49 protein-coding genes, 3 tRNA genes and 1 riboswitch (2 of these 53 running past the window's edge) are annotated in these 56,529 nt (G+C 66.5%); of the genes, 21 read left to right on the top strand and 31 right to left on the bottom strand.

Going from position 1 to position 56,529, the window contains the following annotated elements; all coding sequences use genetic code 11:
• Both EDC64_RS18435 and thiC read left to right on the top strand, forming a co-directional pair.
• Positions 1 to 1,167, top strand: the 3' portion of a protein-coding gene (locus EDC64_RS18435; protein WP_132034093.1) for a class I SAM-dependent methyltransferase. The gene continues 396 nt to the left of window position 1, outside the view; 1,167 of the gene's 1,563 nt are visible here — the last part of the coding sequence; its start codon lies off the left edge, out of view; it ends in the stop codon at positions 1,165 to 1,167.
• Positions 1,168 to 1,261: 94 nt separating this feature from the next.
• Positions 1,262 to 1,397: riboswitch (TPP riboswitch) on the top strand.
• Positions 1,398 to 1,478: 81 nt separating this feature from the next.
• Complete coding sequence (gene thiC / locus EDC64_RS18430; RefSeq protein WP_132034091.1) at positions 1,479 to 3,326, top strand: phosphomethylpyrimidine synthase ThiC; 1,848 nt, start codon at positions 1,479 to 1,481, stop codon at positions 3,324 to 3,326.
• Between the two features lie 174 nt (positions 3,327 to 3,500).
• On the opposite strand, the gene EDC64_RS18425 is transcribed toward thiC, so the two are convergent.
• Positions 3,501 to 4,325: a tetratricopeptide repeat protein gene (locus EDC64_RS18425; protein WP_132034182.1), complete on the bottom strand. Its 825-nt coding sequence runs from the start codon at positions 4,323 to 4,325 to the stop codon at positions 3,501 to 3,503.
• 482 nt (positions 4,326 to 4,807) lie between these two features.
• Between EDC64_RS18425 and chrA the strand changes: the two genes are divergently transcribed.
• Positions 4,808 to 5,977, top strand: a complete 1,170-nt coding sequence (gene chrA / locus EDC64_RS18420) for a chromate efflux transporter (RefSeq protein WP_132034089.1) — start codon at positions 4,808 to 4,810, stop codon at positions 5,975 to 5,977.
• Here the strand turns inward: chrA and EDC64_RS18415 are convergent, their stop codons facing one another.
• The 5 genes from EDC64_RS18415 to EDC64_RS18395 form a co-directional block, all read right to left on the bottom strand.
• Positions 5,978 to 8,761, bottom strand: coding sequence for a valine--tRNA ligase (locus EDC64_RS18415; RefSeq protein ID WP_132034087.1), 2,784 nt, complete (start codon positions 8,759 to 8,761; stop codon positions 5,978 to 5,980).
• Between the two features lie 266 nt (positions 8,762 to 9,027).
• Positions 9,028 to 9,501, bottom strand: coding sequence for a DUF2497 domain-containing protein (locus EDC64_RS23605; protein ID WP_165933813.1), 474 nt, complete (start codon positions 9,499 to 9,501; stop codon positions 9,028 to 9,030).
• Between the two features lie 421 nt (positions 9,502 to 9,922).
• The gene (locus tag EDC64_RS18405; RefSeq protein WP_245504773.1) at positions 9,923 to 11,317 is read right to left on the bottom strand and encodes a TolC family outer membrane protein; all 1,395 of its coding nucleotides are present in this window, start codon (positions 11,315 to 11,317) and stop codon (positions 9,923 to 9,925) included.
• 251 nt (positions 11,318 to 11,568) lie between these two features.
• Positions 11,569 to 12,240: a protein-L-isoaspartate O-methyltransferase family protein gene (locus EDC64_RS18400; RefSeq protein WP_132034083.1), complete on the bottom strand. Its 672-nt coding sequence runs from the start codon at positions 12,238 to 12,240 to the stop codon at positions 11,569 to 11,571.
• Between the two features lie 101 nt (positions 12,241 to 12,341).
• On the bottom strand, positions 12,342 to 12,902 hold the full coding sequence (locus tag EDC64_RS18395; RefSeq protein ID WP_132034081.1) for a hypothetical protein: 561 nt from the start codon (positions 12,900 to 12,902) through the stop codon (positions 12,342 to 12,344).
• Between the two features lie 215 nt (positions 12,903 to 13,117).
• On the opposite strand from EDC64_RS18395, the gene EDC64_RS18390 reads away from it, so the two are divergent.
• The 4 genes from EDC64_RS18390 (at position 13,118) to EDC64_RS18375 (ending at position 16,254) form a co-directional block, all read left to right on the top strand.
• Positions 13,118 to 13,191, top strand: a tRNA-Cys gene (locus EDC64_RS18390).
• Positions 13,192 to 13,308: 117 nt separating this feature from the next.
• Positions 13,309 to 15,135 carry an ABC transporter ATP-binding protein gene (locus EDC64_RS18385; protein ID WP_132034079.1) on the top strand — a complete coding sequence of 609 codons (1,827 nt, stop codon included), beginning with the start codon at positions 13,309 to 13,311 and terminating at the stop codon, positions 15,133 to 15,135.
• Positions 15,136 to 15,265: 130 nt separating this feature from the next.
• Positions 15,266 to 15,340 (top strand) — tRNA-Asn (locus EDC64_RS18380).
• A 224-nt stretch (positions 15,341 to 15,564) separates the two neighbouring features.
• The gene (locus EDC64_RS18375; RefSeq protein WP_132034077.1) at positions 15,565 to 16,254 is read left to right on the top strand and encodes an adenosylcobinamide amidohydrolase; all 690 of its coding nucleotides are present in this window, start codon (positions 15,565 to 15,567) and stop codon (positions 16,252 to 16,254) included.
• A 10-nt stretch (positions 16,255 to 16,264) separates the two neighbouring features.
• Here the strand turns inward: EDC64_RS18375 and EDC64_RS18370 are convergent, their stop codons facing one another.
• On the bottom strand, positions 16,265 to 17,191 hold the full coding sequence (locus EDC64_RS18370) for a glutaminase (RefSeq protein WP_132034075.1): 927 nt from the start codon (positions 17,189 to 17,191) through the stop codon (positions 16,265 to 16,267).
• A gap of 110 nt (positions 17,192 to 17,301) precedes the next feature.
• Here EDC64_RS18370 and EDC64_RS18365 point away from each other — a divergent pair, with 110 nt between their 5' ends.
• The 4 genes from EDC64_RS18365 (at position 17,302) to EDC64_RS18350 (ending at position 22,642) form a co-directional block, all read left to right on the top strand.
• Positions 17,302 to 18,774, top strand: coding sequence for a cryptochrome/photolyase family protein (locus EDC64_RS18365; protein ID WP_132034073.1), 1,473 nt, complete (start codon positions 17,302 to 17,304; stop codon positions 18,772 to 18,774).
• Between the two features lie 131 nt (positions 18,775 to 18,905).
• The gene (locus EDC64_RS18360) at positions 18,906 to 19,937 is read left to right on the top strand and encodes a cysteine synthase A (protein ID WP_132034071.1); all 1,032 of its coding nucleotides are present in this window, start codon (positions 18,906 to 18,908) and stop codon (positions 19,935 to 19,937) included.
• An 18-nt stretch (positions 19,938 to 19,955) separates the two neighbouring features.
• Positions 19,956 to 20,795: a 3-mercaptopyruvate sulfurtransferase gene (gene sseA, locus EDC64_RS18355; protein WP_132034069.1), complete on the top strand. Its 840-nt coding sequence runs from the start codon at positions 19,956 to 19,958 to the stop codon at positions 20,793 to 20,795.
• A 146-nt stretch (positions 20,796 to 20,941) separates the two neighbouring features.
• The gene (locus EDC64_RS18350; protein ID WP_132034067.1) at positions 20,942 to 22,642 is read left to right on the top strand and encodes a methyl-accepting chemotaxis protein; all 1,701 of its coding nucleotides are present in this window, start codon (positions 20,942 to 20,944) and stop codon (positions 22,640 to 22,642) included.
• 58 nt (positions 22,643 to 22,700) lie between these two features.
• Here EDC64_RS18350 and EDC64_RS18345 read toward each other — a convergent pair whose 3' ends face one another.
• Positions 22,701 to 23,195 (bottom strand): DUF1489 family protein, encoded by a 495-nt coding sequence (locus EDC64_RS18345; protein WP_132034065.1) that lies wholly within the window; start codon positions 23,193 to 23,195, stop codon positions 22,701 to 22,703.
• A complete protein-coding gene (locus EDC64_RS18340) occupies positions 23,192 to 23,875 on the bottom strand; it encodes a glutathione S-transferase family protein (protein WP_132034063.1) in 684 nt (227 codons plus the stop codon). Before EDC64_RS18340 ends, EDC64_RS18345 begins: the two co-directional genes overlap by 4 nt.
• 507 nt (positions 23,876 to 24,382) lie before the next feature.
• Here EDC64_RS18340 and EDC64_RS18335 point away from each other — a divergent pair.
• The gene (locus EDC64_RS18335) at positions 24,383 to 24,676 is read left to right on the top strand and encodes a DUF3253 domain-containing protein (RefSeq protein ID WP_132034061.1); all 294 of its coding nucleotides are present in this window, start codon (positions 24,383 to 24,385) and stop codon (positions 24,674 to 24,676) included.
• On the opposite strand, the gene EDC64_RS18330 is transcribed toward EDC64_RS18335, so the two are convergent.
• The 5 genes from EDC64_RS18330 to mgtE all read right to left on the bottom strand — a co-directional run bounded on the left by EDC64_RS18330 (position 24,673) and on the right by mgtE (position 31,419).
• A complete protein-coding gene (locus EDC64_RS18330) occupies positions 24,673 to 25,485 on the bottom strand; it encodes a YdcF family protein (RefSeq protein WP_132034059.1) in 813 nt (270 codons plus the stop codon). The two genes, EDC64_RS18335 and EDC64_RS18330, sit on opposite strands and share 4 nt — an antisense overlap.
• 101 nt (positions 25,486 to 25,586) lie before the next feature.
• Entirely contained in the window at positions 25,587 to 26,399 is an 813-nt protein-coding gene (locus EDC64_RS18325; RefSeq protein ID WP_132034057.1) for an aldo/keto reductase, read from the bottom strand.
• Positions 26,400 to 26,433: 34 nt separating this feature from the next.
• Complete coding sequence (locus tag EDC64_RS18320) at positions 26,434 to 27,606, bottom strand: isovaleryl-CoA dehydrogenase (RefSeq protein ID WP_132034055.1); 1,173 nt, start codon at positions 27,604 to 27,606, stop codon at positions 26,434 to 26,436.
• An 88-nt stretch (positions 27,607 to 27,694) separates the two neighbouring features.
• The gene (locus EDC64_RS18315) at positions 27,695 to 29,797 is read right to left on the bottom strand and encodes a putative bifunctional diguanylate cyclase/phosphodiesterase (protein WP_132034053.1); all 2,103 of its coding nucleotides are present in this window, start codon (positions 29,795 to 29,797) and stop codon (positions 27,695 to 27,697) included.
• Positions 29,798 to 30,012: 215 nt separating this feature from the next.
• Positions 30,013 to 31,419, bottom strand: coding sequence for a magnesium transporter (mgtE, locus tag EDC64_RS18310; protein WP_132034051.1), 1,407 nt, complete (start codon positions 31,417 to 31,419; stop codon positions 30,013 to 30,015).
• Between the two features lie 360 nt (positions 31,420 to 31,779).
• On the opposite strand from mgtE, the gene EDC64_RS18305 reads away from it, so the two are divergent.
• Both EDC64_RS18305 and EDC64_RS18300 read left to right on the top strand, forming a co-directional pair.
• Positions 31,780 to 32,451, top strand: coding sequence for a polysaccharide deacetylase family protein (locus EDC64_RS18305; RefSeq protein ID WP_420808968.1), 672 nt, complete (start codon positions 31,780 to 31,782; stop codon positions 32,449 to 32,451).
• 90 nt (positions 32,452 to 32,541) lie between these two features.
• Positions 32,542 to 33,585, top strand: coding sequence for a polysaccharide deacetylase family protein (locus tag EDC64_RS18300; protein WP_132034047.1), 1,044 nt, complete (start codon positions 32,542 to 32,544; stop codon positions 33,583 to 33,585).
• A gap of 155 nt (positions 33,586 to 33,740) precedes the next feature.
• On the opposite strand, the gene EDC64_RS18295 is transcribed toward EDC64_RS18300, so the two are convergent.
• Positions 33,741 to 33,825 (bottom strand) — tRNA-Leu (locus tag EDC64_RS18295).
• 173 nt (positions 33,826 to 33,998) lie between these two features.
• Here EDC64_RS18295 and lipB point away from each other — a divergent pair.
• Complete coding sequence (lipB, locus tag EDC64_RS18290; protein ID WP_132034045.1) at positions 33,999 to 34,718, top strand: lipoyl(octanoyl) transferase LipB; 720 nt, start codon at positions 33,999 to 34,001, stop codon at positions 34,716 to 34,718.
• Positions 34,719 to 35,010: 292 nt separating this feature from the next.
• A complete protein-coding gene (locus EDC64_RS24050; protein ID WP_132034043.1) occupies positions 35,011 to 38,127 on the top strand; it encodes a 5'-nucleotidase C-terminal domain-containing protein in 3,117 nt (1,038 codons plus the stop codon).
• Between the two features lie 99 nt (positions 38,128 to 38,226).
• On the opposite strand, the gene gatB is transcribed toward EDC64_RS24050, so the two are convergent.
• The gene (gatB, locus tag EDC64_RS18280) at positions 38,227 to 39,723 is read right to left on the bottom strand and encodes an Asp-tRNA(Asn)/Glu-tRNA(Gln) amidotransferase subunit GatB (protein WP_132034041.1); all 1,497 of its coding nucleotides are present in this window, start codon (positions 39,721 to 39,723) and stop codon (positions 38,227 to 38,229) included.
• A 184-nt stretch (positions 39,724 to 39,907) separates the two neighbouring features.
• On the opposite strand from gatB, the gene EDC64_RS18275 reads away from it, so the two are divergent.
• Both EDC64_RS18275 and EDC64_RS18270 read left to right on the top strand, forming a co-directional pair.
• Positions 39,908 to 40,936 (top strand): glycosyltransferase family 2 protein, encoded by a 1,029-nt coding sequence (locus EDC64_RS18275; protein WP_132034039.1) that lies wholly within the window; start codon positions 39,908 to 39,910, stop codon positions 40,934 to 40,936.
• Positions 40,937 to 41,294: 358 nt separating this feature from the next.
• Entirely contained in the window at positions 41,295 to 41,753 is a 459-nt protein-coding gene (locus tag EDC64_RS18270; protein WP_132034037.1) for a hypothetical protein, read from the top strand.
• 24 nt (positions 41,754 to 41,777) lie between these two features.
• Here EDC64_RS18270 and EDC64_RS18265 read toward each other — a convergent pair whose 3' ends face one another.
• The 11 genes from EDC64_RS18265 to EDC64_RS18215 all read right to left on the bottom strand — a co-directional run bounded on the left by EDC64_RS18265 (position 41,778) and on the right by EDC64_RS18215 (position 52,121).
• Positions 41,778 to 42,071 (bottom strand): chorismate mutase, encoded by a 294-nt coding sequence (locus EDC64_RS18265; protein WP_132034178.1) that lies wholly within the window; start codon positions 42,069 to 42,071, stop codon positions 41,778 to 41,780.
• Positions 42,068 to 43,552 (bottom strand): Asp-tRNA(Asn)/Glu-tRNA(Gln) amidotransferase subunit GatA, encoded by a 1,485-nt coding sequence (gatA, locus tag EDC64_RS18260; RefSeq protein ID WP_132034035.1) that lies wholly within the window; start codon positions 43,550 to 43,552, stop codon positions 42,068 to 42,070. Before gatA ends, EDC64_RS18265 begins: the two co-directional genes overlap by 4 nt.
• Positions 43,549 to 43,836 (bottom strand): Asp-tRNA(Asn)/Glu-tRNA(Gln) amidotransferase subunit GatC, encoded by a 288-nt coding sequence (gene gatC / locus EDC64_RS18255; protein ID WP_132034033.1) that lies wholly within the window; start codon positions 43,834 to 43,836, stop codon positions 43,549 to 43,551. The genes gatA and gatC overlap by 4 nt, the downstream gene beginning before the upstream one ends.
• Before the next feature lie 88 nt (positions 43,837 to 43,924).
• On the bottom strand, positions 43,925 to 45,790 hold the full coding sequence (gene recQ, locus EDC64_RS18250; RefSeq protein WP_132034031.1) for a DNA helicase RecQ: 1,866 nt from the start codon (positions 45,788 to 45,790) through the stop codon (positions 43,925 to 43,927).
• A 124-nt stretch (positions 45,791 to 45,914) separates the two neighbouring features.
• On the bottom strand, positions 45,915 to 47,006 hold the full coding sequence (locus tag EDC64_RS18245; RefSeq protein ID WP_132034029.1) for a TRAP transporter substrate-binding protein: 1,092 nt from the start codon (positions 47,004 to 47,006) through the stop codon (positions 45,915 to 45,917).
• A gap of 132 nt (positions 47,007 to 47,138) precedes the next feature.
• Positions 47,139 to 48,251: an Mrp/NBP35 family ATP-binding protein gene (locus EDC64_RS18240; protein WP_132034027.1), complete on the bottom strand. Its 1,113-nt coding sequence runs from the start codon at positions 48,249 to 48,251 to the stop codon at positions 47,139 to 47,141.
• The gene (locus EDC64_RS18235) at positions 48,239 to 48,955 is read right to left on the bottom strand and encodes a uracil-DNA glycosylase family protein (protein ID WP_132034025.1); all 717 of its coding nucleotides are present in this window, start codon (positions 48,953 to 48,955) and stop codon (positions 48,239 to 48,241) included. The genes EDC64_RS18240 and EDC64_RS18235 overlap by 13 nt, the downstream gene beginning before the upstream one ends.
• On the bottom strand, positions 48,948 to 49,691 hold the full coding sequence (locus EDC64_RS18230; protein WP_165933812.1) for an MBL fold metallo-hydrolase: 744 nt from the start codon (positions 49,689 to 49,691) through the stop codon (positions 48,948 to 48,950). Before EDC64_RS18230 ends, EDC64_RS18235 begins: the two co-directional genes overlap by 8 nt.
• A 1-nt stretch (position 49,692) precedes the next feature.
• Entirely contained in the window at positions 49,693 to 50,310 is a 618-nt protein-coding gene (locus EDC64_RS18225; RefSeq protein WP_132034021.1) for a glutathione S-transferase family protein, read from the bottom strand.
• 136 nt (positions 50,311 to 50,446) lie between these two features.
• On the bottom strand, positions 50,447 to 51,601 hold the full coding sequence (locus EDC64_RS18220) for an AGE family epimerase/isomerase (RefSeq protein WP_132034019.1): 1,155 nt from the start codon (positions 51,599 to 51,601) through the stop codon (positions 50,447 to 50,449).
• Positions 51,570 to 52,121 (bottom strand): D-glycero-alpha-D-manno-heptose-1,7-bisphosphate 7-phosphatase, encoded by a 552-nt coding sequence (locus EDC64_RS18215; RefSeq protein ID WP_132034017.1) that lies wholly within the window; start codon positions 52,119 to 52,121, stop codon positions 51,570 to 51,572. The genes EDC64_RS18220 and EDC64_RS18215 overlap by 32 nt, the downstream gene beginning before the upstream one ends.
• A gap of 127 nt (positions 52,122 to 52,248) precedes the next feature.
• Here EDC64_RS18215 and EDC64_RS18210 point away from each other — a divergent pair, with 127 nt between their 5' ends.
• The 3 genes from EDC64_RS18210 (at position 52,249) to EDC64_RS18200 (ending at position 54,275) form a co-directional block, all read left to right on the top strand.
• Positions 52,249 to 52,524 carry a transcriptional regulator gene (locus tag EDC64_RS18210; RefSeq protein WP_132034015.1) on the top strand — a complete coding sequence of 92 codons (276 nt, stop codon included), beginning with the start codon at positions 52,249 to 52,251 and terminating at the stop codon, positions 52,522 to 52,524.
• A gap of 114 nt (positions 52,525 to 52,638) precedes the next feature.
• Positions 52,639 to 52,854, top strand: coding sequence for a hypothetical protein (locus EDC64_RS18205; protein ID WP_132034013.1), 216 nt, complete (start codon positions 52,639 to 52,641; stop codon positions 52,852 to 52,854).
• A 386-nt stretch (positions 52,855 to 53,240) separates the two neighbouring features.
• Complete coding sequence (locus EDC64_RS18200; protein ID WP_132034011.1) at positions 53,241 to 54,275, top strand: c-type cytochrome; 1,035 nt, start codon at positions 53,241 to 53,243, stop codon at positions 54,273 to 54,275.
• Positions 54,276 to 54,471: 196 nt separating this feature from the next.
• Here EDC64_RS18200 and EDC64_RS18195 read toward each other — a convergent pair whose 3' ends face one another.
• The 4 genes from EDC64_RS18195 to EDC64_RS18180 all read right to left on the bottom strand — a co-directional run.
• A complete protein-coding gene (locus EDC64_RS18195; RefSeq protein ID WP_132034009.1) occupies positions 54,472 to 55,026 on the bottom strand; it encodes a DUF4142 domain-containing protein in 555 nt (184 codons plus the stop codon).
• Between the two features lie 80 nt (positions 55,027 to 55,106).
• Positions 55,107 to 55,763 (bottom strand): O-methyltransferase, encoded by a 657-nt coding sequence (locus EDC64_RS18190; protein WP_132034007.1) that lies wholly within the window; start codon positions 55,761 to 55,763, stop codon positions 55,107 to 55,109.
• A 16-nt stretch (positions 55,764 to 55,779) separates the two neighbouring features.
• Positions 55,780 to 56,211 (bottom strand): DUF6163 family protein, encoded by a 432-nt coding sequence (locus tag EDC64_RS18185; RefSeq protein ID WP_132034005.1) that lies wholly within the window; start codon positions 56,209 to 56,211, stop codon positions 55,780 to 55,782.
• Positions 56,208 to 56,529, bottom strand: partial view of an enoyl-CoA hydratase/isomerase family protein gene (locus tag EDC64_RS18180; protein WP_132034003.1) — the end only. It continues 755 nt past the right edge of the window; only the last 322 of its 1,077 coding nucleotides appear in the window; the start codon falls outside the window, past its right edge — the gene reads right to left on this strand; the stop codon is at positions 56,208 to 56,210. Before EDC64_RS18180 ends, EDC64_RS18185 begins: the two co-directional genes overlap by 4 nt.

Below are 56,529 nucleotides of genomic sequence, written 5' to 3'. Positions count from 1 at the left end.
CAGATCGTGCGTTTCCTCGCGCGTCATCTCAAACCCGGTGGAACTGTCTCCGTCACCTATAATGCCATGCCGGGCTGGACGGCACTTCTGCCGATCCAGCGGCTGCTCATGGAGCATGCGCAGCTCGGCCAAGGCCGGAGCGACGAGCGTGTCCTCCAGAGCCTCGAATTTGTGGAGTTTCTGCAGAAGACCGGTTCCGGTGTTCTGGGGGACGAGGCGCTTCTCAACCGAATCCGCGACGGCAACGGCAAGTCCGCCGACCAGGATCGGGCCGTATATCTCGCCCACGAATATCTCAACACCGACTGGCGGCCGCTCTATCATATCGACACCGCCCGCCTGCTGGCGGACGCCAAAATGAGCTTTGTCGGATCCAGCGCGCTGCTCGAGAATTTCCCCGACCTCGCTTTGCGCCCGCAGCAGCGGGAGGCTTTGACCCGGGTGCCTCCCGGATCGCTGCGCGAGACGCTGAAGGACTATTTCGTGCCACGCGCCTTCCGGCGCGACGTTTTCGTCCGCGGCTTCCGCAGGATGCCCGACGCGATTCGCGATCAGCGGCTCGCCGAATTCGCTCTCGCCATGATCGCGCCGCGCGACGAGGCCAAGACCACCGTCGAGGTTCCGGCGGGAACCGCAGAGCTGCCGAAGCACTTTTACGCGCCGATGCTGGACGCCCTTGCAGCCGGTCCCCAGACCCTGGCTGATCTGCATGCGATCGCCCGCGCGAGCAAGTTCGAGGGCGCGCCGTCGATGGTCGAAATCGCCGGCCTCCTGATCGGTTCGGGCCAATGCGTGCCGGTGCCGCCGGGACGGATCGCGGCGGTGTCGCCGGAGGCGCTGGCCTTCAACATCGCGGCCACGCGCGAGGTCGCCGAACAGCGCGCCGGCAGCGCCGCGATTGCTCTGCCCCTCACCTCTTCGGGCATGGCGCTGCGCACCATGGAAGCCTCGACCTTCCACGCACTTGCCTGCGGCGTGCCGCACACCGTCGGAGCGGTGACCGAATGGATGTTGGAGCGCATCCGCAAAGCCGGTGTTCCGCTGCGCCAGGACGGGCATATCATTTCCGATCTGGACGGCCAGCGGGCCTTGGTGCGCGACAGCGTCGAATGGTGCTTCGCCCACCGTGTCGGTTTATGGACCGCCCTCGGCGCACTCCCCGCCTGAACCGCCACGCATTTGCGCGCGCCGCCGATTATGCCCGGCCGCCGCGCATGGTGCAGCGCAGCGTTGACAGATCCCGCCGGCGTCCACACAGTGAAGGAATTCCAAGGGGAGCCCTGCGAGGGGGCTGAGAGATCGCCTTCCGGTTTGGTCGTCATGACCTCCGGCGCCGCGATGACCCTTTGAACCTGATCCGGGTCATGCCGGCGAAGGGATCGGAACAGCCTCAGCCCTTTTGCGGGTGCTATGGCGCCAACCGTCTCCTGTCGCTCATCCCGGATCTCATTTGGAGCGAAAGCTTAAAGGAGATCCGCATGCTCGACGAAACGTCGACTTCGTCCCTGAAGGTCACGACCGGCCCCCTGCCCCACTCGCGCAAGGTCCTCGTCCCGTCAGCCCAACCCGGCATCCAGGTGGCGATGCGGGAAATCGTCCTTACGGATAAGACCGAGCGCCCGGTGCGCGTTTACGACACGTCCGGTCCCTATACCGATGAGAACGCACTGATCGATCTCACCAGGGGGCTGCCGGAACTGCGGCGGCAATGGGTGGTGGAACGCGGCGACGTTGAAGAGGTCGAAGGCCGCGCCCAGAAGCCCGAGGATGATGGCCTGAAGGCCGGCCAGGTGAGCCACCTGCCGGCGTTCGACCGCACCGGCCGGAAGCCGCTGAAGGCCAAGGCCGGACGGCGTCCGACGCAGATGGCCTATGCCCGCGCCGGCATCGTGACGCCCGAGATGGAATATGTCGCGGCGCGCGAAAACCTCGCCCGCGCCAATGGCGGGGCTCATCCGAACCATCAGGCGATGAGCCTCGGCGCGTCGATCCCAGTCGATGTCACAGGCGAGTTCGTGCGCCAGGAAGTGGCGCGCGGCCGCGCCATCATCCCGAACAATATCAACCATCTCGAAACCGAGCCGATGGCGATCGGCCGGAACTTCCTGGTCAAGATCAATGCCAATATCGGCAATTCGGCCGTGACTTCGGGCGTCGCAGAAGAGGTCGACAAGCTGGTATGGGCCACCCGCTGGGGCGGCGACACGGTGATGGACCTGTCGACGGGCAAGAACATCCACACCATCCGCGAATGGATCATCCGCAACTCGCCCGTCCCCATCGGCACCGTGCCGATCTATCAGGCGCTGGAAAAGGTCAATGGCGTCGCCGAAGACCTCACCTGGGAGGTGTTCCGCGACACGGTCATTGAGCAGGCCGAGCAGGGCGTGGACTATATGACGGTCCATGCCGGGGTGCGCCTGCCCTACATTCCGCTCACCGCGAACCGGGTTACCGGCATCGTCTCGCGCGGCGGCTCAATCATGGCGAAATGGTGCCTCGCCCACCACAAGGAGAGCTTCCTCTACGAGCATTTCGAGGAGCTGTGCGAGATCTTCGCCCAGTATGACGTCGCCTTCTCGCTCGGCGACGGCCTGCGTCCCGGGTCGATCGCCGACGCCAACGACGCCGCGCAGTTCGCCGAGCTCGAAACGCTTGGCGAACTGACCGAAATCGCCTGGAAGTATGATTGCCAGGTCATGATCGAGGGTCCGGGCCATGTGCCTTTGCACCTGATCCGCGAGAACGTCGAAAAGCAGCTGAAGATCTGCCACGAGGCGCCGTTCTACACCCTCGGCCCGCTGGTGACCGACATCTCCCCCGGCTACGATCATATCTCCTCCGCCATCGGCGCGGCGATGATCGGCTGGTTCGGCACCGCCATGCTCTGTTACGTGACGCCGAAGGAGCATCTCGGGCTGCCCAATCGAGACGATGTGAAAGCGGGGGTGATTTCCTACAAGATCGCCGCGCATGCGGCGGATCTCGCCAAGGGGCATCCGGCCGCTCGAATTCGGGACGACGCGCTCTCCCGGGCCCGCTTCAGCTTCCGCTGGCGCGACCAGTTCGCCCTCTCGCTGGACCCGGAGACCGCGGAACAGTTCCACGACGAGACCCTGCCGGCGGAGGGCGCCAAAGTGGCGCATTTCTGCTCCATGTGCGGGCCGAAATTCTGCTCCATGAAGATCAGCCAGGAGCTGAAGATCGAAGCCGGCGACATTGCCAAGGCGGCGGCGGGGATGGACGAGATGTCACGTAAGTTCCGCGACGGCGGAAGCGAGATCTACCGTCCCGCCGACGACGTCGCCCCGCCGCCTTCGGCCTGACGAAACCGGGCCGGCTTTCGGTTCACCGCATCCCCATGTCCGGCCTGGCGCAGGACATGGGGAGAGCCGGCCCGCCTGCAGGCGGAAAACGTGCGGCCGGGGCTCCATTCCGGAACCCGATCGGGGCCGGGCCGAGTGCATGCGCTCCGCCAATGGCGCCACCGGACAGGTCGGTCAGCGCTGCGCGGCCTTAAGCCATTGCTCAAGATATTGCAGGGCAGCGGCACGTTCGTCCGGAGTGGCGTCGGAGAAGGCGTCCTCGTAGAGGTCCACCACCCATTTGTCCCCCGGTCCGGCGGCGGAATCGCGTGCCAAGGTCAGCCACATCAAGCCCCGTGCCGGCTGACGGCTGATGCCGTCGTCGCCGCGGAACAGCATGTGCCCGAGCTGCGCCTGGGCCTCGTACTGCCCCTTCTGGGAAGAGAGGAACAGCCACCGCGCCGCCTGACGGGGATCACGCTTCACGCCCGCGCCATCGAGATAGAGCTTGGCCAAGCGGTACTGCGCATCCGGATCCCCGAAATAGGACGCGGCGTAGAAATACATGTCGCGCGCGCGCACTGGGTCGCGCCGTACCGCGGAGTTCGGAATGCCGGCGAGGTAATAACCACCCAGCGCCACGAAGGCGCTCGCCGCGAAGCGCGCTTGGGCCGTGCCGGGATAGTCCTCGGCATGCATGTTGGCGATCTTGCTGAAATATTCGAAGGCCTTGATGTCGTCGCGCTTAACGCCGTCGCCATCGGCATACATCCGCCCGAGCTTCCATTGCGCAGCCGGATGCCCTTGGTCGGCGGCATAGCGCAGTGCGTCGACACCCTTCGCGGTCTGACCGGAGCGCAGCGCCTGCGCACCGGAGCGGAACGCCTCGTCCACCGGCCGCATCGGCGGCGCGAGCGGCACGTTTGCGGGCGGGGTCAAGGGCGGACCGTAATTGTCGTCGCTCGATTGCGCATTGCCGTCGAAGGCGGCGGCAGGGCCGCACAAGCCGGCGCCCAGCATCAAAGCCAGCACCGCCCCGACGAACACGGTTCGGCAGCCGATCCTCGGCGCACGCGTCTGCGCGCCGGGACGGTGCAGGGTCGATTGAGAGCGTCCTGTCACAAGCATGATCGACCGACGATGCCATCCCCTGCGGGCGAGATCGCGGCCACCGCAAGGCCGAGCCAAGGTTTCTCCTTGGCGCCCGTCCGGCTTCCGCACCGTGTCCGCAGTTCTGCGCCCACCCATTGAACCACCCCGGCGTGGCACGCTCCGGAATATGTCCGGGACAGCGGAAACGCCACGCTCCGCCTTCTCGTCTCGGCGGGTTTTGTGGCGGGATCGCGGCGTTTGTGACGGCGAGGTCGCCGTGGAACCGTGTTGGTGCAAAGGTGTTGCGCGCCCGACACAGAACACGCCGCGTCATCGCGAGGATCGGGCTTGACCGACGCCTAAGGCCGGTCAACATGCGTGCCGGGACCCAGGCCTGAAGCGGAGGGGACATGCGGACCGGACGCGTCGGCGAAGTGTTCACCGCCTTCCTCTGGCTTGGTTTGGTCTCGTTTGGCGGGCCGATCGCACATCTCGGCTATTTCCGCGAAACATTCGTGGTGCGCCGCCGCTGGCTCAGCGAGGCGGACTATGCCGACCTCGTGGCACTGTGCCAGTTCCTTCCCGGGCCGGCCTCCAGCCAAGTCGGATTCGCACTGGGTATCCTGCGCGCCGGCGGGGTCGGCGGCGGCATTGCAGCATTTTTCGGCTTCACCCTGCCGTCCGCGCTTCTGTTGGCGGGATTCGGACTCGCTGCCGCGCAGATCGCCGGACCGGCAGCCGAGGCGCTCCTGCACGGGCTCAAGCTGGTCGCGGTCGCCGTGGTCGCACAGGCGGTCTGGGGCATGGCGCGCAGCCTTGCTCCGGATCGATTTCGCGCCGGGATCGCGTTCCTTGCCTTTGCCATTTCACTGCTGGCGGGCGGTCCATTTGCGCAGGTGCTCGCGATCGCATTCGGTGCCGTAGCAAACCTCGCCTTCGACAGGACGGCCCCCACCCCGCCCACCGGCCGGCTTGAGGTGCCTATTGCGCGCCGCGCCGGCATCATCGCGCTCGTCCTTGCATTGGGCCTGCTCCTCGCCATCGGCGGGCTTGCAACGGCGGGCGTCTCTCCGGCGCGCTTTCTCGACGCCTTCTACCGCTCGGGCGCGCTGGTGTTCGGCGGCGGCCATGTGGTTCTGCCGCTGCTGGAGGCCGCCACGGTCGCGCCAGGCTGGGTCACGCCGGACGACTTCCTCGCAGGCTATGGCCTCGCCCAGGCGGTCCCAGGACCGCTCTTCACCTTCGCCGCTTATCTCGGTGCCCTGGTAGGTGGTTTGGGCGGGGCGGCGGCAGCCCTCTTTGCGATCTTCCTCCCGGGTCTGCTTCTGGTCTACGGGACCCTGCCCTTCTGGGACAGGCTGCGCAGCGACCGCCGCACCCAGGCCGGCATGCGCGGCGCCAATGCGGCGGTGGTCGGCGTGCTGGGTGCCGCATTCTACGACCCGGTCTTCACCAGCGCCGTCCTGACCCCCTGGGATGCCGTGCTGGCGCTCGGCGGCTTCCTCCTCGTCACGATCGGCAACATGCCGGCTTGGAGCGCAGTCCTGCTGCTCCCCCTCGCCAGCCTGCTGGTTCGCTGATCACCCCGCGGAAAGCTGGCGGATCGCGCTGCGCACCTTGTCCTTGCGGGCAAGGTAATCCTCCCGCTTCTCCCGCTCGGCCTCGACCACCTCTTCCGGTGCGCGGGCGACGAAGGTGTCGTTCGAGAGCTTGGCATCGATGCGTGCGACCTCCTGATCGAGCTTCGCTTCCTCCTTGCGCAGCCGCACGAGTTCGGCGGCGAGGTCGATCACGCCCTCCAGCGGCAAAGCGGCGATCTCGGAGCGCACCACCATCTGGACCGAGCCGACGGGCACAGCATCGGCGAGACCAATCTCCGACAGGCGCGCGAGCCGACGCAGCGCATCGTCCCACGCCGCGGCACGAGCGCGGGTCTCGGCGCTCGCGCCGACGAGGACGAGGGGGACCTGCGCGCCAGCGGGGACGTTCATCTCGGCGCGCACCGAGCGAATCTCGGTCACGAGATCGACCACCCACCCAACCTCCGCCTCGGCGTCGGGCGCTTCGAGGCCCGACAGATCGGGCCATGGGGCGAGCGTGAGAAGTCCCGCGCGGGCCGGGCCGGTCTCACCCGTCCGCGCCCACAATTCCTCGGTCAGGAACGGCATGAAGGGGTGAAGCAGCTTCAGCGCTACGTCGAGCACGAAGGCGGTGGAGGCCCGGGTCTCGTCCTTCGCAGGACCGTCCGGTCCCGAGAGAACCGGCTTGGCGAGTTCCAGGTGCCAGTCGCAGAACACGTTCCACAAGAAGCGGTAAACCGCCCCGGCCGCCTCGTTGAAGCGATAGGCCTCGAGCGCCGCCTCGACCTCCTGGGCGGCACGTGCGGCCTCGCCGATGATCCACCGGTTGAGCGTCCCGTCCACCTTGGACGGTTCGAAACCTTCGATGCGGACGCAGCCGTTCATCTGGGCGAACCGGGCCGCGTTCCAGAGCTTGGTCGCGAAATTGCGGTAGCCCTCGACCCGCGAGGTGGCGAGCTTGATGTCCCGACCCTGGGCGGCCATGGCGGCGAGCGTAAAGCGCAGCGCGTCCGCACCATATTGGTCGATCAGGTCCAGAGGGTTGATCACATTGCCCTTGGACTTCGACATCTTCGCCCCCTTCTCGTCGCGGACGAGGGCGTGGATGTAGACGTCGCGGAACGGCACGTCGGGCATGAAATGCAGGCCGAACATCATCATTCGGGCGACCCAGAAGAAGATGATGTCGAAACCCGTGACCAGGACCGATGTCGGATAATATTTTGCGAGTTCCGGCGTCTCGTCGGGCCATCCCAGGGTCGAGAACGGCCAGAGGGCGGACGAAAACCAGGTGTCGAGCACGTCCTCGTCGCGGGTCAGGAAGCCCTCGCGCCGCGCGGCGTCGTCGATCAAAACCTGCGCCTCGTCGGGCGAAAGCGTCTCGTTGCCGACATTGTGCGCGAGCGCCTGTTCGAAGGCCTCGTCCGCATCATTGGCGACGAAGACATTGCCGTAGGGATCATACCAAGCGGGAATTTGGTGACCCCACCAAAGCTGGCGGGACACGCACCAGGGCTGGATATTCTCCAACCAGTCGAAATAGGTCTTTTCCCAATTCTTGGGCACGAAATTGGTGCGCCCCTCGCGCACCGCGGCGAGCGCGGGCTGAGCGAGGGTCTTCGCATCGACATACCATTGGTCGGTGAGCCAGGGCTCGATCACGACTCCCGAGCGATCGCCGTGCGGCACCATGTGCGTGTGCGGCTCAATCTGCTCCAGAAGCTCGAGACCGGTCAGGAGGTCGACGATGTGCTTGCGCGCCGCAAACCTATCCATGCCCGCCAGAAGTGACAGCACGCCCCCGAAATCGGGATCGTCGAGATAGGCGTCGCGCCGGTCGGCATAATCGTCGCGAATGGCTGCCGGATCGATCCGCGCCTCGGCATCCAGCACATTGATCATCGGCAGATGGTGCCGCCGACCCACTTCGAAATCGTTGAAATCATGCGCCGGCGTGATCTTGACCGCGCCGGTGCCCTTTTCAGGATCGGAATATTCGTCGGCGACGATCGGAATACGGCGGCCCAACAAGGGCAGCACCACATGCTTTCCGACCAGATCGCGATAGCGCTCATCCTCCGGATGCACAGCCACAGCGGTGTCGCCGAGCATGGTTTCCGGCCGAGTGGTTGCGACGACGATGAAGCGGCCCGGCTCGCCTTCCACGGGATAGCGGAGGTGCCAGAGATGGCCCTTCATCTCGACGGGCTGGACTTCGAGGTCCGAGATCGCCGTCAGCAGCTTCGGGTCCCAATTGACCAGACGCTTATCCTTGTAGATCAAACCATCGCGATAGAGCTGGACGAACACCTTCACGACCGCGCGCGAGAGGCCCTCGTCCATGGTGAAACGCTCGCGGGACCAGTCGCAGGAGGCACCGAGCCGCTTGAGCTGGCCGACGATCGTGCCGCCGGATTCTTCCTTCCACGCCCAGACCCGCTCCAAAAAGGCGACGCGGCCCATCTCGCGGCGTCCGGGCTCCCGGCGCTCCAGCAACTGGCGCTCGACCACCATTTGGGTCGCGATGCCGGCATGGTCCATGCCGGGCTGCCACAGCACATCCTTGCCGCGCATCCGTTCGAAGCGCGCCAGCACGTCCTGAAGCGTGTTGTTCAGCGCGTGACCCATATGCAGCGAACCGGTGACGTTCGGCGGCGGGATCACAATCGAGAAGCCGGGCGCCGCCTCCCGCCCCGAACGGGCACACCGGAACGCCTGCGCCTCTTCCCAGGCGGCGGTGATGCGCGCCTCGACGGCCGCGGGTTCGAACACCTTGTCGATCATGCAAAAGGCTCCGCCGAGGGACGCGCCCTCCCAGAGAAAACAGAGTGGGGGTTAAAGCCGTTCGACGGCCCCTTCGTCAACGGCCCGGGGCTCGGCCGGATCCACGCATCGCGATTTCGTCGCCGACGCTCCACCATTGGGTCCGCTCGAGTGGGCTTCGCCCGTCGTCCGGCTCCCGATGACCGACATCATGACCCGCTCCGTCGCCTGGAACGGCTGAGCCCGTGCACGAGCGGTTCGCAGCGGTCGGACTACAGACGACGCGCTCAGCGTGCGGTGCGCGAAACGCGCTCGATTTCCTGGCGCACCAGGCGCTCGACGATGCGGGGGAGATTGTCGTCGAGCCAAGTCTTCAGCATCGGGCGCAGGATCTCCTTCACGAGATCCTCGACGGTGCGTTCATGGGCCGGAACGCGCAAGTCGCCCAGCGATTCGAACGCGGCGCTGACTGCAGCGTCGACATCCGGCGACAGCAGCTCCTTGCGGAGCGGCAGATCCCGGGGTGGCAGATCCCGGGGTGGCAGGTCGCGGGGCGGAACATCGCGGCGTGGCGTGCGGGCGGCGGGTTCCGGCGGGCTGCGGAAAGCGGTGGCCTCCGGTGGACGCGCGGGCGCCGGGCGCTGAGCGGTCGGATCGGCGGCACGCGGCCCGGCCGGTGGAAAAACGCTGCCTTGCGGGGCCTGGAACGGATAATCCGCCATGATGTCTGCCTCCATCCGTTCTTGCTCGACGGCGGCCAAATCGTCCGCCCCGGCCCATTGGTCATGCAGCGGTTGATCACGGAGAGGCAGGTCGCGAACCGGCTCGTCGCGGGCCGAATGAACGCGTGCGGGGGCGGCAGGTGGCGCCCCATAGGGCGCGGCAGAGCTTGGAACCGGCTCCGCCGAAGATTCGGGACGCCGCGGTGGCCCCTCCGATGGACGGGGCGCCGGCCGACGCGGCACCGGCTCGTCGTCGGCGATGATCCTGCGGATCGACGCAAGGATCTCGTCCATCGACGGCTCCTGGGCTTTCGCGTTTGCAGACATGTCCCGACCCCGGCCGAAGACGTCTTTCAATCCGCGCGGCAAGCTACGAGGGATCAAGGACGCCAGAATCGCACCTATTGATGAAGTATGACATCGGCGGTGGCGCCGCAAAATACGTCAGGCGTGTGCTCTGCTATTTTCCGTCCGGCGTTCTCAGACCGAACCAGCTGTCGCGGACCTGCTGGTAGTGCACCTTGGGATCGTAGACCGGGACCTTCAAAGCGAGCGAAATCGCATCGAGCTGACCGACAATCGAGATCAGCGAATAGGCGGCCACCACCCGGTCGCGCTGGGCAATCACCAATGCCGATTTCGAGTTCGTCAGATCGGTCTGCGCATTCAGAACGTCGGTCGTCGTGCGTTGGCCGACCCGCCATTCCTCGCGCACGCCTTCCAAAGCCAGCGTATTGGCGGCGACCTGCGACTGGGCCGACTCGATCTGCGCCTTGGACGCTTCCAACGCACCCCAATATTGCACCGCGAGCGTGCGGACCTGATCCCGGTTCACATCCACCTCGATGCGCGCCTGGGTGAGATATTCCTTGGCCTGCCGAATGGCCGAATATTCCGCGCCGCCCTGATAGATCGGGATCGAGAGGTTCAGCATGACGCTGGCACCGTTCTGAGAGTCGATCGTCCCGCTCTGATCGTAGCTCTGCTGAAGCTGGCCTTGGACGTTCAAATTGGGGGCGAGATTGCTCTCCGCCATGCGCACCGAGAAATTGGCGGCGTCTACGGCGAATTGCGAGGCGAGGATCGCCGGATGACGGCCGAGGCCGGTGCGGATGACGGAATCGAGGGTTCCGGGAATCTTGCGCTCGATCGCCGTCGACGGCGGCGTCAGCCGGCCGGGATCGAGGCCGATCACCTGCCGATAGGTGGCGCGATAGGAGCTGAGATTGGCGACCGCCTGAGCCACCTCGTACTGTGCCGCCGCGACCCGCGCCTCCGCTTGGGCAACGTCGGTACGCGTGACCTCGCCGACATTGAAGCGGTCACGCGTGGCACGCAATTCCTGTTGCAGGGCCGCGAGATTCTGCTGCTGGAGTTCGAGTAGAGAAATCCCCTGAATCACGTCCATATAGGCCGTGACACCGTTCAGGAGGACCGTCTGCTCGGTATTGCGAAGGGTCTCACGCGATCCCTTCACGGTCGATTCCGCATTGCGCGTGGTGTTCGCGGTGAGAAAGCCGTTGAAGATGGTCTGCGTCACCGTGAGATTGAACGCGCGCGGCGTCAGGGTGCCATTCGTGCTCTGCCCCCCCGCCGTATAACGCGAATATTGCGAGCCGACGCTCGCCCCGGCGGACACGTTCGGGCGATAGCCGGACAGGGCCTGAGGCACGTTCTCGTCGATCGCACGGGTCCCGGCGCGCTGGGAATTCAAGGTCGGATTGTTGATGTAGGCCGCCGCCAGCGCCGCATCGAGCGACTGCGCCGAGACCATGGTCGGCGTGAGAGCGGCGGAGGCGAATCCTACCCAGGCCAGCACGCAGATGCGTTGACGGATTCGCGCCATAAGCAGCATTTACCTCTCCCCACCCGACGCAACCCGAAACATGCCGATCCGCCCACCGAGCACGCGCTGGACGAACATAGCGACGCCGCCGAGCTGAAGGAACCGAGAGCCGCAAGCCGAGAAGATTTTCTACCTGACCGCGGCAGAAGCGCCACAGGTGTCGGACCCGCGCGACTTCTAAGCTCGACGGACCGCAAGAGACTTGCGCTCCGGAGCCGGTCGATCGACAGCCATGGAAAGCAGACAGCCGTTGCCCTGTCTCAGAAAGTGAAGCGCGGCAAGGCTTCGAAGCCGGGAAGAAGCGGTATGGCCGCGTTGAACACGACACGCTCGCTGATGGCCTCGCCCGCCCTGCTGAACACCGCGGCCCGCCCAGCGCCGCCACGGCCGACCACCGTCACCAGCCGCCCGCCATCCTTCAGTTGAGCCAGAAGTGCTGGCGGCACGATATCCACGGACCCGTTGACCAGGATAACGTCATAGGGCGCCTCGGGTGCCCATCCCTGAGTGAGCGGACCGGAGAAACAGGCAACATTCGAAATGGCGAGGTCGGCGAGCGTCGCGTTCGCAGCCGCCACCAAATCGGCATCGTCCTCGACCGAGACAACCTGGCCGCTGAGGCGCGCAAGAATGGCCGCCGAATAGCCGGTGCCAGAGCCGATATCGAGCACGAGATCCTCGGCCTGAACGTCCGCCAGCTGCACCAGCTTCGCCAGCACCATCGGCTCCAGCAGATACCGGGCGGGTGCGGCGGCGGTTGCCGCGCGGACAATCAGATCGTCGTCGATATAAGCGAGCGGGCGCAAATGGTCCGGCACGAAACGCTCACGCGGGATCTCAAGCATCGCCTCGACGATGCGCGGATCGGTGACGTCGTTGGTGCGGACCTGGCTGTCCACCATGCCACGGCGCAATTCAACGAAATCGATCATCCCGGCCCCTCCGGTCCCCATCACCCCCGTGAAGAGCCACAGCCGGGGCGCATTTGCAAGCGGCGGGCGCGGCGGCGATGCGCGCCGCGCCCGCCGTCGGCTCACTTGCCGATATCGGCAATCCCCGCCACGGTGATCTGGCGGAAAATGACATGGTCGCCGACCGAGAGCTTCTTGAAGCCGTCCTGGTCGCCCGGCACCTTGATGTCGACCGAGTTTCCGGCCGGACCCTGGAGTGTCACGGTCCGCGTATCGGCTGCGATTGCGGTGATCGTCGCGGCGATCTCACGACGGTCGGTGACGATCATACCGGGTCGCGCGCCCGCCGGGGCCGTGTCGAGGGTCTTCACGTCGACCGGCACCGGTGTGCCATCATTGGCATGGACGACGCTGATCTCGGTGATCTGCTCCATCGCCGCCGCAACCGTGTCGCCGACCTTGATCTGCGGGAAATTCTGCATTTCCGGGCTGGCCTTCACCACCAGCCAATTGCCCTTCGGTCCGACCAGCGTGACGGTGCGGCTCTTGGCATCGACCGCCGACACTTTGGCGGTGATCGCGTCCTTGACCACGAATCCCACGGCGAGAATGGGATCTGCGGCAAAGCCCACGCTCGGAAGGCACGCCAAAAGTCCGGCGGCCAGCATGCTGCGCATGTTCATCGTCTATACTCCTCAGGCGTCGCGCCCACCCCGGGGCGACGCGCCTACCTACCGATGCGTGAAGACACGCTCAAGTCATCGGGGGTGGCGATCTTCGACCGATCCGGGCGGGCGCGCGGGCGCGGCTCCCGGCTTGGCAGCGTGACCGTTCGCGGGCGAGACTGTGGCCCTCCTCTTGCCCAATCCGCTCGCCTGCTCTAACAACCGACGCATGAGGCCACGTGGCGGAGTGGTTACGCAGCGGACTGCAAATCCGTGCACCCCGGTTCGATTCCGGGCGTGGCCTCCAGCGTGGCGTGCGCCGAGCCGAGACATGCCGTCACCCTTTCTCCCCCCGGCACGCGGTGCCGAGGCCGGAATATGGCGAAGCGCAGGGTCTGCGCCGCGGCTCGGATCGGAGACATGAATGAGCTTTGCCCCCCTTGAACGCCTGCGCGACGCGCTGCTGAGAGACGAGAGCCTGCGCGTCATCTACCGGCTGTTCCTGTCGGACGGTGTGCGCCACTGGAAGGGCTATGCGCTCGCCTTTTTCTTCATGGGCCTGATGGCCGTCGCCACTGGCGGCATGGCCTATCTGATGAAGGATGCGGTCGATTCGATCTTCGTCGCACCGACGGCCCAGGCAATCTGGCTGGTCGCCATCGTCATGATGCTCCTGTCCATGACCAAGGGCTTCTCGGCCTATGCCCAGAACGTCACCATGGCACGGGTTGGCAACCGAATCGTCGCCGACAATCAGAAGCGGGTGTTCGAACGGCTGCTCGGCAAGGATGTGCGCTATTATGCCGGGCACCATACCGCCGACATCACGATGCGCTTCTCGACCGGCGCATCCGCCGCGCGCGATGCGCTGAACCTGGTCATCACCTCGATCGGTCGCGACGTCTTTTCGCTGCTCGCGCTCGCCACGGTCGCCTTGATCCAGGATCCGTTCCTCGCGGTGATCTGCGCCGTCGTGATGCCGATCGCCGTGATCGGGACGCGCAAGCTGATCAAGAAGGCGAAGAACATCTTCAAGCGCGAATTCACCAGCATGGTGAAGCTGAACGCGCTGGCGATGGAATTCATCCAGGGCGTGCGGACCGTCAAGGCCTATACGCTTGAGCCCATAATCCGCGAGCGCGTCCATACCTATGTCGACGACGTCGAGCGGGCCGCCAACAATCTCAGCCGCACCCAGGCCAAATCCAGCCCGATGATGGAGACGCTCGGCGGCTTCGCCATTGCCGGCGTGATTCTCTATGCCGGCTACAACGTGGTCGTTCTGGGCCGCACGCCGGGAGAATTCTTCTCGGTGCTCACCGCTTTGCTGCTCGCCTACGAGCCGGCCAAGCGCCTCGCCCGCTTTCACGTCGATCTCGCGCCGATGATGATCGGCGCCAATCTCCTGTTCGAAATCCTTGACAGCGAGGCGCCGGAACTCGTGGACGATACCCGCCCCGCACTCCCGGTGGAGCGCGCCCGGATCACCTTCGAAGAGGTGATGTTCGGCTATCGGCCCGGCGAGCCGGTGCTGCGCGGCATCAATCTTGTCGCCGAGCCGGGCCAGACGATGGCACTGGTCGGTGCTTCTGGCGGCGGCAAGACGACGATCATCAACCTCATCACGCGCTTCTACACCCCGCAGCAGGGCACGATCCGCATCGATGGCCACGACGTGATGAACTACTCGCTTCCCTCCGTGCGTGGCGCCACCGCTCTCGTCAGCCAGGACGTGTTTCTGTTCTCCGGCACGGTGCGCGAGAACATCGCCTTCGGCCGGCCGGGTGCGAGCGACGAGGAGATCGTGGCTGCGGCCAAGGCCGCGCATGCCCACGATTTCATCCTCACCTTCGACCAAGGTTACGATTCGCAGGTCGGCGAGCACGGCGTCCAGCTCTCCGGCGGCCAGCGCCAGCGCATCGCGATCAGCCGCGCCTTCCTGAAGGACGCGCCGATTCTCCTGCTCGACGAGGCGACCGCCGCGCTCGACAGCGAATCGGAGGCCGAGGTGCAGAAGGCCCTGCTCGCGCTGCAGAGCCGCCGCACCACGATCGTGATCGCCCATCGTCTTCAGACCGTGGTGCGCGCCGACAAGATCTGTGTGATCGACGGCGGACGGGTGGTCGAGGAAGGCCGCCACGACGAGCTGATGGCCCGGCGGGGGCGCTATTTCAGCTTCTACCAGATGCAGTTCGCCCACGAGGCGGAAGTCTCCGCCCCACCGCCGGAACCCACCCTGCTCAGTGCATGACGCGGTGAAACCGGACCTCGTCCCTGAGGGCGATATCGCCCTCGCGGCAGGTTTCTCGCCCGGATACGCACTTGGCGCTTCACAAGCCGGCAGCCGGTTGCTATATGGCCGCCTCGCTTGTGAGCGCTGATCCCCGGTAGCTCAGTGGTAGAGCAACCGGCTGTTAACCGGTTGGTCGCTGGTTCGAATCCGGCCCGGGGAGCCAATTTGCCGAAAATTGCGGGTCCCGCCCGCATATGTTGCGCCGGTTTCCTCCAGACGCTCTTTGGTCTGGAGGATGTCGCCGGCTCTGCGGCGAACGTCCCACACGATCATCTCTCTCGCTTGCGCGACGGGCTTCCCTTGACCGATTGCGCCGCGCCGGGCGAAAGCAGCGGCGGCAGTGCAGCTGAATGATTTGGGGACGCTTGAAGCGTCCAAGGATGTCCCATGATCGACGCGCCGACCGCATTCCGGCTCGACTGCGCGCGGCCTTTGCTCCTCGCCACATTTCCTGCGCCACAGCGCATGGTGGGCTGGGCGCTCCAGAATCCCGGTTTCGTGATGGCCGACCGGGTCGCCTGGCTGGAGGTGCGCGACGCCGATCTGCCCACGTCGCGCAATCCGGCGCTTTGGCTCACGGAGCGTCTCTCGGCGCTCGGCGCCGGCGGGGCCGTCGGCATGATGACGGCCCGCAACGTTGCCCTGCATCATGTCGCCATGTGCACCGTGGAGGGGGTTCGCGCCGAATGCGTCGTGACAGCGGGCCTCAGCAATGCCGAGCGGATCGGCCGGCGGTTTCGGGCGGATCCGGTGCGCGCCGGCACCATCAACATCCTCTGCCACGTCTCGGTGCCGCTGACCGACGGTGCGCTGATCGAAGCCCTGGCCCTGGTGGTTCAAGCCCGCACCGTGGCCATCCTGGAGGCCGGCCATCGGCCGGTTGCGGATGTCCCGCCCGTAACAGGCACCGGCACCGATTGCGTCGTCATGGCGGCGCCCTGCCCGGCGAACGGCACCCTGCCGGCGCCCTATGCGGGGATGCATACAGCGATCGGCGAGGCGATCGGCCATGCGGCCTTCGCGGCGACCGCCGCCGCCGTCTCTGAATGGATCGAAGCGCCACCCGGGCGCCCCTGAGTGCGCCGCTTTATCCGAACACCGACCAGTGCATCGCCTTGGCGAGGTGTTCGAGCGCGAGCGAGCCCAATACGGAATTGCCGTGCCGGTCGAGCCCGGGCGACCAGACCGCGATCGAGGCCTTGCCCGGCGCCACCGCCATGATGCCCCCGCCCACCCCGCTCTTGCCCGGCAGGCCGACCCGGAAGGCGAAATCGCCCGAGCCGTCATAATGTCCGCAGGTGAGCATCAGCGCGCTGATGCGGCGCGCCCGTTCGGAGGAGATCACGGTCACGCCGCGCGATGGCAGCCGGCCGGAAAAGGCGAGATACCGTCCCGCCATGGCGAGCTGCCGGCAGGTCATCGTGATCGAGCAATGGTGGAAATAGACCCCGAGCGCATGGTCGACCGGATTTTCCAGCACGTTGAACGCGCGCATATAATTGGCGAGCGCCGTGTTGAGGAAGCCGGTCTGTTTCTCGGAGCGGGCAACGTGCTCGTCGATCGCCACGGTCTCGTCCTCAGAGACGAAGCGGCAGAAACGGAGGATTTCGCCCAGCACCTCGCGCGGCTGGTGGCCCGCGAGCAGGACGTCGGTGACGGCGATCGCGCCGGCATTGATGAAGGGATTGCGCGGCTTGCCCTTCTCGTATTCGAGCTGAATGATCGAATTGAACGGGTTTCCGGATGGCTCGCGTCCAACCTTGGCCCACAGCGCGTCGCCGACCTTGCCGAGCGCGAGCGTCAAGGTGAAGACCTTCGAGATCGACTGGATAGAGAACGGCGTCTCCGCATCGCCAGCGAGAATGGTCTCGCCGTCGGCCGTCACCACGGCCATGCCGAACTGGCCGATCGGCACTTTGGCGAGTTCTGGGATATAGGTCGCGACATTGCCGCGCTCCTCACGGCTCTGCATACGCGCGGCGATTTCGCCGACCACGGTCTCTAGTTTCGGCAAGCCCGCGTCCCCACCTTCGCCCCGGATGTGCCACAAGATTACACTCTTGTGTCGCCTGCGCACGCGCCAAGGCGGCGCATCCGCCCGGCCATCACCTCTGGGGTCCGCCTATGCGTCCCGCTCTCGTCTGGTTCCGCAGCGATCTGCGACTCGCCGACAATCCGGCCCTCATCGCGGCGGCGCGGGAAGGACGGCAGATCGGCGCCCTCTTTGTCTGGGACGAGGATTCGCCCGGCATTCGCCCGCTGGGCGGAGCAGCGCGCTGGTGGCTCGCGCATTCGCTGCGCGCCCTTGCGGCGGATCTCGGCCGGTTCGACATCCCCCTCATCCTCCGGCGCGGGCCGGCGGCGAAGATCGTCACGGAGGTTGCGGAGGAGACCGGCAGCGATCTCGTCGCGTTCAATGCGCGCTCGGGCGCGGCGGAGGCGGAGGTCGACCGCACGGTCGCATCGGCGCTGGAGCAAGCCGGCTGCACCGCGCGCCGCTTCAACGGCGCGCTGCTTCACGCCCCCGGAACCGTACACACGGCGGCGGGCGGCCTGCCGCGCACCTTCAGCGCGTTCCGCCGCGCCGCCCAAAAGCTGGAGCCCCCCCGCCAGCCGAAGCCCATCCCCGCAGGCTTGCTCGGAATCGATACCCCCCCGAAGGGCGACCTCCTGGAAACATGGGGGCTCGAGCCGGTCGCGCCCGATTGGGCCAGCGGGATCCGAGCGGCATGGCAATGCGGCGAGGCGGCCGCTCAAGCACGCCTCGCCGCGTTTCTCGATGACGGGTTGAACGGCTATGCGGAAGGCCGCGACAGCCCCGCGGCCGCGCGAGTCTCGCGCCTCTCCCCGCACCTGCGATGGGGAGAAATTTCCCCGCATCAGGTGCTCGCCTCTGCCCGCCACGCCGCACAGACCGGTAGCGTGTCGCATGCCGATGCCGACAAATTCGAGGCGGAGCTTTATTGGCGCGAATTCGCCCACCACGTTCTGGCGGCCGAACCCGACCTTGCGCAACGCAATCTTCAGACGGCGTTCGACGCCTTTCCCTGGCGCGAATGCATCGGCGAGTTGAAGGTCTGGCGGGCGGGACGCACCGGCTATCCCCTGGTCGATGCCGGGATGCGGGAATTGTGGCAGACCGGATGGATGCACAACCGGGTCCGCATGGTGGTCGGCTCCTTCCTCGCCAAGCACCTGCTGATCCCGTGGCAGGAGGGCGAGAGCTGGTTTTGGGACACGCTGGTCGATGCCGATCCCGCCAGCAACCCCTGCAGTTGGCAATGGGTCGCCGGAACCGGGGTCGATGCCGCGCCGTATTTTCGCATCTTCAATCCGGTGCTTCAGGGCGAGAAGTTCGACCCGGACGGCACCTATGTCCGCGCCTTCGTGCCGGAATTGGCAAAGCTTCCCGCCCCCTTCATCCACCGCCCCTGGACCGCCGATGCCGCGACGCTGGCGCGGGCTGGGGTTCGGCTCGGGATCACTTATCCCAAGCCGATCATCGCCCATGACGCCGCGCGCGACCGCGCCTTGCGCGCCTTCGCCCATATCAAGTCCGGTGCGGGCCGGTTGCCCGAAGTGGCGCCGGTCAGCTAGATGTTCGTCCCGACAGGGTTTCCTGATCGGCGACTGCGCTGGTCCCCTCGCGGGGATCGGCCGGCCCGGCGGAGCATCCTCAAAACCGGTCCGTCTCGACGGATCGCGCCACCTCGCGGAAGGTTTCCCGCATGACAATCCGCAACGGCCTCGTCGACACGATCGGCCACACCCCGCTGATCCGCCTGAAGCGTGCGTCGGAAGAAACCGGCTGCGAGATCCTCGGCAAGGCGGAATTCCTCAATCCCGGCCAGTCGGTGAAGGACCGCGCGGCGCTCGGCATCATCCGCGACGCCATGGCGCGCGGTACGCTGGAGCCGGGCGGGGTCATTGTCGAGGGCACAGCGGGCAATACGGGGATCGGACTGGCGCTGGTGGCGGCGCCCTTTGGTTTCCGCACCGTGATCGTCATCCCGGACACGCAGTCGCAGGAAAAGAAAGACATGCTGCGCCTGGCCGGGGCGACTCTGGTCGAGGTGCCGGCCGTGCCCTATTCCAACCCGAACAATTACGTGAAGGTCTCCGGGCGCCTCGCCGAGGCCCTCGCGCGCACCGAGCCGCATGGCGCGATTTGGGCGAACCAGTTCGACAATGTCGCCAACCGCCAGGCCCATATCGACACGACCGGCCCGGAAATCTGGGACCAGACGGCGGGCAAGGTGGACGGCTTCGTCTGCTCGGTCGGCACAGGCGGGACCTTTGCCGGGGTCGGCATGGCACTGAAGGCGCGCAATCCGACGGTGAAGATCGCGCTGGCTGACCCGATGGGTGCGGCACTTTATTCCTATTACACGACTGGCGAACTGAAGTCGGAAGGCAGCTCCATCACCGAGGGGATCGGCCAAGGCCGCATCACCGCGAACCTGGAAGACGCGCCGGTCGACATGGCATTCCAGATCCCCGATTCGGAGGCGATCCCGCTCGTGTTCGACCTTCTGGAGCACGAGGGCCTGTGCCTCGGCGGGTCCTCGGGTGTCAATGTCGCCGGAGCGATCCGTCTCGCGCGCGAACTGGGACCGGGCCATACCATCGTGACCATCCTGTGCGATTTCGGCACGCGCTATCAATCCAAACTGTTCAATCCCGCTTTCCTGCGCTCCAAGGCCCTGCCTGTCCCGGCCTGGCTGGAGCGCTCGCCGGCGGTCCCCAACGTCCTCGTCTGATCCGCAGAGAAGCCGCTCATGTCTATCTTCGTCACCACCGAATGGCTGGCCGACAATCTTTCGGCGCCGGATCTCGTGATCGTCGACGGCTCCTGGCATCTGCCGCCGACCGGGCGAACCGGCGGCCCGGAATTTCTGGAGCGCCACATTCCCGGGGCGGTGTTCTTCGACCTCGAGGCGGTCTCCGACACCACCAGCGACCTGCCCCACATGCTGCCCGAGCCGCGCGCCTTCGCGACGGCGGTAGGCGCCCTCGGCATCGGCGATGGGGTGCGGATCGTCGTCTACGATTCGCTCGGCCTGTTCTCGGCGCCGCGGGTGTGGTGGACGTTCCGCGCCTTCGGGGCGCAGGATGTAAAAATCCTCGAAGGCGGCCTGCCAAAATGGCTGGCCGAGGACCGACCGGTGGAGAGCGGTGCCGCGCGGCGCCTGCCGGGCGTCTTCAACGCCCGGCTCGACCGCTCCGTCGTCGCCGATATCGGCCATATCGAGCGGGTGGTGGCGAGCGGTGGGCCGACCCAGATCCTCGACGCCCGGGCAGCCGGACGGTTCGCCGGCACGGCGCCGGAACCGCGCCCCAATCTGCCGTCGGGCCGTATCCCAGGCAGTCTCAACCTGCCCTCTTCGACTCTCGTGAAGGACGGCGTTCTGGCGTCGCCCGAGGTGGTGCGGCAGGAACTCGACGCGGCGGGGGTCGACCTGTCCCGGCCGATCATCACCAGTTGCGGTTCCGGCGTGTCGGCCGCGATCCTGTGGATCGCGCTCGAGAGCGTCGGCAAGCGCCCCACTGCGCTTTATGACGGCTCCTGGACCGAATGGGCCTCGCGCGGCAAGCCGATCGAGACCGACGCCGCCTGAGCCGGACTCAGCCGGGGTGACGGTTGCAAGCTCCGGACAAGCTGACCCTTGCAAGAAATGACCGACTGCGGGCCGTGCCACGGCGCTGCGGCCTGTGCCCCCGCCGCGTTGGCGCCGGGCCGGTTCCCTTCTGCAATGGTGCTGCCATGTCGTTCAAAAACTGGTCGATCCTCGCCAAGGTCTTGTCATTGTCCGGGCTCCTCCTGCTCACGGGTGCCGGCGCAATTTTTGCCGTCGTTCGGACGGCGCAGAACACGGAAACGGAGCTGCGCACCATGCTCGAGGGCGACGCGCGCGGGCTAGCGGCTCTCGCCCGCGCCAATCGTGCCGTGGTCTTTACCAGCCGCTCGATCTATGAGGCCCTGACCTCGACGACGACCCAGGGCAACGCGGCCGCGCTCAAGCACCAGGAAGCCGGCATCGCCAGCTTCGAGCGCAATATCCAGCGCGCGGCAGAAGCGATGCCTCAACGGGGCGCCGAAATGCGCGCCGTCCAGGCGAAATTCAAGGCCTCCCTCGACACCACCTGCGCCGAGACGGTGCGGCTCGCCAATACCGGAACGACCCCGGAAGAGAACGCCCGCGCAACCGCCTTGATGACGAGCATTTGCGATCCGGCGCTGCAGACCCTGACCGATGCGATCGCAGCAAGCGTCGAAGCCCTTCAGAAGGATGTGGATGTGCGGACCGATGCGATCATCGAGGCCGCCGAAGAGAATACGATCTTCACCGAAGTCTTCGCCGGCCTCGCTATGCTTGCCGTCTTCGGCGGCTCCGCCTTTGCCGCCTCGGTCGGCATCGCCCGCCCGGTCCGCCGCATCACCGACATCCTGACCTCGCTGGCGGACGAGAAGCTCGACGTGGCCGTCGACGGCACCGAGCGCAAGGACGAAATCGGCCAGATGGCCCGCAGCACCGAAAACCTCCGGGCAGCCCTTGTCGAAGCCGAGCGGCTGCGGGACGAGGCCGCGCTCCAGGAGAAGCGGGCGGCGGAAAAGATCCTCGCCGAACGCAACCAGATCGCCAACGAGTTCGAGTCCAAGATGGGCGCCCTCGCCAACGGTTTCGCTTCCTCCTCCACCCAAGTGGCCGATGCCGCGCGCGGCCTGTCCGCCTCGGCCGAGGAGACCTCCCGTCAGGCCCAGGCTGTTGCCGGCGCCGCCGAGGAAGCGAGCAACAACGTGCAGACTGTCGCTGCCTCCACCGAGGAGATGACCGCCTCGATCCGTGAGATCGGTTCGCGCGTCACCCGCGCCGCCGACATTGCCCGGGACGCGTCGGAAGCCACCGACTCGACCCATAGAGAAATCACCGATCTATCGCAGGCCGCGGCGAAGATCGGCGAAGTGGTGGACCTGATCACCAATATCGCCAGCCAGACCAACCTGCTCGCCCTCAATGCCACGATCGAAGCGGCGCGCGCCGGCGAGATGGGCAAGGGCTTCGCGGTGGTGGCGCAGGAGGTGAAGCAGCTCGCCGCCCAGACCGCCAAGGCAACCGAGGAAATCGGCTCCAAGGTCTCCGAAATCCAGGGTGCGACGCGACGGACCGTGGGCTCGATCGAAAAAATCGTCGGCATCATCGGCGAGATCCAAGATGCGACCGCCGCCATCGCATCCTCGATCGAGGAGCAGGGGGCGGCGACGCAGGAGATCGCCTACAACACCCAGCATGCCGCCCAGGGCACGGGCGCAGTGAACGACAACATTTCCGGCGTCGGACGCGCGGCGGAGATGACCGGCGCCGCCTCGACCCAGCTCATGAGCCTGTCCAGCTCCCTGTCGAGCCAGGCCGGCGATCTCCAGCAGGAGGTCAGGCGGTTCGTGAACAATCTGCGCGCGGGCTAAAACCGAGCCAAGCCGTGGACACGCCGCGCCGGCCCGGAAAGCCGGCGCGGTTTCGCGTTCAGAGCAGACCGAGGGCGCGCAGTTCGCGTTGCATCGCTTCCGGCAGGCGATCGTCGGCCTGCCCTTCCGCCGCATCAAAAGGTGCCTCGGCACCCTTCAGGTAGCGCCATCCCTGGAACGGCCGCGACGGCCGCGCGACCACCCGCACGACGGTGGGATCCAGCACCAGGCGGCAGCGACCGATCCCCTCCCCGTCGACGAACGGCTCGATCGCGCGCAATCGCTGCCGGCACAGAACTTCCCCCTTGATCACCCAATAGAGCGATCCGCCCGCCAGAAGCTCGGTGGCACGGGTCGGCATCATGCGGGTGACGTGAGCATGGTCGCCGGGAAGCCCGCGCGCGGCTCTCTCGGCCAGACGCGCGGCAATCCAGGCGGTGAGGTCCTCGACCGAGTCCGCGCCGACGCAGAGCTTGAGCAGATGCAGCCCGCCGGCCGGCGGAACCGACAGATCCCGGGGCGAGGGTTTGGCGGCTTTGGCGCGAGCGTTCATGCCGCCGGCACGCGTTTAACCTCGGGCCAGTCGACCTCGTCGTGCGGCTCGACCCAGGGTTCGGCCAGTGCAGCCTTGCGCCAAGCGACGAAATCGGGCTGGGCGTGGATCGCGGCGACATAGTCGGCGCAGACCGGATCAAGCGGTACGCCATAGGTCGCGAACCGCGTCGCGACCGGAGCGAACATGGCGTCGGCGGCGCAGAAACGTCCGAACAGAAAGTCGCCCCCGGCGCCGAACCGTCCGCGCGCCGCACGCCAGATTTCGCCGATCCGGGCGATCTCCGCACCGATATCCGCATCGAAGGCACGCGTCTCGACCGGACGCCATAAATTCATCGGCAGATGGCGGCGCAGCCGATGAAAGCTGGAATGCATCTCGGCGGCGACGGCTCGCGCCATGCCGCGCGCGACGCGGTCACCGGGCCAGACCGGCCGATCAGGATAGCGCTCAGCGGCATGCTCGATGATGGCGAGCGAATCCCAAACCGCGACGTCGTCATCCAGCAGAAGCGGAACACGCCGCGGCGCGTCGAGACCCTCGAACGCGGCGGCGAATTCGGCGCTGCCGAACGGCACCAGCCGCGCCTCGAACGGGATGCCTGACGCGGTGAGGGCGAGCCAGGCACGGAGCGACCATGAAGAATAATTCTTATTACCGATCAGCAGCGTCAGCGCCATCGCCCATGGTCCCCCGACACATCTTGCGCACGCGACGTCCGCCGCAGGACAGGTTCCGGGCTCCAGCCTATATCAGGCACGGGCCTCCCATCCATCCCGGCGCCGACCTCGCTCGCATGCCGCCAATACCTGATGCGCCGCGGCGCCCGGTCTACCTCGCCGCCAACACCGCCGGCGCTTCGAATCCACCGAACAGATAGACCACAACGATGGCGACCAGAAAGAGAGCGAGGCTAACGCGTGCAATCCCCCAACAGGATCGCTCGGTCGAGACTGCCATGATGACAACGGACCTTAATAGTGATGCGATGCCGGGACTCAACCGCTGAGCGGTGCCCGGGCGGATGTGATTAGGAAATCCTTAAGCAACACGCAACAAAAATCGCTTCGCAACGCACAAGTTTTGACATCTTTTGCTGCACCGCCCTACACGGCGGAGCGTGAGCCTATCCTTCAACGCCCAACTGGGGGCTTGCAGCCCGTCCGGCAGGGTGCGAGGAGACGCACATGATCACCTCAGACCCCCCTGTCCAGAAAGACGGCGACGACTTCGATGGAGAGGCGGCCCGGATCATCCTCGCGCTCGCGCGCGAGATCGGTCCCGATCGCACCTTGAGTCCCATCGACGCGGCCCAACGCCTGATGCCCGGCGACGACTGGCAGCGCGCTCTGCCTGAGGTCCGGCGCACGGCCATCCGTCTCGCGTGCGACGGGCGGCTGATGATCTACCGCAAGGGCAAACCGGTCGATCCGCTCGATTTTCGCGGCGTCTACCGTTTGGGTCTGCCGCGCGAGGATTAGCGCCGTTCGATCGGAGCCGGGAACAGGTCTCCGATCTTGCCGGTCATATAATAGGCCAGAAGTCCGACCCATTCCTTGGCCGCCAGATCGGTCATGTCCATGCCGCTCGCGGCGCGGCTATAGACGATGTTCAAAGCCGCCGGATCGATCGTGCGGTAGTCCACCGGCGCGGCGATCACCGGAAACCCGACCGCGCGGAAGCAGCCGACCGCGCGCGGAATGTGAAACGCCGAGGTCACGAGCAACCAGCGCGCACCTTCGTTGGGCTTGACCAGGTCGCGGGTGAAGGCGGCGTTCTCCGCCGTGTTCCGCGCGCGCGTTTCAAACCGCACACGCGCCATGTCGATGCCGACATCGACCAGGGCCTCGCGGATCGCTGCGCTCTCCAGCGGCCCGCCGCCGTCGAGGACGCCCGATGTGCCGGAGAACACCAGAGCTGCCTCCGGATAGGCCCGCGCGAGCGCGGCGAAGACAATCACCCGTTCGGCGGCGTCGTTCACGGCCGGAATGCCACGTGTCAAGGCGATGTCGGGAACCTCCGCGCCACCGAGCAGGATGATCCCGTCGATGCGCTCCGCCCCCGGGATGAAGGGTGGGAAACGCTCCTCAAGCGGCGAAAGGAGATGCTGTGAGAGAGGCGAAAAGCCCATGACGAGCTGGCCCGCGACCGCCAGAGCGATCAGGACGAGTCCGGATCTCCGGCTCCCCAGAAAAACGATGACGAGCCCCAGGACCCCGACGAAAAGCACGAAATTGGACGGGACCGCGAGGGTCCAGAGCACTTTCGACAGCGTGTAGAACAAATCCATGTGCCGCCGGCCTATTTAGCGTGTGGACCGACCTCGGTCGGCTGGCTTTTTCGCAACGGCCATTCCCCACCTCTCCCCCGGGATGCGGGGTCGGATGCGCCTCAGTCCCAGGCCGGCGCCCATCCGGGATTGGCCTTGCGGCCGTCGGCGCGGGCGAGGCTGCCCAGAACCTGCATGTCGGACGCACTCAGCTCGAAATCGAAGAGCGCGAAATTCTCGGCCACCCGCGCGACCTTCGCGGTCCGGGGAATGACGGTGAGGTCCTTCTGAACGAGATAGCGCAACGCGACCTGGACCGTGGTCCGCCCGTGGGCGGCAGCGATGCGGGCAATCGCCGGATCGTCGATCAGGGCCCCCCGCGCGATCGGGCTGTAGGCGGTGACGGCAAGGCCGAGGTCGCGGGCGGCGGCGATCACCCGATCCTGGTCGAGATAGGGATGCACCTCGATCTGGTTGCACAGAAGCGGTTCGGGGCTCAGCGCAACCGCCTCCTTCATCAGCGCGATGGTGAAGTTCGAGATGCCGATATTTCGGGCGAGCCCGCTGCGCTTCGTCCGCGCCATGCCGGCCAGCGTCTCCGCCAGGGGAATCGCGGGATTCGGCCAATGAATGAGGAAAAGGTCGACATAGGGGGTGTCGAGGCGGCCGAGGCTCTCTTCGAGCGACCGCTCCACCTCGCCGAGACGGGTCCACCAGACCTTCGTGGTGAGGAAGACGTCGCCCCGGTCCACCGACGCCGCGCGCAACCCCGCCCCCACGGCCGCCTCGTTGCCATAGGCCGCGGCGGTGTCGATGTGGCGGTAGCCGACCTTCAAAGCCTCCGCCACGACGGCGCTGCACGCCTCGCCCTCGACCTGAAACGTGCCGAGGCCGATCGGCAGCACCGCGGCGCCGCTAGCGGTAACATATTGCATGAAAAAACATTCCTTAAACCCGGCGGGCGCGCCGTTACATAGTCTTCTCAAACAATTGGCGCCCGATCAACATGCGACGGATCTCGCTCGTGCCTGCGCCGATCTCGTAGAGTTTCGCATCGCGCAACAGGCGGCCCGTCGGATAATCGTTGATATAGCCGTTGCCGCCCAGTGTCTGGATCGCCTCGAGCGCCATCCATGTCGCCTTTTCGGCCGCGAACAGGATGGCCCCGGCGGCATCCTCGCGGGTGGTCGCCCCGCGGTCGCAGGCCTTGGCCACAGCATAGACATAGGCCCGGGCGGCATTCATCGTGACATACATGTCCGCGAGCTTGCCCTGCATGAGCTGGAAGGTGCCGATCGGCTGACCGAACTGCTTGCGCTCATGGACATAGGGCAGCACCACGTCCATGCAGGCCTGCATGATGCCGATCGGTCCCGCGGCGAGAACCGCGCGCTCATAGTCGAGCCCGGACATCAGAACGCTGACGCCGCGCCCCACTTCGCCGAGCACGTTTTCCACCGGCACCTCGCAATCCTCGAACACCAATTCCCCGGTGTCGGAACCGCGCATGCCCAATTTGTCGAGCTTCTGGGCGGTGGAGAAGCCGGAAAAGCCCTTCTCGATGAGGAAGGCGGTCATACCGCGGGGCCCTGCCGCCGGATCGGTCTTGGCATAAACCACAAGGGTCTCCGCGATCGGCCCGTTGGTGATCCACATCTTGCTGCCGTTGAGGACGTAGCGGTCGCCCTTGCGCTCGGCCCGCGTGCGCATCGACACCACGTCGGATCCGGCCCCCGGCTCGGACATTGCGAGCGCACCGACATGCTCCCCGGAGATCAGCTTGGGCAGATAGCGGCTCTTTTGATCGGGGCTGCCGTTGCGGCGGATCTGGTTGACGCACAGATTGGAGTGCGCACCGTAGGAGAGACCGACCGAGGCCGAGGCCCGACTAATCTCCTCCATTGCGATGACATGCTCCAGGTAGCCGAGCCCGGACCCGCCATACTCCTCCTCGACCGTGATGCCGAGCAGACCGAGGGCGCCCATTTCGGGCCAAAGATCGCGCGGGAACTGGTTCGAGCGGTCGATCGCCTCGGCACGCGGCGCGATCTTGTCGTTTGCGAAGCCGCGAACCGTGTGGCGCAGCATGTCGGCAGTCTCGCCGAGGTCGAAATCAAACCCCGGATGGCTATTGGGCAGCATGGCCGTCTCCTCCGCGCCTCTCTCCCGCTGGACCGCGCAATGGGTGGCGAGGGGGCACGCCCCAAGAATAAAACGAATGGCCGTTTGTTCAACGGCTCTGATCGGGCGTCGGACCGCCGTGCCGCTCCGCCCCGGTCTGCCCAGCGGACTGCGCCGCCAGCAAGCGTTGCGCCTCCTCGATCGGCACTGGCGGAGAAAACAAATAGCCCTGTGCTTGCTGGGTGCCGAAGGCCCGCAAGAACCGCAACTGTTCGCGCGTCTCCACCCCTTCGGCGGTGAGCACCATGCCGAGCGAGCGCCCGAGCCGGACGACATATTCGACGATCGCTGCCGCATCTCGCTCGATCCCGAGATTCATGATGAAGGAGCGGTCGATCTTGATCTTGGTCACCGGCATGCTGCGAATATGTACCAGCGAAGCGTGGCCGGTCCCGAAATCGTCGAGCGCGATCCGCACCCCGGCATCGCGCAGCCGCAATAGCGCCTCGTGTGCGCGCCCCTCGCTCTGAAACACCGCGCTCTCGGTAATCTCGACCTCGAGTCGGTCGGGATCGAAGCCGACCTGCGCCAGAACGGCGATCATGCGCTCTGCAATGTCCGGCTCGCGCAGGCTTGCCGCCGACATGTTGACCGAGATCGTCACCTCCGGCAGGTCACGGGCCAATGTGCAGGCCTTGCGCAGCACCCAGGCATCCAACCGGTTGATCAGGCGCGAGCGCTCCGCGACCGGAATGAAGGCTTCCGGCAGGATGAGCCCGCGGACCGGGTGGTTCCACCGGACCAATGTCTCGAAACCGATGATGCGTTCGCTCTCGACATCAACCTGAGGCTGGAAGACGAGTGTGAGGTGGTCCTTGGAAATGCCCTCCGCAAGTTCCTGCTCGACCTGCCGGCGCTTGCGCATCTCGACTTCGAGCGAAGGTTCGAAGATACGAAAGCCCGCCCTTCCCTCCGTCTTCGCCCGGTAAAGCGCCATGTCCGCCCGCTGGATGAGCTCGGAGGCGTCGGAAGCATGCGCCGGAGCGAAGGCGGCGCCGATTGATACGCTGATGAGCAATTCGCGGCCATCGACCTGAAATGGACGCTGGATCGCGGCCAGAAGATCCGAAATGAGCGTTCCGCCGCCCTCCTCCGGGCTCTGTAGCGTAAACAGCACGAACTCGTCGCCGCCGAAACGAGCCGCAAGCCCCTCGCCGCCGAGGCAGCCCTCGATCCGCTTAGCCACCATCCGGAGCATCGTGTCGCCGACAGCATGGCCGAGCGTATCGTTGATGTCCTTGAAGCCGTCGAGATCGAGGAAGAGCAGAACCAGGGACTGACCTGGCGCTAGCGCGGCCAAACGCACTTGGAGCCGCTCGATGAAATGCCCCCGGTTTGCCAAACCTGTCAGATAATCCTGAAACGCGAGATATTTGGCGCGTGCCTCACTCTCCGCCAGGGCGCGCCGGGAGCGCCAAGCTCGGATCAGGAGCCCGCTGCATATCGCGAGAAGCAGGGTCGACAAGGCCGCGACCCATGGCGCCGCCCATCCGATCGCAGCGACGGCTCCGGCAGGTGGTGTCCAGGACAGGGTGAGCGCGACGTCGCCCGAGAGACTGGCAAGCGCGACCCGACCGCGCTCTTCCGCACTGTCCGCCTTCCCAGGCACGATGTGCAGCCCCGAAACCTGCAGCCGCTCCTCGAGTTCGTGCAGGAATCCGGCGTCGACCGCGTCGACCGCAATACAGATGATGTCGGGCGCCCCCTCCCCGCCTTTGACGACCACGGCAAACCCCATGCCCCGGTCGTCGACGATGAAGCCAGTGCGGGGGTCGTCGGGATTTTGCAGGGCGCCGCGGAAGGTCGGCGCCATGGCGGCGAGGGCGCGCTCGTCCAGGAGCGACCCGTCGACGGACCCGTAGACCGCCGCCCCGGATCCCTGCTCCAGAAGCACGGTGCGTTCATACCCGAAGCGGTCATTGAGCGGGGCGCCGAGCCGTTGATGCACGTAATAGATATCGCCAGCCCGGACACGTCGGACGATATCCTCGTCCTGTAGCAGAGCATTCACGCTGCGTTGCATGATCCCGGCCCGCTCGGCGAGGATCGCTGTCACAGCCGCCCGCTCGCGCGACGCGATCCGTTGGTCGCTTGCGACGACCGCCACCACGAGGAGCCCGACGAGAGCGGCGAGCACAATCGCGACGGCCACGAGGGTCGCGATGAAGAAAGCGCGCTCGTTTGCACTCGGGCGTCTTGGAATTTTCTGCCTCCTGCGGCCCGAACAGGCCGCCCAACAGGCTCCGTCGATCAGCTTTTATTAGGAGCGGCGCCGAGGCCGGCGCAAGGCCGGCAGCCGCCGCGACCCGTCAATTCCCCCCGAAGTCGCGCCGTATGCTTAAGCTCGCGCCTCTTGTGGTATCCACATCAAAGGTACGAAAACCAAATCGAGGCGAAGCCGAGAAACGTAAAAAATCCAACACTGTCGGTGACCGTGGTCACGAACACCCCGGACGCCACCGCCGGGTCCAGCTTCAGCTTGTGGATGGCGAGCGGGATAAGGATCCCGAACAGCCCGGCGGCCAACATATTGACCACAAGAGCCGCGGCGATCACCCCGCCGAGCTGCGGGTTCGAGAACCAGGCTGCGGCGGCGATCCCCAGCAGAACCGCCAGAAACACCCCGTTGCACAATCCCACCAGAACCTCGCGCAGGACCACGCGGCGGGCATTGTGGCTGCCGAGATCCTTGGTCGCGAGGGCCCGTACCGCGACCGTCATCGTCTGGTTGGCGGCATTACCGCCCATCGAGGCCACGATCGGCATCAGCACCGCGAGTGCGACCATCTTTTCGATCGTCCCCGTGAACAAAGCGATGATGAAGGCGGCGAGAAACGCGGTGCCGAGATTGACCACCAGCCAAGGCAGCCGGCCGCGCGCGGTATAAGCGACGCTGTCGGAGAGTTCCTCGTCGCTGCCCACGCCGGCCATGGCGCGCAGATCCTCGTCGGCTTCCTCCTGGATCACGTCGACGACGTCATCGATGGTAATCACGCCGACGAGCCGCCCGGCTTCGTCCACGACCGGGGCGGAGACGAGGTTATAGTGTTCGAACAGACGCGCCACATCCTCCTGATCGTCGCTGGCGGTTACCACATGCCGTTGATCGGTTTTCACCGCGGTCAAAAGGACCGCGCGCCGGGTGCGCAGAAGCTTGTCGAGTGGCACCGAGCCGATCAGGCGGTAGGCCGGATCCACGACGAAGATCTCGTAGAAGGTCTCCGGCAGGTCCTCGGTTTCGCGCATATAGTCGATGGTTCGACCGACCGTCCAAAACGGTGGCACGGCGATGAACTCGGTCTGCATGCGCCGGCCGGCGCTCTCCTCGGGATAGTCCAGCGACCGCTGGAGCGCGACCCGCTCCGGCGCAGGGATATATTTGAGGATGTTGTTTTTTTCGTCTTCGTCGAGATCCTCGAGAATGTAGACCGCATCGTCCGAATCGAGGTCGCGAATGCGTTCCGCAACGGTCCAGGGCTTGAGCTGCTGAAGAATCTCGACGCGGACCGTTTCGTCGAGTTCGGTCAAGGCCGTGAAGTCGAAATCGGCGCCGAGCAGTTCGATGAGCCGCGGCCGCGCGTCGGGATGGAGCGATTCGATCAGGTCGCCGAGATCGGCTTCGTGCAGGCCTGCGATCAGTGTCTTGAGAGCGGCACGGTCTTCGCCCTCGACCGCCGCCTCGGCCGCGGCACGGAAGTCGGGCGCTATCGCCCCGTCCGCATCGCGGACCGACGGAACGGCGATGTTCTCGATGGCGGGATCGTCCTCGCGCATCCGTCCGTCCCTCCGGCACCCTGAATTGGAAGCTGGGGGCGTTCTAGATTGCGCTGGGCGGCGTGGGAAGGCGTAAGCCGGCGGCGGCGGGAGCAAATTTCCGCGTGCATGGGTCCGTGCGCCGGCCGCTGCCGAACCGAAGACGGCAGACGCCGCTGCGGGGGAGACGCGCGCACCGGGGGAGAGCATCCTGCCGGGGTCGCGAATCACGCCGGTGCGTCCATGATCCTCTTCGCGCGCGCCCTCGCCGCGCTCCGTGCCCCCGCCTCTGTCACCATTCTTGCGCTCCTCGGACTCGTCCCTCCGGCGGATGCCGCGCCGTGTCCGGGTCAGTCGGACGCCCTTGGGACCGCGCGGGTGATGGAAGTGCCGCCCGGCGCGCGTGTCGGCACCAAATCCTTCCCGCAGACCTTGCCGCTCGCCGACCGCGAGGTTGTGCTCACCTTCGACGACGGCCCGTGGCCGACGACGACCGCTGCGATCCTCGATGCGCTCAAGGCGGAATGCGTCCGCGCGACGTTCTTCCTGATCGGCGAAAATGCCCGCATCCGCCCCGAATTGGTGCGCCGGGCGCGTGCCGAAGGGCATACGATCGCCCATCATTCCATGACCCATCCGGAGGCGACGCTGGCAGGCCTCCCTTTCCCCGCCGCCGTGGCCGAGATTGAGCGCGGCATCGCAGCCGACGATTTCGCGGCCTATGGCACGGTTGCCGGCGCCCCACGCATCCCGTTCTTCCGCTTCCCGGGATTCGCGGCGACCCCGGCCCTGCTCGATTATTTGTCGCAGCGTGGCATTTCTGTCTTCGGCGCCGATCTGTGGGCGAGCGACTGGAACAAAATGACACCAGAACAAGAACTTGATCTGGTGCTGCGCCGACTCGACGCGGCCGGCCGCGGCATCATTTTGTTCCACGATACGAAAAGCCAGACCGCCGCCATGATTCCGGCCTTCTTGCGGGCTCTAGCAGAGCGTGGGTATCACACAGTTCATATCGTCCCAGCTTCCGCGACGGCGCGCCCGCCCAATTAACCCAATCTTGGGCCCGTCGACGGATACTGACACGGTCTGTCACGAGATCCTGAGGGATCCGCCCCGTGGGGCGTCGGGAGAGTGAAGGGGATGCGGTCCATTTTCCTGGCAGGAGCGCTTGTCGCGCTCGCAGGGGCGGCCGGTGCAGCGGAGACCTGCCCGGGCAATCCGAACGCGATCGGCACCTCGCGCGAGATCACCATCGATCCGAAGCAGACGCCGTTCCTCGGCAATCTCCAGTACAAGACGACCGCACCGCTGCAGAAGGGCGAGGTCATTCTCACCTTCGACGACGGCCCGCTGCCGCCGATGACCACCCGCGTGCTCGACACGCTGGCGCAGAATTGCGTGAAGGCCACCTTCTTCATCGTCGGCCGCATGGCGAGCGCCTATCCCACGGTTCTCCAGCGCGTCGCGCAGGACGGCCACACGATCGGCACCCACAGCCAGAATCACCCTCTGATCTTCCCCAAGCTGAAGCAGGCTTCGGGAATCCAGGAGATCGATCAGGGCTTTGCCTCGACCAATGCGGCTCTCGCGCCGATCGGCGCGCATACCGTGCCGTTCTTCCGCTTTCCCGGCCTCGGCCGGACGAAAGCCTTCGAGGCCTACACCCAGGAACACGGCATTGCGGTGTTCAGCGTCGATGCGGTGGCCGACGACTGGCTGCATCTGAAGCCGGAAGAAGTGATGAAGCGGGCGCTCGACCGGCTCGAGGCGCGCGGCTCCGGCATCCTGCTGCTGCACGACATCCAGCCGTCCACGGTGGTCATGCTGCCGACCTTCCTGAAGGAACTTAAGGCCCGCGGCTTCAAGATCGTTCATATGAAATACGGGGAAAACCCGATGGTTGCCGCTCCGGCGGCGCCGGCTGCCCCGGTCGCGGTCGCGCCGACGCCCGACAGCAAGCCGGTCGCCGCAGCGGCGCCCGCCGCCCCGGAAACCACGTCGTCCGTCACGCCGGCGGCGCGGACCACGGCCGTCGCTCGGGCGCCCGCTGCCGTGCCGATGCCGGTGCCGAATCCCACGCAGGCTTTGCCGGGCGGCCGCGCACTGACCGATCCGGTGGAGACGCCCTTCACACTCTTCTGGCCGCGCATCCTCAGCGACATGATTCCGAAGGGTCTGCAGTGAACAGCGGGCACCTCTGACGGGTGCCCGTCTCGCGCGATCGACATTGTGGGTCGGCGCCGGGGGCGCCCTTGAAACGACAATGGCGGCCCGAAGGGGCCGCCATTGTCGTTTCAGAACCGCCGTTTCCACCGGAAGCGGCATTCCCTGTCCATATCTGGTGCGGACGAGAGGACTCGAACCTCCACGGGTCTCCCCACTAGCACCTCAAGCTAGCGCGTCTACCAATTCCGCCACGACCGCAATCAGATCTGGCGCCGGACTGGCCGGCAGCCGGCTCAGCGCCGGGGGCCATCGTCTAACAGATCGACTCTGGCGCCACAAGGCCTCTACAGCATGCGATGCGGAGACTATATGTCGGGTGTGGACAAGCGCCTCCTGCGCCCGTCCGATCCCTGCGTGCGCCGCGTCGTCCGATGACCCCTTCTTCTGCCCGTGCCGATCTCGGCGCCCTGTTTTTCCCCGCCGCGAACGGCGCGCCCCCGGTCGAATGGTGGACCAGCGACGCGCCGGTGGCCTATCCCGACGCGGTGCACCGGATGGAGGCGCGGGTCGCCGCGATTGCCGCCGGCACGGCCGGTGAAGCGGTGTGGCTTCTGGAACATCCCCCGCTCTACACCGCCGGCACCAGCGCCCGGCCGGCCGATCTGATCGACGACCGCTTTCCGGTGTTCGAGAGTGGACGCGGCGGTCAGTTCACCTATCACGGACCGGGCCAGCGGGTGGCCTATGTCATGCTCGACCTCCGCCGCCGCACGCCCGATCTGCGACGTTATGTGAGCGCCCTGGAAACCTGGCTCATCGGCACCCTCTCCGCCTTCAACGTCTCGGGCGAGCGGCGGGAGGACCGGGTCGGAGTCTGGGTTCCCCATGCTGGCGGAGAGGACAAGATCGCCGCCATCGGCATCCGCGTGCGCCAGTGGGTGACGTTTCACGGCATCTCGCTGAACGTTGATCCGGACCTTTCGCATTTCGCCGGGATCGTGCCGTGCGGCGTGCGCGAACACGGCGTCACCAGCCTTGCCGGTCTCGGACGGCTGGTCAGCCTGCCCGAGGTCGACGGCGTGCTCCGCGTCGCGTTCGAGACCGTGTTCGGCCCGACCCGCCGCATGGACGGCGAAGACGGTCCAAACTGAGCTTCCTCTGCCCCGCTGCCGCCACCAGCCCGTCCGGTGCCCGGCACCCTGCACACTCCCCCGACGAGACTGCGCCTTCGTGCGTTGATAATCCGGCTATTCATATCGTCGTCGCACGCCGCAGCGTAATGTCCAAACAACGAAATCAACGCTCCCCTTTTGAAGCGTAACGAGACCTTGGCCATAGCCGGATGGTGGCGGATGCTTGCCCGCCGCCTCGCTTCTCGTCTGTCAAACGTCGAAACATCCTAGATTTTTTCTTTCCATCACGCGCGAGCGAGGGCGGTAGATCATGGAACCCGTTGATACCTTCATCCTCCAGTTGCTGCATCTGGCCGACGGTGAAGCCGGGCTGCTGGCATCCACCACGGCGCCCCATCTGGCGGCGCTGGTTGATGCGTTCGACGACGATTACGCCAATACGTTGATCCTCGCGGGCGGCGACAATTTCCTGCCCGGCCCGTTCCTGGCGGCCGGGACCGATCTCAGCGTCATCGACGAAGTGAACGCCGTTACCGGTTCCACCATCTCGCTCACCTCCAATCTGCCGATCGGCGCCGTCGATATCGCCATCCACAACGCGATCGGGGTCGAAGCCTCGGCGATCGGCAATCACGAATTTGACCTGGGCTCCCGCGTCCTGCGCGACGCCATCTCTCCCAATCTCGGCGCAACAGGCTGGGTCGGGGCGAATTTCGTCCACCTGTCGTCGAACCTCGATTTTTCCGGAGATGGCGACCTTAACCCGCGTTTCACAAACACGGTGGACGGCGATCCGGAGACCGAAATCGCGGAGGCCTCGACGCTGAAGGGCCGGATCGCGCCCGCCGCAGTCATCACCAAAGGCGGCGAAAAGATCGGCCTAATCGGCGCCACCACCCAGATCCTCGAATCGATCTCTTCTCCCTCCGGCACCGAAGTGAAGGGCTTCCCGACCGGCACCGGGTCGAATGGCGAAGTCGACGACATGGACCTGCTGGCAGCCCAGCTTCAGCCGATCATCGATGAGATGCTGGCCTCCGGGATCAACAAGATCATCATCCAGTCGCATCTGCAGCAGATCGCCAACGAGCAACTCCTGGCGACCAAGCTGCGCGGCGTCGACATCATTCTTGCCGCCGGCTCCAACACGCGGCTCGGCGATGGCGACGACGAGGCGGTCGACTTCCCCGGTCACGAAGGGGAATTCGAGGGGAATTACCCCCTTCAAGCCACCGATCTCGACGGCAAGACCACACTGATCGTCAACACGGACAATGAATACACCTATCTCGGCCGGCTCGTGGTCGAGTTCGACGCGAATGGCGACATCATCCCGCCGACCCTCGCCATGGGCACGATCAACGGCGCCTATGCCGCGACGGCCGAGAACGTCGCCGAGGCCTGGAACGTCGAGGTCGCCGAACTCGACGAGACCGCCTTCGCCGACGGCACCAAAGGCGCCCAGGTGCGCTCGCTGACCGAAGCGGTCCAGGAGGTGATCAACGCCAAGGACAGCGACGTCTTCGGCTACACCAACGTCTATCTCGAAGCCGAGCGCGGCATCGTCCGCAACCAGGAGACCAATCTCGGCAATCTCTCCAGCGATGCGAACGCCTATGCGGCGCGCCGGATCCTCGACGACGAGGCCCCCTTCATCGTCTCGCTGAAGAATGGCGGCGGCATCCGGGCCCAGATCGGCACCCTCTCCGCCCCCGACCCGGTCGACGGTTCGGTCGACAAGCTGCCGCCGCCCGCCAATGCGGAAGCCGGCAAGCTGGAAGGCGGCGTCTCGCTGCTGGACGTCGAGAATTCGCTGCGCTTCAACAACCGCCTCATGGTGTACGACACCACGCCCCAGGGCCTGCTCAACATTCTCAATTGGGGCGCCGGCCTTTCCGCCAATAATGGCGGGTTCCCGCAAATCGGCGGCGTGCGCTATTCCTACGATCCGGATCTCCCCGGTAACTTCATCGACTCGAACGGGATTGCGACACCCGGCTCCCGCATCCGGGACGTCGCCTTGATCGATGCCGACGGCAACGTCATCGCCCGGATCGCCGATGACGGCGTCATCCTCGCCGATGCGCCCGACCTCATCACGGTGGTCACGCTGAACTTCACCGCCAATGGCGGCGACGGCTATCCGGTGAAGGCCAATGGCGAGAACTTCCGCTTCCTTCTGGCCGACGGCACGGTGTCAGCGGCGGTCCACGAGAGCCGCGACTTCACCAGCACCAATGTCGAGACCGGGGTGGGCGACCTGATCGGCCTCTCGCTCGGCGAAATCGACGCCTTCGGCGTCTATATGCAGGCCGAGCACGGCACGCCGGCGACCGCCTTCGACGAAGCCGACACGCCGCAGACCCTCGACACCCGCATCCAGAACGTGAATGTGCGCACCGACACGGTTCTGTCCTCGCCCGCCGTGGAAGGCCTCGCCGGAACCGATATGCTCGAAGGCACCGTCGGCAACGACGCGCTCCTCGGCATGGCCGGAAACGACTTCCTGAACGGCGGCATGGGCGACGACCTGCTCGACGGCGGCGAGGGCGACGATACGGCGATCTTCGACGTCGACTTCAACAGCGTTACGGCGACGTTTGCGGACGGCGCCGTGATCCTCACCTCCGCCGAAGGCATGGACCAGATCCGCGGAATCGAGCATCTCCAGTTCGCGGACGGGCGCATCGACCTGAAGGACGAAAACGCGCTGGTCAACGACCTGTTCTACTACGCCGCCAATAAGGACGTCTGGGACGCCGGCATGGACGCCGAGACCCATTACGCCCTGTTCGGCTGGAAGGAAGGGCGTGATCCGAACGCCGCTTTCAGCACGGACGGCTATCTCTCGGCCAATGCGGACGTGAAGGCGGCCGGTATCAACCCGCTGGAGCATTATGCCAGCACCGGCTGGACCGAGGGCCGCGACCCCTCCACCGGCTTCGATACCCGCTTCTATCTCGTGCAAAATCCGGATGTCGCGGCGAGCGGCGGCAACCCCCTCGCCCATTTCGAGGAATATGGCCGCGACGAGGGCCGGGCGACCAATGCCGCGAACGGCAATGCGGTCATCGGCGGCTTCGATGCGGAATTCTATCTCCTGGCCAATGCCGATGTGGGGATGAGCGGCTCCGACCCGCTCCAGCACTTCCTGACCTACGGCTGGAAGGAAGGGCGTGATCCCAACGCCCTGTTCGACACCAGCTTCTATCTCGACGCCAATGAGGACGTCGCCGCGGCCGGGATCGACCCGCTCGCCCATTATCTGACCTACGGCGCGAATGAGGGGCGCGATCCCTCGGCCGCCTTCGACAGCTCGGCCTATCTCGACGCCAATCCCGACGTCGCCGCCTCAGGGGCGAACCCCCTGCAGCATTATCTCACCCACGGCCTCTATGAGGGCCGCGACGCCTTTGCGGTGATCTGAGGCTTCGCCGGAACTGGTCAGGCTCCGCCTGACCAGACGGCCGAGGGTGGCGCCGCTGGGCGTCGCCCTCTTTGCCTCCCGCTCCGGCGGCGCAGGGCGTTACAGGCCGAGCTTGATCTTCAGGATGTCGTTGACCGCCTGCGGATTGGCCTTGCCGCCGGAGGCCTTCATGGCCTGGCCGACGAACCAGCCGAGCATGGTCGGCTTGGCCTGGAGTTGGGCCACCTTGTCGGGATTGGCGGCGATAATGTCGTCCACCACCTTCTCGATCGCGCCGGTGTCCGTCACCTGCTTCAGCCCGCGCGCCTCGACAAGAGCGCGCGGCGCGCCGGCATATTTCTCCTCCAGGATGATGATCAGCACATCCTTGGCGATCTTGCCGGAGATCGTCCCGTCCGAGATCAGATCGACCAAGCCCGCCACCTGTTCTGCCGAGACCGGCGTGCGGGAAATCGACACGCCCGTCGTGTTGGCATAGGCCGCAACGTCGCCCATGATCCAATTGGCGACCAGCTTGGCGTTGCGCGGCGTGCCGCCGGACGTGGCCGCGGCCTCGAAATAATCCGCCGTCTCTTTCTCGGCGACCAGGATCGCCGCGTCGTAGGGCGTCAGTCCGTATTCCGCGATGAAGCGTGCCTTCTTCGCGTCGGGCAGTTCCGGCAGCGCACGCTCCAGGTCGGAGACGAAGCCCGGTTCGATCACCAGCGGCAGAAGATCGGGGTCGGGGAAATAGCGATAATCGTGCGCCTCTTCCTTCGAGCGCATCGAGCGGGTCTCGCCGCGGCCGGGATCGAACAGCCGGGTCTCCTGAACGATCACCCCGCCATCCTCGATGATGTCGATCTGGCGCCGCGCCTCGGCCTCCACGGCCTGACCGATGAAGCGGATCGAATTGACGTTCTTGATCTCGCAGCGCGTGCCGAGCGGCGCGCCCGGACGGCGCACCGAGACGTTCACGTCGGCGCGCAGATTTCCCTTCTCCATGTCGCCGTCGCAGGTGCCGAGATAGCGCAGGATCGAGCGCAGCTTGGTCACATAGGCGCGGGCCTCCTCGGCGGAGCGCAGATCGGGCCGCGAAACGATCTCCATCAGCGCGACCCCGGAGCGGTTCAGGTCGACAAAGCTGCGCGAGGGCGAGAGGTCGTGGATTGACTTGCCGGCATCCTGTTCGAGATGCAGCCGCTCGATGCCGACCAGGATGCTCTCGCCGTCCGGCAGGTCCACCACGACTTCGCCCTCGCCGACGATCGGGCTCTTATACTGGCTGATCTGATAACCCTGCGGCAGATCGGGATAGAAGTAGTTCTTGCGGTCGAACACCGAACGCAGGTTGATCTGCGCCTTCAGCCCGAGCCCGGTGCGCACCGCCTGGGCGACACACGCGCCGTTGATCACCGGCAGCATGCCCGGCATGGCCGCATCCACCAGCGACACGTGGTCGTTCGGCGGGCCGCCGAAGGCGGTCGAGGCCCCGGAGAACAGCTTGGCTTGGGTGGAGACCTGGGCATGGATCTCCATCCCGATCACCACTTCCCAGTCGCCGGTGGCCCCCTTGATCAGCTTGCGGGCGTCGGCGGGGCGGGCGTGTGCATTCATCGCGTCGTCATCCCTGGAATGCGATCCGCCGGGTCGGAAACCTTCGGCCTCCGCGGCGGACGGCGCAATCGACCCGTGTCCCTACTCCGGCACGGCGGCCTCTGGCAACCGGCCGTTTCGGCGCGTGCCGCGGGCATGCTAAAGGGCCGGGCGCGCGACGCGCCCAACCTCTGGAGAAAACCCCATGCGCCTGGCCTCCCTCACGATGGCACGCGACGAAGCGGACATCATCGAGGCCTTCGTGCGCCACAACCTCACCTTTCTCGATCGGATGTACGTGATCGACGACGGGTCGAGCGATGCGACGCCACGCATTCTCGCCTTGCTGCAGGCGGAAGGCCTGCCGGTGGAGCTGGTCGCGGACGGACAGCATGCGAGCTTCAGCCAGGGCCAGCGCACCACGCGCCTGATGCGGCACGCCATGCGGCAGGAGGCTTGGGACTTCATTCTGCCGATCGATGCCGATGAATTCATCGATGCGCCCGACCGTGCGCGGCTCGAGGCCGAGCTTGCCGCCCTGCCGGCGCCGCATATCGGTGCCTTCAGCCTCACCAATTACGTGCCGGACCTCGCCGCACCGCCCGCCGACCCTCTCGCCTGCACCCGCGTTCTCGACCTCGACCGCATCGGCAACAAGGTGATCATTCCCGGCGCCATTGCGGGTCATTCCGAGGCCCTCGTGAGCGACGGCAACCATGAGGTCAGCCACTGGCATGTCGAGATGCCGAAGCGGCTCCTGGCCAGCGTCGATCTCGCCCATTTCCCGATCCGTTCGACCGCCCAGCTCACGGCCAAGTGCTTGATCAGCTATATGCGCTGGCGCGCCCGGCCCGATTATCAGACCAACGCCTCGGCCCATCTCATCGAAGGCGCGCGGGCGCTCATCGACGAGCCCGGCCTTGCGCTTCAGGATCCGGAGCGCCTTCTTCACGCCTATTTGCCCTATGCGGCCGGGGCGCTGCGAACCCAGCCCTTCGTCAACCGGCGTGGCGTGGTCCGTCATGGCGACCTCGCCGCAACCTTCCCCTATCGCCGCATTCTCGACAGCGTGGACACTCTCATCGAGACGGCGCGCGCCCAGGCGCGGGAGGTCGAAACGCTGCGCTACGACATGGCCCGCGCGACGGCGCCGTTCCACGTCGCGCTGGCCCGGGAGATCCGCAAATACCGCCGGTCCATCATGCGCCGCATTCTCCGCCAGCGCGTGGGATAATCCGATCCGGACGCGCACCGGCATCCGTCCGGATCGCTTCCATCCCCGCCTGCACGACCGCCGCCGCCGCGATCAGCCCGCCCTGAACCTGACGCCCCCTCGGCAGGCACCGCGGAGGATATTGGATTTCTTCGGCGACGCTCTTTCCCAATCCGCGCTGAACAATGTCCCTCGACCGACACTGTTCTGGATCGGTACCATTGCGCTCCCCTTCGCCGAAGGACCTGTGATAGCTTGAGGGGCGATATATCCCGTTTTTTCTTCCGCTCAACATGTCTCGTCGGATATTTTACTCATTCTATTCATTCGAATGCAATGTCGATGATCGCGACGAACGCATAATCACCGGAGTTACGCGATGCAGGGCCAACTCAGCCTGGATGACGTGATCTATGTCTTCACCTATATCGAGCGCATGGCCCATCTGATGCAGCGAACCCGAAGTCACCTGACAGTGGCGACGGATACGATCAAATGGGTCCTCACCGCCGCCCATATCCCGGTCGAGCCCGCCGAGCAGAAGCTCACGGACGAGCAGAAGGAGCGGAAGGCGTTTTACAGCGCGGTCATCGACGAGCGTCGCACCTTCGATAAATATGCGTCACGCAACAGAGGCGTCGCGGACATTCCCGTGAGATCCGAAGAACTCGGCCCGATGATCTCGATGTTCCGCTACGCCCAGCGCCATTGCCAGCCGGGCCATCCCGGCCCGCAGAAGATCCTCTCGCGTCTCGCCGGCAAAAGGTGGACGCAGCAGGACATCGACACCTATCCGGTCTGGACGCCCCCGCCGCGACAGGGCGGACACAGCCACTGAAGCGCCGCCGCTTCGGCGGCCGGCTCACTCCTTAGCGTCGAGCTGGCTCTCCTCGAAGCGCACGGTCCAGGCGATGATGGTGCGCCAGACCTCTTCGGCGAGGTCCGGCGGGATTCCCTTCGCGCAAGCGCGGTCGCAGACCCGGGCGACCACCTCTTCGACACGGTCGGGAAGCAGCGCCGGAATGCCCGCCGCCTGCTTGATCCCCACCACCCGCCGTACCACCGCGACCCGCTCCACCAAATGATCGACGATCCGGTCGTCGATCGCGTCGATCTCGACGCGGGCGGCGGCCAGCGCCGGATCGACCGCGCTCATCGGCGCCACCAGAGATCCTCGACCGGGAAGCGGCCGGCGGCCTCCTCGATCGCCTGGGCGAGCGAGAACAGCGTCTCCTCCTCGAACGGCCGCCCGATCAGCTGCAGGCCGAGCGGCAGTCCGTCGGCCGAGAAGCCGGCGGGTACCGAGATTGCCGGCAGGCCGGCGAGGTTCACGGTCACGGTGAAGACGTCGTTGAGATACATCTCGACCGGATCGGCGCTGGTTTTCTCGCCGATGGCGAAGGCTGGCGAGGGCGTGGTCGGGGTGAGGATCGCATCGACCCCCGCCGCGAACACGTCGTCGAAGTCGCGCTTGATCAGCGTGCGCACCCGCTGCGCCTTCAGATAATAAGCGTCGTAATAGCCCGCCGAGAGCACGTAGGTGCCGATCATGATGCGCCGCTTCACTTCGGCGCCGAAGCCGGCCGCGCGGGTGCGCTCATACATGTCGATCACGTCGCGACCCGGGACCCGCGCACCGTAACGCACCCCGTCATAACGGGCGAGGTTGGACGAGGCCTCCGCCGGAGCGACGATGTAATAGGCCGGGAGCGCATAGCGGGTGTGGGGCAGCGTGATGTCGACCACGTCCGCACCGGCGTCGCGCAGCATCTGCGCGCCCTGGTCCCACAATTCGCAGATCTCCTGCGACATGCCGTCCACGCGGTATTCCCGCGGAATGCCGATCCGCTTTCCGCGCACCGAGGCGCCGACCGCATCCTCGTAATCCGGGACCTGGAGCTGGACGCTGGTGGAATCCTTCGGATCGTGACCCGCCATCGAGCGCAGCAGGATCGCCGCGTCGTTGACGGTGCGCGCGAACGCGCCGGCCTGATCGAGCGAGGAGGCGTAGGCGATGATGCCCCAGCGCGAGCAGCGGCCATAGGTCGGCTTGATGCCAACCGTGCCGGTGAAGGCCGCGGGCTGGCGGATCGAGCCGCCAGTGTCCGTGCCGGTGGCGCCGGCGCAGAGGAAGCCGGCGACGGCAGCCGCCGAACCGCCGGAGGAGCCGCCAGGCACCAGCGGTGTTTCATCGCCCTCGCGCCGCCAGGGTGAGACCACCGGGCCGAAGGCCGAGGTCTCGTTCGACGAGCCCATGGCGAATTCGTCATTGTTGAGCTTGCCGAGCAGCACCGCCCCGTCACGCCACAGCTGGTCCGTCACCGTCGATTCGTAGGGCGGCACGAAGCCGTCCAGAATTTTCGAGCACGCGGTGGTCGGGACGCCTTCGGTCGCGAACATGTCCTTCACGCCGAGCGGCAGACCCTCCAGCGGACCGGCCTCCCCCGCGGCAATGCGCGCATCCGCCCGCTCCGCCATGGCGCGGGCCTTGTCGGCGGTCGCCACGGTGAAGGCGTTCAGGTTCCGCGCCGCCTCCATGGCCGCCAGATAGGCTTCGGTCAGTTCGACCGCGGTGAATTCGCCCAATGCGAGCCCTTCGCGCGCCTGGGTGAGGGTGAGTTGATTGAGCGCGGTCATTCCACCACCTTCGGCACGGTGAAGAACCCGCCCTCGGCCTCGGGCGCGTTGGCGAGGATGCGGTCGGGATAATGGCCGTCGCTCACCACGTCCTCGCGCATCGGCAAGGCCAGGGGGACGATGCTGGTCATCGGCTCGATCTCGGACACGTCGATCGCCGAGAGCTGCTCGACGAAGGCGAGGATCGCGTTCAGCTCTCCGGCCAGGGCCGGCAGCTCCTCTTCCCGCACCGCGATGCGCGCGAGATGCGCGACGCGCCGCACCGTCCCTAGATCGACCGACATGACTGGCTCCTTGACCCGGCGCCCGCAGGCACCCTGCCCCCGCCTATAGCAAGCGGGCGAATTGCGAGGCAAATGCGAAGGGGTGGCCCTACCCCTCCCGCACCACCGCCAAGAACTGCGGACCGTAACGCTCCAGCTTGGCCTCCCCGACACCGGACACGTCGCCGAGGGCGGCGAGCGAGCGCGGCCGCAGCCGCGCCATCTCCATCAAGGTGGCGTCGTGGAAGATCACGTAAGGCGGCACGCTCTGGGCGCGCGCGAGATCGAGGCGAAGTGCGCGGAGCTTCTGATAGAGCGCCTCGTCGTGGGGATCCTCGAGCACGGCCTTGGGCGGGCGCCCGCCGCCCGCGACCTTGGCCGCCCGGGCGCGGGTTTCCGCCTTCAGCTCGACCCGCCGCTCGCCGCGAAGCACCGGTCGGCAAGCGGCGGCGAGGCTGAGCCCGCCATGTCCCTCGACGTCGAGGCTGAGCAGGCCGAGCGAGACCATCTGCCGGACGATCGCCCGCCACTCCTCGCGCGGCACGTCCTTGCCGATGCCGAAGGTGGACACTTTGTCGTGGCCGAACCGCGTGACCTTCTCGGTCGCCGTCCCGAGCAGCACGTCCACGATATGGCCGGCGCCGAACTTTTCGCCGGTCCGGTAGACACAGGACAGCAGCTTCTGGACCCGCTCCGTGCCGTCATAGGTGCGCACCGGCTCGAGGCAGGTGTCGCAATTGCCGCACGGCGGGCTCGGCCCCTCGTCAAAATAAGACAGCATCACGGTGCGCCGGCAGCTCGCCGTCTCGCACAGGCCGATCAGGGCATCGAGCTTGCTGCGCTCCACCCGCTTGCGGGCGTCCGGCGCGTCCGAGGCCTCGACGAACTGGATCAGCTTCGCCACGTCCTCCATGCCGTAGAGCAGGAGGGTTTCCGAGGGCAGTCCATCGCGGCCGGCGCGGCCGGTCTCCTGATAATAGCTCTCGATGCTCTTCGGCAGATCGAGATGCACCACAAAGCGCACGTCGGGCTTGTCGATCCCCATGCCGAAGGCGATGGTCGCCACCATCAGGACGCCCTCCTCCTTCAGGAAGCGCTCCTGGTTCCGGGCCCGCACCTGCGGGTCGAGACCGGCATGATAAGGCAGCGCGGTCCGCCCCTCGGTCGCCAGCATTTCCGCCGTCGCCTCCACCTTGGCGCGGCTCATGCAGTAGATGATCCCCGCCTCCCCCGGATGGGCATCGAGGAAGGTGCGCAATTGCTGGCGCGGCTGGATCTTCGGCGCGATGCGATACCGAATGTTGGGCCGGTCGAAAGAGGCGAGAAAGACCTTCCCCTCCTCCAGCCCCAGCCGCTCGACGATCTCGCGCCGCGTCGGCCCGTCGGCGGTGGCGGTGAGCGCCACTCGCGGCACGGCGGGAAAGCGCTCGTGCAACACGGTGAGCTGGCGATATTCCGGGCGGAAATCGTGGCCCCATTGCGAGACGCAATGCGCCTCGTCGATCGCGAACAGAGCAATGTGCGCGCCCTGCAGCAAAGTGAGGAACGCTTCGGTGAGAAGCCGCTCGGGCGCGACATAAAGGAGATCGAGTTCGCCCATGGCGAGCGCGCGCTCGACCTGGCGCGCCTCGCCCGGGGACAGCGTGGAATTGAGGGCCGCCGCCCGCACCCCGAGCTGCCGCAGCGCCTGCACCTGGTCGTGCATCAGGGCGATCAGCGGCGAGACCACGATGCCTGTGCCCGCCCGCGCCAGCGCCGGCACCTGATAGCAGAGCGATTTGCCGCCGCCGGTCGGCATCAGGACCAGCGCGTCGCCGCCGCCCGTGACGTGGGCGACCACCTCGCCCTGGCGGCCGCGGAACGCCTCATAGCCGAAGACATGGCGCAGGATTTCGGCGGGATCGCGCAGCGCGCCGGCGGGTGCGGGTCCGCGAGCGTGGCCGTCGGCGAGGTCGAAGCGGGAATCGACGGGCATGGCGCCTTATAGCCCCGCCGTCCCCCGCGACAAGCACGCCGGCGCCGGAAAGCCGCGCCGCGCACAAAAAAGGCCCGGAGCCGAAGCTCCGGGCCGCTCCCTTCAGGAGGCTTTGGAAATCCGCTCAGCCGCGGGTGCGGGCGCGGACCATGTAATCGTCATAGGTATATTCGACGATCTGCCACCACAGATATTCCTCGTTGCGGAACGCCCGCGCGGCCTCGTGAACCTTCTTGAAGTCCGGGTTCTTGGCGCCGATCTCCTCGTAGAGGTCCTGGGCGACCTTGTAGGCGGCGTCCATGACCTCGTTGGGATAGCGGCGGAGCTGCGTGCCGGCCTTCACCAGCCGCTGGATCGCAGCCGGGTTCTTGGAATCGTAATTGGCGAGCATGTCGCCGTTCGCCTGGGCTGCCGCGCTGGTCAGGATCGCCTGATAGCTCTTCGGCAGCTCGTTCCACTTCGCCTGGTTGTAGAAGAAGGTCAGCGAAGCGCAGCCTTCCCACCAGCCGGGATAATAATAATAGGGCGCGACCTTCTGCAGACCGAGCTTCTCGTCGTCATAGGGACCGACCCATTCCGCCGCGTCGATCGTGCCCTTCTCGAGCGCCGGATAGATGTCGCCACCGGCGAGCTGCTGGGGCACGACGCCGAGCTTGGACATGATCTGTCCGGCGATGCCGGCGATCCGCATCTTCAGGCCCTGCAGGTCCTGAACGGTCTTGATCTCCTTGCGGAACCAGCCGCCCATCTGACCGCCCGTATTGCCGCCAGGCAGCATGTAGACGTTGTACTTCTTATAGAACTCGTTCAGCAGGGTCAGACCGCCGCCATGATAGAACCAGGCGTTGATCTGGCGCGCATTGAGGCCGAACGGAAAGGCCGAGCCGAACGCGAAGGTCGGATCCTTGCCCACGTAATAATAAGACGCCGTGTGGCACATCTCGACGGTGTTGTTCTGCGTGGCGTCGAGGGCCTGCAGGCCGGGCACGATTTCGCCGGCAGCGAACACCTGGATCTGGAACTTGCCGTCGGTCGCCTCGGAGACCGTCTTCGCCATCAGCTCGGCCGCGCCGTAGATGGTGTCGAGCGACTTCGGGAAGGACGACGTGCAGCGCCACTTCAGCTCGGGCATGGACTGCGCGATGGCCGGCATGGCGACCGCCGTCGTGGCGGCGACGCCGGCACCGGCTGCGGTCAGGAATTCACGACGTTTCATGGGCTGCTCCCTCAAATTCATCTTGTGGAACGCGCGGTGAACGTTCACCCCCGGATCCTTCTAGAGCGAGGTCGGCGCCGAGGGAAGCGGCAGCGCCTTATCCGAAAGGCGAATGCGCCGCGGCCCGCAACCTCACTCGATCACGATGCGCGGCGCCTTGCGGGCGGTCGATCCCACGCGCTGCATCGCGGCCTGGACGCCGCGCGCGATCTCCCGATAGGTCGCAGCCTGCGGGCTGTCCGGATCGGAGACGAGGATGGGCAGTCCGGCATCCGACATTTCGCGGATCCGCATGTGCAGCGGAACCTCGCCGAGGAACGGCACGCCGAGCTTCTCCGCCTCGTGGCGCGCCCCGCCATGGCCGAAAATGTCCGAACGCTCGCCGCAATGCGGGCACAGGAAATAGGACATGTTCTCGACCACGCCGAGGATCGGCACATTCACCTTCTGGAACATGGCGATGCCGCGCCGGGCATCGATCAAAGCGAGGTCCTGCGGCGTCGAGACGATCACCGCCCCGGCGAGATTGACCTGCTGGGCCATGGTGAGCTGGGCATCGCCCGTGCCCGGCGGCATGTCCACCACCAGCACGTCGAGCGGTCCCCATTTGACCTCGCGCAGCATCTGCGAGAGCGCCGACATGACCATGGGACCACGCCAGATCATCGGCGTGTCCTCCTCGACCATGAAGCCGATCGACATCAGCTGAAGGCCGAAATTGTCGAGCGGCATCATCGTGCGGCCCTCGATCACCTCGGGCTTGGCATGGACGCCGGACAGGCGCGGCACCGAGGGGCCGTAAATGTCGGCATCGAGCAGGCCGACCTTGAGGCCGAGATCGCGCAGGCCGAGCGCGAGATTGATCGCGAGGGTCGACTTGCCGACCCCGCCTTTCCCCGACGCGACCGCGATGATGGCGGCCACGCCGGGCACTTCGATCGCCTTCCCGCCGCTGGGGCTCGGCGCAGTGGGCGGACCGGCCGGGCGGGCGCCGCTCTTGCGCTCGGCCGTGAGCGCGACGAGCGCCGAGCCGACGCCCGGCAGCGCCCGCACCGTCTCCTCGGCGGCGATCCGTACGCTTTCCCAGGCCCGCACCTGCGTGGCATCGACATTGATCGAGAGATAGACCTTGCCGCTGGCGACGACGATGCCGGACAGCGCCGGCGAAGCGGAGAGCGGGGCGCCCTCGGGCGTGCGCACTTTGGCGAGCGCTTGCCGCACGCCGTCTTCCGTCACTTCGGCCATGTCGCCGCCTCCCGATCGTCTGTCGTCTCTCCTTCGCACAGGTGCCGCGCGCGGTCGAGGCTGGCGGCGATGTCGGCCTGCAACTCCGGCAGCAGCTCGGCCTCGAACCAGGGATTGCGCTTCAGCCAGCCGGTGTTGCGCCAGGACGGATGCGGCAGGGCATAGACCCGCGTATCGTTGCGCGAGGCGCGCACCGCGCGCCAGCCGGCCACCGTCTCGGTCAGCCCTGGGCGGATCAGGTGCCCGAGCGCGAGGCGGCGCAGATGATAGGCCTGCGCCGGGCGGCCGATCGCCAGAACGAGGTCGAAATCCGGCAGGGTCGCGAACAGCGTGTCGTGCCAGTGCGCCGCGCATTCCCGGCGCGGCGGCAGGTCGCCGCCTTTCGCATCCTGTCCTGGAAAGCAGAATCCCATGGGGGCGATGGCGATGCGGCGCGCATCGTAGAAGGTCGCGGCATCGACCCCCATCCAGCGCCGCAGCCGGTCGCCCGAGGCGTCGGTGAAGGGCAGGCCCGACAGATGGACCTTGGTGCCCGGCGCCTGGCTTGCAATCAGAATGCGCGCGGTTGCGGACACGCGAAGCACGGGGCGCGGGGCGTGCGGCAGGGGCACCCGCAGCGGTGCGTCGCGGCACACCCGGCAGGCGCGGATCCGCGCCACCAAGGCGTCCAGCTCCTCCGCCCCTGAACGGGCTGTGTCAGACATCGATCGTCAGGCCGTCCTCCGCCACCTGGAAGCGCGCGCCGTCCACCTCCGCCCGGCGCGCCCACATCGCCGCACTCATATGGGTGAGCAGGATGCGTTTCGCACCGAGCTCGGCATCGCGCGCGGCCAGCGTCTCATAGGCCATGTGACCGGTCGGCGCGCCATCGAACCGGTAGCATTCGCAGATGAAGAGGTCGGCACCGGCGGCGATGGGCAGGAGCGCCTCGGTCCATTCCGTATCACCGGAAAAGGCGATGATGCGCCCCTCCCCCGCGATCCGCAGCGCAGTCGAGGGCGCACCGGATTTGTGCACCACTTCCGCCGAGCCCACGACGAGACCGCCGAGCGTCACGGCCGAGCCGGGCGCCACTTCGCGCACCTCGTGGGCGTAGCGCCACGTCGTCCCGGTCATGCCGGGAAACATCGCCTCGCAAAGGTCCGCGAGCCGGGCGGCGGTGCCCGGCGGACCGACGATCGTCAGAGGCTTGATGCGCCTGGCGCCATATTGGCCATCCAGCAGCAGGAACGGCAGACCTCCGAAATGGTCCCCGTGGAGATGGCTGAGGATCACCGCGTCGAGGCCAGCGGGGTCGACGCCGCGCCTTTTGGCGTCCACCAGGGCCGAGGCGCCGAAATCGAGCGCCACTGAGAGGCGGTCCGCCGCCAGATGGAAGCAGCTATTGCCCCGCCCGCCGGAGCCGAAGGCATCGCCGCACCCGATGACGGTCAGGCGCATCCTACACCCCGGCCGCCGCCGCCGGACGCGCCGACACCTCGGCCCGCCAGCGCGCGACATGGGTGAGCGTTTCCGGCACCGCGATGCGGGCGGCCCGCATGAAATCGACCGCAACGATGGCCACGATGTCGGCGATGGTGAAGCGATCCAGGGCGAGGAACGCGCTCCCGCTCAGCCGCGCATCCATATAAGCGAGAAAGTCGAGCACTTTCGGCTTGTTCGCCTCGCCCCATTCCTTGACCTGCGGCACCTCGCGCTCGGCGAGGGCGGGATGGAGGTGGCGGAAGGCGAACTGCACCGGCAGCATCAGTTCGATCTCGGCCTGCCGCATCCACATCTCGACCAGCCCCTGCTCGGCCGGCGTCGCACCGAACAAATTGGGCGTGGGCTGCGCGGCCTCGAAATAGCGGCAGATGGCGATGCTCTCGGCGATCGCGGTGCCGTCGTCGAGCACCAGGACCGGGACCTTCTTGCGCGGATTGAGCCGCAGGAAGTCGCCGTCCAGATGCTCCATCTTGGCGAGGTCGACGAAGACGGTCGGAACCGTGATGCCCTTTTCCGCGAGGAAGAACTGGACGCGGCGCGGATTGGGCGACCGGGTGGACAGATAAAGCTGCATGACGCCGAACCTCCTCGGGGATCAGACCCGTCTTTTGTCCCGGCGCCTTCGACCTACCTCGACGGCGCCCGCCGGCGGATCGCCCCGGGCGGGTCGGCGGCGGCGCATCGGAGAGACCATGGCGCCGCGCCCCGCGTCAAGCCGAGGCGGCGGCGAGGACGGCGGCGGCGCAGACGATGTGATAGAGGCTCGAGGCGCGGCTCGGCGCCTGCTCCGGCTCGCCCGCCAAGGAGAGATATTCCCACCATCCTCCCGGCACCGGATGGTCGAAGAAACGCATCAGCGCCTGCACCGCCTCGGTCGCGCGCGCCAGCGCCATGCCCCGCGCGTCCGGCCCTGCGGCATCCGCCACAAGCACCACCTGCGCCTTGATGCGCTCGGTCTGCGGCCACAGCCGAGCCCGGCCATCCCGCAGCGTGAGGTCGGCATTCAGTTCGCACATGGCGAACCCCGCTTTGACACCGTGCCGTTCGGCGAGCGCCACCAGCCGGCGCGCGGCGATCAGCGCATCCGGACGCCCCCGCGCAGCGCCCCAGCGCATCAGCAGCCAGGCCCATTCGAACTGATGGCCCGGCTCCACCACGCTGCCCGCGCGGTCTGTCAGCCTCTGCCAGGTCGCGTCGAAATATTCGTGCACGGCGCCGGTCTCGGGATGGATCAGGCGGGACAGGCACAATTCGGCGATGGCGTCGGCCAGCGCGGACCACGCTTGGTCGGCGGAGAGCGCCTCCCATTCCAGGCAGGCCTCGAACAGGTGCATGTGGGGATTGGCCTTGAGGGGCGCGCCCTCTCCTTCGTGGAAGCCGGCGACCGGGTGCGCATGGGTGCGGACCATGCGCGCCAGCAAGGCCCGCGCGGGGGCTTCGTCCGCCAGCCCGGCGCGGGCCGCCGCCGCAAGTGCGAACAGGACGAAGGCATGGTCGTAGAGGTCGAACACATCGCGCACCGTCTCGCCCTTTGTGCCGAGCGTCGGGATGAGCCGTCCGTCCGGCGTCAGATGGCGCGCCAGCGCGGCGAGTCCGTGGCGCACGATGTCGTCCGCCGGCCCGTCCCAGCCGAGATGGCGGGCGACCGAGAAGACATAGATCTGGCGCGCGACGACACGCGCACGGCGCGGGTCGTCGGTGGGCCGTCCGTCCGGCGTCAGCCCCTCGTAGAAGCCGCCGGCGGCCCGGTCGATCCCGCGGTCCGCCCAGAGCGGCAGCGCCGTATCGCGCAGCCAGGCGAGCAACGCCGCGCGTGCCGCCCCGTAGGCCGGCTCAGCGGGGATCGCGGCCGCGGCTTTGGTCATGATCCGGCTCCAAGGGTGTCAGAAGCGGCGCGAGGAAGGCGTCGAGATCGCCGCCGGGGAAGAGGTGGCCGGGAATGCCGGCGGCGGCCGCCGCCGCCATGTCCGTGTCCTTGTCGCCGACGAGGAAGCTCCGCTCCGGCTCGACCGGCCAGTGGCGCATGAGGTCGAGGATCATGCCTGGCCCCGGCTTGCGCCAGTCGCACGCCTCGCGATACGCCGCGACACGCGCCTCGGGATGATGGGGGCAATAACGCACATCGTCGATCCGCGCCCCTGCCTGCGCAAGGTCGCGCATGAGAACGGCCATCACGGCGCGGTAATCATCCTCGCTATAGAGACCGCGCCCGATGCCGGACTGATTGGTGACGATGAACGCGAAATAGCCGGCCGCATTGATGCGCCGCACCGCGGCGCGGGCGCCGTCGATCCAGACGAAGCGCGCAGCCGTGCCGATATAGCCGAAATCCTGGTTGAGAACGCCGTCGCGGTCCAGGAATACAGCCGGTCGGCGGACCCCCATGCCTCTGCCTTTCGGTTCGCCCGATTCCCTCCTTTATACCAGCTTTGCCCGCGCCACGCCTTCGCACCGGGGCGCTTTACCGGCGGACGCGGCCGTGTCAGGCTCGCTTGGATTGGCGAGGTGCGCGATGCAATTCCCCCCGGTGTCCGTTCGGCAGATCGCTGCCGCATGCGCCCTTCTCGGTCTGACCCGGTCGGAGCTTTCGGCCCGCGCCGGCGTCGAGGATGCGATCCTCGCAGGGCTCGACCGCGCCCCGCCCGACGACATCCTGATCGAAACGCTGCGTCAGACCCTGGAGGCCGCTGGCGTCGACTTCATCGATGGCGGCGCGCCTGGCGTGCGCCTTCGCCCGCCACCGGAAGGGCTTCGCGCCGATCAGCTCAATGCTTCGAACGACGGCTGAGGGGCGCGGCTTGTCGCGGAAAAAGACTGCGATATTGTGGCTGGCCCGGACCCGGGCCGTTCGCGGCGCAGCCGGCTAAACACAGGCGGGGCGCACTGGCCCCGGGAGGAACGAATGCTGAAGCACCCGCTGGAAGGGCAGATCATCGAAGGCCTCGGCGTGATCGAGACTTCGGAGAGCGACAATATCCTGAGGTGGGACGGCAAGATGGTCTATGTCGAACACGACATTTACCACAATGGACAATTGGTCCACGCCAAGTATAAACGCCGCGTCACCAAGGAGGTCGCCCGCTGCCTGCTCGCCAGCATCGCCGCCAACAGCAATTAGCCGCGAGACCCCTCAACCCGATTTGGTGGCCTGCAAAGATTGGAACCCTCTGTTCCGTACGTCGCCGCGGGGGGCGGGCGCGCCTCGTCCCGCAGCCTCCTTCCACGCCCTCGATCATGAAGCGCGGCTGCCAGCCGGCTCATCGGCACGATACAAGCCTGCGACATGCGCTTCGGCGCACTGCAATCCAAGGTTCGTGCATGGAGCCGCCGCCGAGCCGCGGCCCGCGCGATCGATATCCGCCGCGCATATGCTCGGCTCGCACGAGCGACCGCCGAACAAAATCCTGATCAAATGTCCCCGCTTCGGTCAATCCACTAGAAGCAATATTGCCTCAGGCACAGGCTTCTAGGATTATCGGGCTGCGGCAATAGTCGGTTGTTACCATGACACGTTCCGGTTTCTGTGGCTTCAAATTAATCGTCGTCTTCGCCAGTGCGGTGGTAATTTCGACGCTACTGGCCTTTGCACCATCCGGTGCCGCGCCGCCGTCGCCCGTCAAGGATATCGCAGTTTGGAACATCCCGGCGTTTGATGCCCTGCCGGACGACGAGAATGGCCGGCTCGCGCGCTATGGCCGCACAATCATCGCGGCGACCTACGCGCATATCGGCCCCGCGGCCGTCAATCCCGCAGCCCGATATGCCGGCAACAATCTGGCCTGCACGAACTGCCACCTGCGAGGCGGCCTGAAAAAATTCGCCCTACCCTTGGTCACGGCGTCCGCCGACTACCCCGCCTATAGCGCGCGGACCAACGCTTCGATCTCCATCTTCGACCGCGTCAATCAATGCCTGATGCGCAGCATGAACGGACGGCCGATGGCGGAGCAGGATCGGCCGATGCAGGCGATCCTCGCCTATCTCCGCGTCCTCTCGACCAATATTCCGGTGGGTGGGACCATCATCGGGGCCGGCGCGGGCGCAATGCCAGAGCTGGATCGTGCGGCGGATCCGGGGCGGGGCGCGGCGATCTATGCCCGCACCTGTGCGGACTGCCATCGCCCGGACGGCTCAGGTGTCAGGCGCAACGTGGCGCTGCCGGAGATGGGCTATGCCGTCCCTCCTTTGTGGGGCCAAGACAGCTTCAACACCGGAGCTGGCACCGCACGGCTCATCACGCTCGCCAACTTCGTCCATGACAACATGCCGAACGGGACATCCTGGGTCGCTCCGACGCTCGTGCCGGAAGATGCCTGGGATGTCGCGGCGTTCGTACTTTCGCAACCTCGGCCCCAGTTGGCTGGCATTGATCGCGATTTCCCCAACCTGCTGCTTAAGCCGGTGGATGCGGGCTATCCGCCTTATGCCGACAGCTTCTCCTTGGAGCAGCATCGCTACGGGCCGTTCGCACCGATCCGAGCCGAAATCACCAGGCTCAAGGAAGTGCGCGGGGAAGTGCCCAATCCCAATATCCGCTGACATAGGTGGCGTGGACGGGAGCCGCATCAGAGCCGCCTGCCCCTAATCCTGCAGGAAGCCCCTCCTTAGGCGCCAACAGGATACCACCTTGGTCTTCGGAGATGGACGGTCGTCACGCAGACAGATATGGGCGTTGCGTCACGCACCACCGCCCTGCAGCGCCGGTCGGATTGTTTCAACCTGATCGACCAGGCAACTAAGTCTTCACCTCAAACGCCTTGATCGCGTCCAGATGCTCACGCAGAACCGGCACCGTCTTTTCGGCAAAGCTTTTGAGCACGGACTGGTCGCCGTCGGTGGCATAGGCCGCGTACACGCCGACGGCCGCATGGTGCGCCTGGGTCTGCAACTGAACGTAGAGCATGTCGAAGTCCGTTCCCTGGGCCGCATTCAGCTTCTCGATCATCGCCTCGTGCCGGGCGTCGAGTTCGGTCGGGATGGGGATCTGGCCGTAGGCCTCCGCAGCTGCCGATTTCAAGCGGCTCATGATTTCGGCATGGTCGCGCGACATGCGCTCGGCATAAGCCCGGATCTGAGGATTTTCGCTCTTCTTCAGCGCGAGCGCGCTCGACTCCATTTCGAACAGGTTGGAAATGCCCGCCGTCTCGACGAAGGTGACGCCGGACAGCATGCTGCGCGTCTGTGCCTGCGCCGCCGTCGGCAGCAGGGCCATCGAGACCGCCGGGCCGAGCAGCGGGATCTGGAAGAGAAGCGTCGCGGCGAACGCGAGTCGGGCGCGGGTGACAGGCATGGTCGGCCTCCTGTGATCCCCCGCTTCCGAAACCCGCCGCCCACCGCCCCGGTTCCCCGCGCCCGGACCCGCTGTGCGGCTCAGGTCCCCACCCGCGTCAAGGCGAAGCCGTCATAACCCTTGCATCCCACCGTCTGGACGACGGTCGTCACGAGCCGCGGATCGGCCGCCAGCCCCTCGAAATAGCGGCGTACACCGACAACTTTCGGGTCGGCGCTGGCGGCGTCGGCCACCGCGCCCTCGCGCACCACATTGTCGGCGACGATGACGCTGCCGGGTCGCGTGAGGCGCAGCGCCCAGCGCAGATAGTCCGGATTGCTGGGCTTGTCGGCGTCGATGAAGACGAGATCGAACGGCGCGTCGCCCGAGAGCCCTGGCAGAAGGTCGAGCGCCGGGCCGATCCGCAGATCGATCCGCTCAGCCAGTCCGGCGCGGACGAAATTGGCCCGCGCCACCGCCGCATGGGCGGGCTCCGCCTCGAGCGTGACGATCCGTCCGTCCGCCGGCAGCCCGCGCGCGAGCCAGAGCGTCGAATAGCCCGCGAGCGTGCCGATTTCCAGGACGCGGCGGGCGCCGATCATGCGGGCGAACAGTTCGAGCATGCGCCCCTGGGCGGGCGACACGGCGATCGGCGGGAGCCCGGCGGCATCGCTGGCAGCAAGCGCCGCCTCCAGGGCCGGATCGGCGTCGATCAGGGTTTCAGCGACGTAACTGTCGACGCGCGTCCAGACATCCATCTTTCCGGCCCCCCGTTCACTCCTCGTCGCTCTCCCGCGCCGCACGGATGGAGAGAACGGCATAAGCGAGCACCAGCGCCACCTCGACGACCGACAGGACGATGAGGCGCGCCGTGCCCTCAGGCGCCCAGAGCCCAAGCGTCACCTGCGTGAGCGTCGCGAGCAGCCAGATCACGACCCCCCACGCGGACCCCAGCCAGAGCCCCACCGCCGCGATCGGATCGATGATCGACGCCCAGATGATGCCGATCTGGACGATGGCCGGCAGATCCTCGAAGCCGCCGAACTGCCCCTCCCCGACGCCACAGATAATGGCCCAGTGGAACAGCGATTCGGCGATCAGCAGCATCGACACGGCACGCAGGAAAAAGACCAGGCGCCGCCGCCAGGGCGTCAGCCGTTCGAGATTTGCCTTGGCGCTCGCATCGATCGGATCGTAATGCGTCATGCTCCGGCGGCCCCGGCCGAAAGCGGCAGGTCGTGTTCGAGCGGCGCGAAGTGCGCTGAGATCGTTGCCGCATCGACCGCGTCGATCTGCGCCGGGTCCCAGCGGGGGGCATTGTCCTTGTCGACCAGCACCGCCCGCACGCCTTCGTAGAAATCGTGCCCGCGCGCCACCCTGTTGACGATGCGGAACTCGGTGACGAGGCAGCCCGCCAGATCGAGGCCGGGGCCGCGGCGCATCTGCTCCATGGCGATGGCGAGGCTGGTCGGACAGGCGGCCCGCATGCTCTTTGCCGCAGCGGCGGCGAATGCCCCGTCCTCA

The organism is Aquabacter spiritensis, assembly GCF_004346185.1.
Lineage (GTDB): Bacteria > Pseudomonadota > Alphaproteobacteria > Rhizobiales > Xanthobacteraceae > Aquabacter > Aquabacter spiritensis.
The sequence above is the reverse complement of the archived record's forward strand: the minus strand, read 5'-3'. Positions and strand labels throughout refer to the sequence as shown.

Coding starts and splice junctions, on each gene's coding strand:
- gatA (WP_132034035.1), bottom strand. CDS start 43,552: ATGACCGCGCTCAATCAACTCACCCTCACCCAGGCGCGCGAAGGGCTC.
- EDC64_RS18325 (WP_132034057.1), bottom strand. CDS start 26,399: ATGCAATATGTTACCGCTAGCGGCGCCGCGGTGCTGCCGATCGGCCTC.
- EDC64_RS18205 (WP_132034013.1), top strand. CDS start 52,639: ATGCTGAAGCACCCGCTGGAAGGGCAGATCATCGAAGGCCTCGGCGTG.
- EDC64_RS18185 (WP_132034005.1), bottom strand. CDS start 56,211: ATGACGCATTACGATCCGATCGATGCGAGCGCCAAGGCAAATCTCGAA.
- EDC64_RS18270 (WP_132034037.1), top strand. CDS start 41,295: ATGCAGGGCCAACTCAGCCTGGATGACGTGATCTATGTCTTCACCTAT.
- thiC (WP_132034091.1), top strand. CDS start 1,479: ATGCTCGACGAAACGTCGACTTCGTCCCTGAAGGTCACGACCGGCCCC.
- EDC64_RS18415 (WP_132034087.1), bottom strand. CDS start 8,761: ATGATCGACAAGGTGTTCGAACCCGCGGCCGTCGAGGCGCGCATCACC.
- EDC64_RS18200 (WP_132034011.1), top strand. CDS start 53,241: ATGACACGTTCCGGTTTCTGTGGCTTCAAATTAATCGTCGTCTTCGCC.
- EDC64_RS18265 (WP_132034178.1), bottom strand. CDS start 42,071: ATGAGCGCGGTCGATCCGGCGCTGGCCGCCGCCCGCGTCGAGATCGAC.
- EDC64_RS18235 (WP_132034025.1), bottom strand. CDS start 48,955: ATGTCTGACACAGCCCGTTCAGGGGCGGAGGAGCTGGACGCCTTGGTG.
- EDC64_RS18195 (WP_132034009.1), bottom strand. CDS start 55,026: ATGCCTGTCACCCGCGCCCGACTCGCGTTCGCCGCGACGCTTCTCTTC.
- EDC64_RS18215 (WP_132034017.1), bottom strand. CDS start 52,121: ATGGGGGTCCGCCGACCGGCTGTATTCCTGGACCGCGACGGCGTTCTC.
- EDC64_RS18230 (WP_165933812.1), bottom strand. CDS start 49,691: ATGCGCCTGACCGTCATCGGGTGCGGCGATGCCTTCGGCTCCGGCGGG.
- EDC64_RS18425 (WP_132034182.1), bottom strand. CDS start 4,325: ATGCTGGGCGCCGGCTTGTGCGGCCCTGCCGCCGCCTTCGACGGCAAT.
- EDC64_RS18340 (WP_132034063.1), bottom strand. CDS start 23,875: ATGGCGCTGACGCTGCTGATCGGTAATAAGAATTATTCTTCATGGTCG.
- EDC64_RS18305 (WP_420808968.1), top strand. CDS start 31,780: ATGGAAGTGCCGCCCGGCGCGCGTGTCGGCACCAAATCCTTCCCGCAG.
- EDC64_RS18345 (WP_132034065.1), bottom strand. CDS start 23,195: ATGAACGCTCGCGCCAAAGCCGCCAAACCCTCGCCCCGGGATCTGTCG.
- mgtE (WP_132034051.1), bottom strand. CDS start 31,419: ATGCGCGAGGACGATCCCGCCATCGAGAACATCGCCGTTCCGTCGGTC.
- recQ (WP_132034031.1), bottom strand. CDS start 45,790: ATGCCCGTCGATTCCCGCTTCGACCTCGCCGACGGCCACGCTCGCGGA.
- EDC64_RS24050 (WP_132034043.1), top strand. CDS start 35,011: ATGGAACCCGTTGATACCTTCATCCTCCAGTTGCTGCATCTGGCCGAC.
- EDC64_RS18210 (WP_132034015.1), top strand. CDS start 52,249: ATGCAATTCCCCCCGGTGTCCGTTCGGCAGATCGCTGCCGCATGCGCC.
- gatB (WP_132034041.1), bottom strand. CDS start 39,723: ATGAATGCACACGCCCGCCCCGCCGACGCCCGCAAGCTGATCAAGGGG.
- EDC64_RS18350 (WP_132034067.1), top strand. CDS start 20,942: ATGTCGTTCAAAAACTGGTCGATCCTCGCCAAGGTCTTGTCATTGTCC.
- EDC64_RS18360 (WP_132034071.1), top strand. CDS start 18,906: ATGACAATCCGCAACGGCCTCGTCGACACGATCGGCCACACCCCGCTG.
- EDC64_RS18225 (WP_132034021.1), bottom strand. CDS start 50,310: ATGCAGCTTTATCTGTCCACCCGGTCGCCCAATCCGCGCCGCGTCCAG.
- EDC64_RS18300 (WP_132034047.1), top strand. CDS start 32,542: ATGCGGTCCATTTTCCTGGCAGGAGCGCTTGTCGCGCTCGCAGGGGCG.
- EDC64_RS18375 (WP_132034077.1), top strand. CDS start 15,565: ATGATCGACGCGCCGACCGCATTCCGGCTCGACTGCGCGCGGCCTTTG.
- lipB (WP_132034045.1), top strand. CDS start 33,999: ATGACCCCTTCTTCTGCCCGTGCCGATCTCGGCGCCCTGTTTTTCCCC.
- EDC64_RS18405 (WP_245504773.1), bottom strand. CDS start 11,317: ATGCTGCTTATGGCGCGAATCCGTCAACGCATCTGCGTGCTGGCCTGG.
- EDC64_RS18365 (WP_132034073.1), top strand. CDS start 17,302: ATGCGTCCCGCTCTCGTCTGGTTCCGCAGCGATCTGCGACTCGCCGAC.
- EDC64_RS18320 (WP_132034055.1), bottom strand. CDS start 27,606: ATGCTGCCCAATAGCCATCCGGGGTTTGATTTCGACCTCGGCGAGACT.
- EDC64_RS18245 (WP_132034029.1), bottom strand. CDS start 47,006: ATGAAACGTCGTGAATTCCTGACCGCAGCCGGTGCCGGCGTCGCCGCC.
- EDC64_RS18220 (WP_132034019.1), bottom strand. CDS start 51,601: ATGACCAAAGCCGCGGCCGCGATCCCCGCTGAGCCGGCCTACGGGGCG.
- EDC64_RS18385 (WP_132034079.1), top strand. CDS start 13,309: ATGAGCTTTGCCCCCCTTGAACGCCTGCGCGACGCGCTGCTGAGAGAC.
- EDC64_RS18335 (WP_132034061.1), top strand. CDS start 24,383: ATGATCACCTCAGACCCCCCTGTCCAGAAAGACGGCGACGACTTCGAT.
- chrA (WP_132034089.1), top strand. CDS start 4,808: ATGCGGACCGGACGCGTCGGCGAAGTGTTCACCGCCTTCCTCTGGCTT.
- EDC64_RS18240 (WP_132034027.1), bottom strand. CDS start 48,251: ATGGCCGAAGTGACGGAAGACGGCGTGCGGCAAGCGCTCGCCAAAGTG.
- gatC (WP_132034033.1), bottom strand. CDS start 43,836: ATGTCGGTCGATCTAGGGACGGTGCGGCGCGTCGCGCATCTCGCGCGC.
- EDC64_RS18190 (WP_132034007.1), bottom strand. CDS start 55,763: ATGGATGTCTGGACGCGCGTCGACAGTTACGTCGCTGAAACCCTGATC.
- EDC64_RS18275 (WP_132034039.1), top strand. CDS start 39,908: ATGCGCCTGGCCTCCCTCACGATGGCACGCGACGAAGCGGACATCATC.
- sseA (WP_132034069.1), top strand. CDS start 19,956: ATGTCTATCTTCGTCACCACCGAATGGCTGGCCGACAATCTTTCGGCG.
- EDC64_RS18330 (WP_132034059.1), bottom strand. CDS start 25,485: ATGGATTTGTTCTACACGCTGTCGAAAGTGCTCTGGACCCTCGCGGTC.
- EDC64_RS18395 (WP_132034081.1), bottom strand. CDS start 12,902: ATGAACATGCGCAGCATGCTGGCCGCCGGACTTTTGGCGTGCCTTCCG.
- EDC64_RS18400 (WP_132034083.1), bottom strand. CDS start 12,240: ATGATCGATTTCGTTGAATTGCGCCGTGGCATGGTGGACAGCCAGGTC.